The 53,665-nt window shown below is 51.5% G+C and carries 70 protein-coding genes, 4 tRNA genes, 4 other RNA genes and 1 pseudogene (1 of these 79 cut by a window edge); 8 read left to right on the top strand and 71 right to left on the bottom strand.

The genetic code is table 11. The features are described from left to right. Positions 1–176 precede the first annotated feature (176 nt). From AC4ED1_RS10600 to AC4ED1_RS10640, 9 genes are read right to left on the bottom strand one after another with little or no spacing between them, the layout of a single operon-like run. On the bottom strand, positions 177–524 hold the full coding sequence (locus AC4ED1_RS10600; RefSeq protein WP_490938384.1) for a hypothetical protein: 348 nt from the start codon (positions 522–524) through the stop codon (positions 177–179). Position 525: 1 nt separating this feature from the next. Beyond that, positions 526–1,368 (bottom strand): hypothetical protein, encoded by an 843-nt coding sequence (locus AC4ED1_RS10605; RefSeq protein ID WP_490938386.1) that lies wholly within the window; start codon positions 1,366–1,368, stop codon positions 526–528. An 18-nt stretch (positions 1,369–1,386) separates the two neighbouring features. Further along, positions 1,387–2,037 carry a hypothetical protein gene (locus tag AC4ED1_RS10610; protein ID WP_490938597.1) on the bottom strand — a complete coding sequence of 217 codons (651 nt, stop codon included), beginning with the start codon at positions 2,035–2,037 and terminating at the stop codon, positions 1,387–1,389. Continuing rightward, complete coding sequence (locus AC4ED1_RS10615) at positions 2,027–3,121, bottom strand: baseplate J/gp47 family protein (protein WP_490938388.1); 1,095 nt, start codon at positions 3,119–3,121, stop codon at positions 2,027–2,029. Before AC4ED1_RS10615 ends, AC4ED1_RS10610 begins: the two co-directional genes overlap by 11 nt. Continuing rightward, positions 3,114–3,494 carry a hypothetical protein gene (locus tag AC4ED1_RS10620; protein WP_490938389.1) on the bottom strand — a complete coding sequence of 127 codons (381 nt, stop codon included), beginning with the start codon at positions 3,492–3,494 and terminating at the stop codon, positions 3,114–3,116. The genes AC4ED1_RS10615 and AC4ED1_RS10620 overlap by 8 nt, the downstream gene beginning before the upstream one ends. Positions 3,495–3,504: 10 nt before the next feature. Next, a complete protein-coding gene (locus tag AC4ED1_RS10625; RefSeq protein WP_490938390.1) occupies positions 3,505–3,717 on the bottom strand; it encodes a hypothetical protein in 213 nt (70 codons plus the stop codon). 11 nt (positions 3,718–3,728) lie between these two features. Then, positions 3,729–4,781: a phage late control D family protein gene (locus AC4ED1_RS10630; RefSeq protein ID WP_490938391.1), complete on the bottom strand. Its 1,053-nt coding sequence runs from the start codon at positions 4,779–4,781 to the stop codon at positions 3,729–3,731. A 15-nt stretch (positions 4,782–4,796) separates the two neighbouring features. After that, positions 4,797–5,495 carry a LysM peptidoglycan-binding domain-containing protein gene (locus tag AC4ED1_RS10635; protein WP_490938392.1) on the bottom strand — a complete coding sequence of 233 codons (699 nt, stop codon included), beginning with the start codon at positions 5,493–5,495 and terminating at the stop codon, positions 4,797–4,799. Positions 5,496–5,513: 18 nt separating this feature from the next. Further along, complete coding sequence (locus AC4ED1_RS10640) at positions 5,514–7,988, bottom strand: phage tail tape measure protein (protein WP_490938393.1); 2,475 nt, start codon at positions 7,986–7,988, stop codon at positions 5,514–5,516. A 49-nt stretch (positions 7,989–8,037) separates the two neighbouring features. Here AC4ED1_RS10640 and AC4ED1_RS10645 point away from each other — a divergent pair, with 49 nt between their 5' ends. Beyond that, entirely contained in the window at positions 8,038–8,220 is a 183-nt protein-coding gene (locus tag AC4ED1_RS10645; protein ID WP_490938394.1) for a hypothetical protein, read from the top strand. A 132-nt stretch (positions 8,221–8,352) separates the two neighbouring features. Here AC4ED1_RS10645 and AC4ED1_RS10650 read toward each other — a convergent pair whose 3' ends face one another. From AC4ED1_RS10650 to AC4ED1_RS10830, 37 genes are all read right to left on the bottom strand, one after another. Beyond that, a complete protein-coding gene (locus AC4ED1_RS10650) occupies positions 8,353–8,730 on the bottom strand; it encodes a hypothetical protein (RefSeq protein WP_490938395.1) in 378 nt (125 codons plus the stop codon). Positions 8,731–8,758: 28 nt separating this feature from the next. Further along, positions 8,759–9,193, bottom strand: a complete 435-nt coding sequence (locus AC4ED1_RS10655; protein ID WP_490938396.1) for a hypothetical protein — start codon at positions 9,191–9,193, stop codon at positions 8,759–8,761. After that, complete coding sequence (locus tag AC4ED1_RS10660; RefSeq protein WP_490938397.1) at positions 9,186–9,458, bottom strand: 4Fe-4S dicluster domain-containing protein; 273 nt, start codon at positions 9,456–9,458, stop codon at positions 9,186–9,188. The genes AC4ED1_RS10655 and AC4ED1_RS10660 overlap by 8 nt, the downstream gene beginning before the upstream one ends. A 13-nt stretch (positions 9,459–9,471) precedes the next feature. After that, positions 9,472–10,893 (bottom strand): phage tail sheath C-terminal domain-containing protein, encoded by a 1,422-nt coding sequence (locus tag AC4ED1_RS10665; protein WP_490938398.1) that lies wholly within the window; start codon positions 10,891–10,893, stop codon positions 9,472–9,474. Between the two features lie 31 nt (positions 10,894–10,924). Then, positions 10,925–11,356 (bottom strand): hypothetical protein, encoded by a 432-nt coding sequence (locus AC4ED1_RS10670; RefSeq protein ID WP_490938400.1) that lies wholly within the window; start codon positions 11,354–11,356, stop codon positions 10,925–10,927. Next, complete coding sequence (locus AC4ED1_RS10675; RefSeq protein ID WP_490938402.1) at positions 11,353–11,940, bottom strand: phage virion morphogenesis protein; 588 nt, start codon at positions 11,938–11,940, stop codon at positions 11,353–11,355. Before AC4ED1_RS10675 ends, AC4ED1_RS10670 begins: the two co-directional genes overlap by 4 nt. After that, positions 11,937–12,365 carry a phage protein Gp36 family protein gene (locus tag AC4ED1_RS10680; RefSeq protein ID WP_490938404.1) on the bottom strand — a complete coding sequence of 143 codons (429 nt, stop codon included), beginning with the start codon at positions 12,363–12,365 and terminating at the stop codon, positions 11,937–11,939. The genes AC4ED1_RS10675 and AC4ED1_RS10680 overlap by 4 nt, the downstream gene beginning before the upstream one ends. 3 nt (positions 12,366–12,368) lie before the next feature. Further along, entirely contained in the window at positions 12,369–13,385 is a 1,017-nt protein-coding gene (locus AC4ED1_RS10685; RefSeq protein ID WP_490938406.1) for a major capsid protein, read from the bottom strand. 15 nt (positions 13,386–13,400) lie between these two features. Continuing rightward, a complete protein-coding gene (locus tag AC4ED1_RS10690; protein ID WP_490938408.1) occupies positions 13,401–13,766 on the bottom strand; it encodes a head decoration protein in 366 nt (121 codons plus the stop codon). Positions 13,767–13,788: 22 nt separating this feature from the next. Further along, positions 13,789–14,832, bottom strand: a complete 1,044-nt coding sequence (locus AC4ED1_RS10695; RefSeq protein ID WP_490938410.1) for a phage protease — start codon at positions 14,830–14,832, stop codon at positions 13,789–13,791. Between the two features lie 15 nt (positions 14,833–14,847). Then, positions 14,848–15,468, bottom strand: coding sequence for a minor capsid protein (locus tag AC4ED1_RS10700; protein ID WP_490938412.1), 621 nt, complete (start codon positions 15,466–15,468; stop codon positions 14,848–14,850). 154 nt (positions 15,469–15,622) lie between these two features. Next, positions 15,623–16,909, bottom strand: a complete 1,287-nt coding sequence (locus AC4ED1_RS10705; protein ID WP_490938414.1) for a phage portal protein family protein — start codon at positions 16,907–16,909, stop codon at positions 15,623–15,625. Between the two features lie 11 nt (positions 16,910–16,920). Continuing rightward, a complete protein-coding gene (locus tag AC4ED1_RS10710; RefSeq protein ID WP_490938416.1) occupies positions 16,921–18,570 on the bottom strand; it encodes a phage terminase large subunit family protein in 1,650 nt (549 codons plus the stop codon). 688 nt (positions 18,571–19,258) lie between these two features. Further along, complete coding sequence (locus AC4ED1_RS10715) at positions 19,259–19,813, bottom strand: phage protein Gp27 family protein (protein WP_490938418.1); 555 nt, start codon at positions 19,811–19,813, stop codon at positions 19,259–19,261. After that, positions 19,810–20,115, bottom strand: coding sequence for a hypothetical protein (locus tag AC4ED1_RS10720; protein WP_490938420.1), 306 nt, complete (start codon positions 20,113–20,115; stop codon positions 19,810–19,812). The genes AC4ED1_RS10715 and AC4ED1_RS10720 overlap by 4 nt, the downstream gene beginning before the upstream one ends. Positions 20,116–20,123: 8 nt before the next feature. Then, a complete protein-coding gene (locus AC4ED1_RS10725; protein WP_490938422.1) occupies positions 20,124–20,390 on the bottom strand; it encodes a hypothetical protein in 267 nt (88 codons plus the stop codon). A gap of 105 nt (positions 20,391–20,495) precedes the next feature. Continuing rightward, positions 20,496–20,837: a Mor transcription activator family protein gene (locus tag AC4ED1_RS10730; RefSeq protein WP_490938424.1), complete on the bottom strand. Its 342-nt coding sequence runs from the start codon at positions 20,835–20,837 to the stop codon at positions 20,496–20,498. A gap of 19 nt (positions 20,838–20,856) precedes the next feature. Next, entirely contained in the window at positions 20,857–21,255 is a 399-nt protein-coding gene (locus tag AC4ED1_RS10735; protein WP_490938426.1) for a regulatory protein GemA, read from the bottom strand. Positions 21,256–21,266: 11 nt separating this feature from the next. Then, the gene (locus tag AC4ED1_RS10740; RefSeq protein ID WP_490938428.1) at positions 21,267–21,398 is read right to left on the bottom strand and encodes a hypothetical protein; all 132 of its coding nucleotides are present in this window, start codon (positions 21,396–21,398) and stop codon (positions 21,267–21,269) included. 225 nt (positions 21,399–21,623) lie between these two features. After that, positions 21,624–22,109 carry a host-nuclease inhibitor Gam family protein gene (locus AC4ED1_RS10745; protein WP_490938430.1) on the bottom strand — a complete coding sequence of 162 codons (486 nt, stop codon included), beginning with the start codon at positions 22,107–22,109 and terminating at the stop codon, positions 21,624–21,626. Between the two features lie 17 nt (positions 22,110–22,126). Continuing rightward, positions 22,127–22,372, bottom strand: a complete 246-nt coding sequence (locus AC4ED1_RS10750; protein WP_490938432.1) for a hypothetical protein — start codon at positions 22,370–22,372, stop codon at positions 22,127–22,129. Next, positions 22,369–23,364: an AFG1/ZapE family ATPase gene (gene zapE / locus AC4ED1_RS10755; RefSeq protein WP_490938434.1), complete on the bottom strand. Its 996-nt coding sequence runs from the start codon at positions 23,362–23,364 to the stop codon at positions 22,369–22,371. The genes AC4ED1_RS10750 and zapE overlap by 4 nt, the downstream gene beginning before the upstream one ends. A 3-nt stretch (positions 23,365–23,367) precedes the next feature. Then, positions 23,368–23,434: hammerhead ribozyme type II (locus AC4ED1_RS10760), an RNA gene on the bottom strand. A 19-nt stretch (positions 23,435–23,453) separates the two neighbouring features. Further along, entirely contained in the window at positions 23,454–23,729 is a 276-nt protein-coding gene (locus AC4ED1_RS10765; RefSeq protein ID WP_490938436.1) for a hypothetical protein, read from the bottom strand. A gap of 5 nt (positions 23,730–23,734) precedes the next feature. Further along, entirely contained in the window at positions 23,735–24,184 is a 450-nt protein-coding gene (locus tag AC4ED1_RS10770; protein WP_490938438.1) for a hypothetical protein, read from the bottom strand. A gap of 82 nt (positions 24,185–24,266) precedes the next feature. Next, on the bottom strand, positions 24,267–24,467 hold the full coding sequence (locus tag AC4ED1_RS10775; RefSeq protein ID WP_490938440.1) for a hypothetical protein: 201 nt from the start codon (positions 24,465–24,467) through the stop codon (positions 24,267–24,269). An 18-nt stretch (positions 24,468–24,485) separates the two neighbouring features. Continuing rightward, positions 24,486–24,549, bottom strand: an RNA gene (locus AC4ED1_RS10780) — hammerhead ribozyme type II. Further along, a complete protein-coding gene (locus AC4ED1_RS10785) occupies positions 24,550–24,771 on the bottom strand; it encodes a hypothetical protein (protein ID WP_490938442.1) in 222 nt (73 codons plus the stop codon). Between the two features lie 80 nt (positions 24,772–24,851). Beyond that, complete coding sequence (locus AC4ED1_RS10790) at positions 24,852–25,136, bottom strand: hypothetical protein (protein ID WP_490938444.1); 285 nt, start codon at positions 25,134–25,136, stop codon at positions 24,852–24,854. A 15-nt stretch (positions 25,137–25,151) separates the two neighbouring features. Beyond that, an RNA gene (locus AC4ED1_RS10795) (hammerhead ribozyme type II) lies at positions 25,152–25,220 on the bottom strand. A 128-nt stretch (positions 25,221–25,348) separates the two neighbouring features. Beyond that, positions 25,349–25,552: a hypothetical protein gene (locus AC4ED1_RS10800; protein WP_490938446.1), complete on the bottom strand. Its 204-nt coding sequence runs from the start codon at positions 25,550–25,552 to the stop codon at positions 25,349–25,351. A gap of 14 nt (positions 25,553–25,566) precedes the next feature. Then, positions 25,567–25,633, bottom strand: an RNA gene (locus AC4ED1_RS10805) — hammerhead ribozyme type II. Between the two features lie 11 nt (positions 25,634–25,644). Beyond that, a complete protein-coding gene (locus AC4ED1_RS10810; RefSeq protein WP_490938448.1) occupies positions 25,645–26,637 on the bottom strand; it encodes an AAA family ATPase in 993 nt (330 codons plus the stop codon). Positions 26,638–26,657: 20 nt separating this feature from the next. After that, a complete protein-coding gene (locus AC4ED1_RS10815) occupies positions 26,658–28,631 on the bottom strand; it encodes a TnsB C-terminal domain-containing protein (RefSeq protein ID WP_490938450.1) in 1,974 nt (657 codons plus the stop codon). Between the two features lie 18 nt (positions 28,632–28,649). Next, positions 28,650–28,862 carry a helix-turn-helix domain-containing protein gene (locus AC4ED1_RS10820; protein WP_490938452.1) on the bottom strand — a complete coding sequence of 71 codons (213 nt, stop codon included), beginning with the start codon at positions 28,860–28,862 and terminating at the stop codon, positions 28,650–28,652. Next, entirely contained in the window at positions 28,777–29,223 is a 447-nt protein-coding gene (locus AC4ED1_RS10825) for a hypothetical protein (protein ID WP_490938454.1), read from the bottom strand. Before AC4ED1_RS10825 ends, AC4ED1_RS10820 begins: the two co-directional genes overlap by 86 nt. Continuing rightward, a complete protein-coding gene (locus AC4ED1_RS10830) occupies positions 29,195–29,443 on the bottom strand; it encodes a hypothetical protein (RefSeq protein ID WP_490938456.1) in 249 nt (82 codons plus the stop codon). The genes AC4ED1_RS10825 and AC4ED1_RS10830 overlap by 29 nt, the downstream gene beginning before the upstream one ends. Before the next feature lie 232 nt (positions 29,444–29,675). On the opposite strand from AC4ED1_RS10830, the gene AC4ED1_RS10835 reads away from it, so the two are divergent. Together AC4ED1_RS10835 and AC4ED1_RS10840 are read left to right on the top strand one after the other, a co-directional pair. Further along, positions 29,676–30,110 carry a helix-turn-helix domain-containing protein gene (locus AC4ED1_RS10835; RefSeq protein ID WP_490938458.1) on the top strand — a complete coding sequence of 145 codons (435 nt, stop codon included), beginning with the start codon at positions 29,676–29,678 and terminating at the stop codon, positions 30,108–30,110. A gap of 130 nt (positions 30,111–30,240) precedes the next feature. Beyond that, on the top strand, positions 30,241–30,420 hold the full coding sequence (locus tag AC4ED1_RS10840) for a LexA family protein (protein ID WP_490938599.1): 180 nt from the start codon (positions 30,241–30,243) through the stop codon (positions 30,418–30,420). A gap of 6 nt (positions 30,421–30,426) precedes the next feature. On the opposite strand, the gene AC4ED1_RS10845 is transcribed toward AC4ED1_RS10840, so the two are convergent. Next, the gene (locus tag AC4ED1_RS10845) at positions 30,427–30,729 is read right to left on the bottom strand and encodes a hypothetical protein (protein WP_490938460.1); all 303 of its coding nucleotides are present in this window, start codon (positions 30,727–30,729) and stop codon (positions 30,427–30,429) included. Positions 30,730–31,670: 941 nt separating this feature from the next. On the opposite strand from AC4ED1_RS10845, the gene AC4ED1_RS10850 reads away from it, so the two are divergent. After that, entirely contained in the window at positions 31,671–31,925 is a 255-nt protein-coding gene (locus AC4ED1_RS10850; RefSeq protein WP_490938462.1) for a helix-turn-helix domain-containing protein, read from the top strand. 233 nt (positions 31,926–32,158) lie between these two features. Further along, entirely contained in the window at positions 32,159–33,220 is a 1,062-nt protein-coding gene (locus tag AC4ED1_RS10855) for a uracil-DNA glycosylase family protein (protein WP_490938464.1), read from the top strand. Positions 33,221–33,400: 180 nt separating this feature from the next. On the opposite strand, the gene rlmH is transcribed toward AC4ED1_RS10855, so the two are convergent. The 3 genes from rlmH to AC4ED1_RS10870 form a co-directional block, all read right to left on the bottom strand. Next, positions 33,401–33,880 (bottom strand): 23S rRNA (pseudouridine(1915)-N(3))-methyltransferase RlmH, encoded by a 480-nt coding sequence (rlmH, locus tag AC4ED1_RS10860; RefSeq protein ID WP_490938466.1) that lies wholly within the window; start codon positions 33,878–33,880, stop codon positions 33,401–33,403. Then, the gene (locus AC4ED1_RS10865) at positions 33,877–34,053 is read right to left on the bottom strand and encodes a CxxH/CxxC protein (RefSeq protein ID WP_490938468.1); all 177 of its coding nucleotides are present in this window, start codon (positions 34,051–34,053) and stop codon (positions 33,877–33,879) included. Before AC4ED1_RS10865 ends, rlmH begins: the two co-directional genes overlap by 4 nt. A 76-nt stretch (positions 34,054–34,129) precedes the next feature. Continuing rightward, complete coding sequence (locus AC4ED1_RS10870) at positions 34,130–35,302, bottom strand: S1C family serine protease (RefSeq protein ID WP_490938470.1); 1,173 nt, start codon at positions 35,300–35,302, stop codon at positions 34,130–34,132. Positions 35,303–35,505: 203 nt separating this feature from the next. Here AC4ED1_RS10870 and AC4ED1_RS10875 point away from each other — a divergent pair, with 203 nt between their 5' ends. Beyond that, positions 35,506–35,724: a hypothetical protein gene (locus tag AC4ED1_RS10875; RefSeq protein ID WP_490938472.1), complete on the top strand. Its 219-nt coding sequence runs from the start codon at positions 35,506–35,508 to the stop codon at positions 35,722–35,724. 55 nt (positions 35,725–35,779) lie between these two features. Here the strand turns inward: AC4ED1_RS10875 and AC4ED1_RS10880 are convergent, their stop codons facing one another. The 5 genes from AC4ED1_RS10880 to yycF are packed head-to-tail and all read right to left on the bottom strand — an operon-like array spanning position 35,780 to position 41,171. Continuing rightward, positions 35,780–36,604: an MBL fold metallo-hydrolase gene (locus AC4ED1_RS10880; RefSeq protein ID WP_490938474.1), complete on the bottom strand. Its 825-nt coding sequence runs from the start codon at positions 36,602–36,604 to the stop codon at positions 35,780–35,782. A 21-nt stretch (positions 36,605–36,625) separates the two neighbouring features. Beyond that, positions 36,626–37,432, bottom strand: a complete 807-nt coding sequence (gene yycI, locus AC4ED1_RS10885; RefSeq protein WP_490938476.1) for a two-component system regulatory protein YycI — start codon at positions 37,430–37,432, stop codon at positions 36,626–36,628. A 5-nt stretch (positions 37,433–37,437) separates the two neighbouring features. Next, the gene (gene yycH, locus AC4ED1_RS10890; RefSeq protein ID WP_490938478.1) at positions 37,438–38,715 is read right to left on the bottom strand and encodes a two-component system activity regulator YycH; all 1,278 of its coding nucleotides are present in this window, start codon (positions 38,713–38,715) and stop codon (positions 37,438–37,440) included. Continuing rightward, entirely contained in the window at positions 38,715–40,478 is a 1,764-nt protein-coding gene (locus AC4ED1_RS10895) for an ATP-binding protein (protein WP_490938480.1), read from the bottom strand. The genes yycH and AC4ED1_RS10895 overlap by 1 nt, the downstream gene beginning before the upstream one ends. A gap of 6 nt (positions 40,479–40,484) precedes the next feature. After that, positions 40,485–41,171, bottom strand: coding sequence for a response regulator YycF (gene yycF / locus AC4ED1_RS10900; RefSeq protein WP_490938482.1), 687 nt, complete (start codon positions 41,169–41,171; stop codon positions 40,485–40,487). Between the two features lie 147 nt (positions 41,172–41,318). Here yycF and AC4ED1_RS10905 point away from each other — a divergent pair, with 147 nt between their 5' ends. Then, complete coding sequence (locus AC4ED1_RS10905) at positions 41,319–41,774, top strand: hypothetical protein (protein ID WP_490938484.1); 456 nt, start codon at positions 41,319–41,321, stop codon at positions 41,772–41,774. A 123-nt stretch (positions 41,775–41,897) separates the two neighbouring features. Here the strand turns inward: AC4ED1_RS10905 and AC4ED1_RS10910 are convergent. From AC4ED1_RS10910 to AC4ED1_RS10950, 9 genes are all read right to left on the bottom strand, one after another. Beyond that, positions 41,898–41,973: transfer RNA gene (locus tag AC4ED1_RS10910), tRNA-Phe, on the bottom strand. A 37-nt stretch (positions 41,974–42,010) separates the two neighbouring features. Continuing rightward, a tRNA-Asp gene (locus tag AC4ED1_RS10915) sits at positions 42,011–42,087 on the bottom strand. Between the two features lie 84 nt (positions 42,088–42,171). Then, positions 42,172–42,246 (bottom strand) — tRNA-Glu (locus AC4ED1_RS10920). An 8-nt stretch (positions 42,247–42,254) separates the two neighbouring features. Further along, a tRNA-Lys gene (locus tag AC4ED1_RS10925) sits at positions 42,255–42,330 on the bottom strand. Positions 42,331–42,552: 222 nt separating this feature from the next. Further along, positions 42,553–43,836 (bottom strand): adenylosuccinate synthase, encoded by a 1,284-nt coding sequence (locus tag AC4ED1_RS10930; protein WP_490938486.1) that lies wholly within the window; start codon positions 43,834–43,836, stop codon positions 42,553–42,555. A gap of 219 nt (positions 43,837–44,055) precedes the next feature. Next, positions 44,056–45,396, bottom strand: coding sequence for a replicative DNA helicase (dnaB, locus tag AC4ED1_RS10935; protein ID WP_490938488.1), 1,341 nt, complete (start codon positions 45,394–45,396; stop codon positions 44,056–44,058). Positions 45,397–45,416: 20 nt separating this feature from the next. After that, the gene (gene lonC, locus AC4ED1_RS10940) at positions 45,417–47,354 is read right to left on the bottom strand and encodes a Lon family ATP-dependent protease (protein ID WP_490938489.1); all 1,938 of its coding nucleotides are present in this window, start codon (positions 47,352–47,354) and stop codon (positions 45,417–45,419) included. A gap of 6 nt (positions 47,355–47,360) precedes the next feature. After that, complete coding sequence (gene rplI, locus AC4ED1_RS10945; RefSeq protein WP_490938491.1) at positions 47,361–47,804, bottom strand: 50S ribosomal protein L9; 444 nt, start codon at positions 47,802–47,804, stop codon at positions 47,361–47,363. Positions 47,805–47,911: 107 nt separating this feature from the next. After that, positions 47,912–48,226 (bottom strand): MazG-like family protein, encoded by a 315-nt coding sequence (locus AC4ED1_RS10950; protein ID WP_490938493.1) that lies wholly within the window; start codon positions 48,224–48,226, stop codon positions 47,912–47,914. Positions 48,227–48,477: 251 nt separating this feature from the next. On the opposite strand from AC4ED1_RS10950, the gene AC4ED1_RS10955 reads away from it, so the two are divergent. Then, the gene (locus AC4ED1_RS10955) at positions 48,478–49,854 is read left to right on the top strand and encodes a dipeptidase (RefSeq protein ID WP_490938495.1); all 1,377 of its coding nucleotides are present in this window, start codon (positions 48,478–48,480) and stop codon (positions 49,852–49,854) included. Positions 49,855–49,951: 97 nt separating this feature from the next. Here the strand turns inward: AC4ED1_RS10955 and thiM are convergent. From thiM to AC4ED1_RS10990, 7 genes and pseudogenes are all read right to left on the bottom strand, one after another. Then, a pseudogene (gene thiM / locus AC4ED1_RS10960) lies at positions 49,952–50,728 on the bottom strand (hydroxyethylthiazole kinase); the annotation flags it as partial. 93 nt (positions 50,729–50,821) lie between these two features. Continuing rightward, positions 50,822–51,292: a single-stranded DNA-binding protein gene (locus tag AC4ED1_RS10965; RefSeq protein WP_490938497.1), complete on the bottom strand. Its 471-nt coding sequence runs from the start codon at positions 51,290–51,292 to the stop codon at positions 50,822–50,824. 66 nt (positions 51,293–51,358) lie between these two features. Continuing rightward, positions 51,359–52,459, bottom strand: a complete 1,101-nt coding sequence (ychF, locus tag AC4ED1_RS10970; RefSeq protein ID WP_490938499.1) for a redox-regulated ATPase YchF — start codon at positions 52,457–52,459, stop codon at positions 51,359–51,361. Positions 52,460–52,627: 168 nt separating this feature from the next. Then, a complete protein-coding gene (locus AC4ED1_RS10975) occupies positions 52,628–52,828 on the bottom strand; it encodes a cold-shock protein (protein WP_490938501.1) in 201 nt (66 codons plus the stop codon). A gap of 249 nt (positions 52,829–53,077) precedes the next feature. Next, complete coding sequence (locus AC4ED1_RS10980) at positions 53,078–53,311, bottom strand: DUF3892 domain-containing protein (RefSeq protein WP_490938503.1); 234 nt, start codon at positions 53,309–53,311, stop codon at positions 53,078–53,080. 68 nt (positions 53,312–53,379) lie between these two features. Then, positions 53,380–53,592 (bottom strand): DUF951 domain-containing protein, encoded by a 213-nt coding sequence (locus tag AC4ED1_RS10985; RefSeq protein ID WP_490938505.1) that lies wholly within the window; start codon positions 53,590–53,592, stop codon positions 53,380–53,382. Between the two features lie 52 nt (positions 53,593–53,644). Beyond that, a protein-coding gene (locus tag AC4ED1_RS10990; protein WP_490938507.1) for a mechanosensitive ion channel family protein crosses the window boundary here: on the bottom strand, positions 53,645–53,665 show its final stretch. Its footprint extends 864 nt past the window's final position; 21 of the gene's 885 nt are visible here — the last part of the coding sequence; the start codon falls outside the window, past its right edge; the stop codon is at positions 53,645–53,647.

The raw sequence follows: 53,665 nt of genomic DNA on the forward strand, positions 1-53,665 counted from the left end.
TCCGATCGTCAGCTTTCTAGCTAGGAGAAAACTTTGCGGTACAGGGTAGGTCGTAGGTGACTCCGGATTATACGTGAGATCACTGTAGCTTTTTAGCGGATCAACTAAAGTTTTATAGATGCTGGCCAACACACCGCTGTCCCCGCTTTCAGAAACCATTGGAAACTCCCAAGCCATTATGTCCTCACCGCCCCTGAAATGGTTAATGTGATTGCTCCTGCGGTTCCCTGTACAGCCGAAATGAAGTCACCCACGTACATCGGGACCGAAAACGGCAACTCCGTGGTGGTGTTGCCCTGAACCGTAACATTTGCAAGAATTCTGTTTGTGTTACCTGCAGATTGACCAGCAGGAACGATCGAAACTGACAGTGTAACTGGACCGGAAGAGGTGTTGCACACCACAATCTCGGTTATCGTGACCCTTTTTACAGGATTTCCGCCGAATGTGTTGGGAACCGTATAGACGGTTACCTCGGCGGTTCCTGGCTGCCCCTGATAAAGACGTTCCTCTGAGTACGCCATTTTAGATCCTCACCCCCATCAAGCGGATACATGATAGATCATCAAGTACGGGCGTTGGAATTGCCCCTATCTGTTCTGCGGTAACTCTGTGCGGGTTGTCGGTTCGGCTGGCATGGCTATCAACCTTTGCTTGTGCTCCGGCAGGCGTTTCCGCTCCTATTTGTGCGGCTGTCACGCCGTGTGGATTGTCAGTCCTGGAAACATGTTCATGTAGTTCATTACTGAACGCATACTGTGGATGGGGGTTACTTGCCGTTTTGTGAGCGTCCAGAGCCGTCTGTAAATCTGCTGACTTAGTGACTGTCGGACGTTTATCCGTCAGTTTGGTGTTTACGATGCTTACAGCATCAGCTTCGACCAAAACCTCTTTCAGACAAATCCAACCTGCAGGAACAGGAGGGGGAACCGGCGATCCAGAGACAGAACCTGTCACTACCTGCAGAACTACCTTTCCGAGCCGATCTTTCGGCTGTGGAGCCCCTCCCAGGTATCGGTTGCCGGTCGCCGGATCGATAAAGTTTAGGATTTGTTCGTTAGTGTCTAAAGTAGCGTACTGGGCGCAGACCAGATCGATCCGGTTCCCCAATGAAGGCGCTGCTTGAAGAGTAACGATAGCAGGTTCCAGTAAGACACCTTGGTTCCCGTCTTGGTAAATAGTCCCCGGTTCAACCGTCAAACTCATACTGGCCGGGTTTGTCGCAACAACATTTAGTCCCACAACTACAGGTTCACTTGTAATAAGGTCTTTTATGAGTTGGCGAAACGCAGCTTCAGTATAATCCTGAATATCCTTGATATCTGCGGCAGTCCCCAGTTCATAGTCATAAATCAATTTTTTATCCATCCTCAGTCCTCCCGGAAATCAGATAATCGCTACATAAATCGTTACACCGGCAACGCGAACCGAATTTATGGCGTCGTAGATATCTCTGTCACTAATGGAATTCTTAGAATCACCCCTTTTCCCCCAGAATCCAAAATTCCAGAACCATTTAGCCCAAAAACTCGTACCGCTACCATCGCTATTCAAAGTGATTCTAGGACGTCGAACTGTAACAAAAACGGTAAACGGTTCTCCGGTAGAAAATCTGGTTGAATTCCAGTGAGAGTAAGACCAATAGAATCCATCTCGGATGGGTTCAAAAATCTCAACCGGCGGCATTCCGGTAAGATCAAAAATAACTCTTTCTATTGCCTTTCGGGTTCCTCGTCTACGAAGAACTTCACGTTTAATCCTTGTACGAAAAATCTCATCCTCTTCGTTTGGTAGGCGGCGAAGGCGGACTAAATCCCACCCCCACTGATCCAGAAGTCGGTCGGTTGCATCGTTAAGGTACAACTGCATTTTTGCGTTCTCAATTATCAGGCGAAAAGCTGCCAACACCCCTGCAACAGCCCAAAGGATCGAATAAAGGACTCCTCCCGGCTGTAAAGACTTCTCTGCATCGATCCATTCTTTAGGTATCCGACCCATTAAATCAGAGAAGTAATTCATCTGTGTTTTAGGCTGCATTGACAACCACCAACTCCTCATACGTCCGGATCGTTTCGATAGACTCTGGCTGAATATCATCAATCGGCGCGATCACTTTGACGTTGTCAACGGCCCGATCTTTCCAGACCTCGGCGTAAACTGCAGCTACCTTGAGAGAGTCACCCATTCCAAGGCTATTTACCATATCGACAAGCGACTTACGCACTCTTGCGGAAACTATGTCTAATGGTTCCAAAGGATTTCCTTGGCGATCTCGTTTGACTAGGATGTTCACATATAGACTTTCCGATCTCAGTGTAGCTGCTGTGACCTGAAGTCCAGTCCCATGTGCTCTATATTCTTCATCGAGATGCTGAAAGACGGCCGCGATGAGAGTGGTGCTTGCGCTTCCTGAACCATCGTCGATAAAAAGTTTGCTCCATCCTCGTTCCGGGTCATTTTCGATTAAGAAAGCTCTCTTTACTCCTGGAACCTCTAAAGCACCCGTAATCAGAGATCTTGGAGTGGCCCTTGCAAGGGATCGAATAAAATTTGGGAACCGGTTCTTGAAATCATCGTCACTTTCCGGATCAAGTCCACCTCCAAATCCGTCAGGATGGACCTTCACAGATTCCACCCCAGGAATGGCTAGGCCTACCAATTTCAATGGTGTTCCACCTGCCAGATCCCCTGTACGTCCTACCTTCACCGCTTCGGCAGGAACAGTCACTGAAGTCCACCCGATTGGGAGGAGAGTTTCCTGAAGTGTGACAATCTCAATTCCTTCTTCACTGACAATTTTTGTTCCAGCAGGAATTGTCTGACCACCAATAGGGGAGGGGGTTGACCGCTCAAAGATGACGCTGCCTTTTGATTTTCTCCCCGGTTTTCTGTAAAAATCAAAATCAGCCAAGCGTTTGTCCAGAAATTCTCCGTGAGATTTTTTGATATAAAAGAGATCCAGCATTCCTCGAATCAGCTCACTGAGTTCATGGAATGAAACAGCAATCGAAAAAAGTATCTGCCTAGCCACCGAGAAGGGACGGAAATCAGTTATGCTGCCCCCGGCTTTTATCACTCCATCAATTAATCCCTGAAGAATCTGCTGGAAGGTCTTAAACACTTCGCTCCACCTCCCAGATCAAGGTGCCTGTTTGGCCCGTTATCAATTGATAAAGGATCATAAACCGCGCACGCCGTTCTTCCGGAAAAATCTCTCCGGTGACCCATAATTCAGAGATTCTGTCTTCCGTCCGCAGACACTCCTTGATTTCCGCGATGGCCTTATACTTCCAATCCTCACTCATGTTTTCGGACAGCATGTCCCAAACTCCGTTACCTTCTCCCGGATGTCCAAACAGACCATTTTTCCGGGTGTTTAGTCGACGGAGGATGGCCAGATGGACATTTTTATCTTCACTGATCAACGCCAGATCCCGCGTCCCGGTCAACCCGAGATCCCCGTCAGACAGCAATAAATCCGTTCCTAGCCTCATCATGATCACCTCACAGCTTAACGGTTACAGCCCCATCATTGACATCCCCATTTATAAAAACGACCAGAACTGTGCAGCCTTCTTCAAGATCATCCATTAAATGAGTGGCCACCGGAATCATATCGGTTTCGAATCCCAACAGCGGCAAATATACTCTGGCCTTGGCCTGCAACCGGTCAAGAGATGTCAATATACCGGAGTGTGGGAATGTGCTCCCGGCCATTGTCATGCCTCCTACATTTTTTTAGTTTGGTAATCGTACAAGTCTTGACGATATTGGTGCGCGTTTTCCGGACGCAGATTCGTGATGTCCAGATCACAGTAGTACCCTTGTTTGCTGTAATCGTGAACAACCTGGTCGATGTAATAACCACCATCAAAGCGACCAGCCTCCTGGACTTTCACTGCTGCCTCCGCATAATACCAGGGACTTCCCTTCACCTTGACTTTGCCGGTCACAACAGCGCGGGACAGTTCCTTCAGCCGCTTTTGGGCAATGGAGGTTGCTTCCTCACGAGTTTTGATGTTGCTGACATGAAGGATTCGTTCTTTGACCTGTCCCATCGCTTGGATAAGAAAATCATCCTGGGCGCTGCCTTCAATCAGCTGCTTATCACGATAGTGCCGAACTGTGACCTTGTTGATGACCCCTACGGAAGAGTCATCAAATTCGATAGAACAATTTTTCTTCGTTCCAGAGCAAATCAGGGTTTTGACCGGCTTTTCATCATCACCGCTGCGAGGACCAAAATATAGTTCTTCGTCCTTGGAAACATAGGCGACGAACCCTTCCCGATCAGCCGCCCCCTGTAACGTTTCCCATTCCTTCTTGCTTTGGAACAGTTCTCTTGGAAGGATGGACGTCGTGCGCGTGACCCGTGGCGTCAATCCGTATTTTTCCGCCATCATTTCCGCGATGTCGGATGAAGTGATGTTCTGGTATGCAATACTAAACTCCGTATCCAGCATCGGGGCGGAGAAGTCCCGACCGATGATCGTGACCGTACTCTCGGAACCAAAGTTAGGCCTGACGCCGTCAATTTTTCCGGTGAACAAATGCACCAAATCATTTTGAGTCCAGATGTTCGGATCTTTGACGTACCCCAGCCAGATTCGGACTTTTTGCTCTTTCCGCAGCCAATCACTGAGAAAATACTGATTCCGGAGTTTTATGTCGAAGGAATCCGCCGCGAGGTACAAAGTGTTTTCGAGTCTGACGGAAACAACATCCGCTGGTTTGACGGCTACTCCGTCTACTTCTACCCATGCACGTGAGGAACCGTCCATATCCGGAACCACCTCCTATGAAAGATCCGCTGCATAACCAAGATCGTCTCCTCCACCCCCATCGATTCGAGCCAGCCCGGTTTCTGACAAAGCGTTTTGTAGCTGTGCATTTTCGCTGTCACGGTTCTTTTTCCATGCCGTGACAGCATCAGGACTCGGGATATTAAGCACCTGTCCAGGATAAATTCTTTCAAGGTTCACACCTGGATTGACTGTTGATAGGGCAGGCCAGTTCCATCCGGCACCGAGAAACTTTTCCGAAATCCCCCAGGCTGTGTCACCCTGGACCACCGTGTAGGTTTTCATCAGAGAAACGTCGTTGATGGCCGAAGATGTGACAGCGACATTTGCCGCTGTGGCAAAAGGCGGATTCGGGTCCACCACAAGATCAAGGTTGTATTCCACCCGATCCGACCGGATCACCTTAAAAGAGAACTTCCGTATGCGAACCATCGAGTTCATCTCGCCCCATACAAGGCGAACAGGCTGTCCTGATTCTTTTATAGCTTGGATTGCATTCGTCTGATCTGGGTAGGCGTTCTCCCCATCCAAAACACCAGAAAAGGAGATGATTTTCTCATCCGGTCCCATGTCCTGGTAGTCTGGAACCGCCCCCGGAATATCCAGTTTCGCTATGACCCGTCCTGTATCGATCGATACTTCTCTGCGGGGTGCCAGTGCGAAAGCAAAATCTCCAATATGCATAGTTGGCATCGTTCACGCCTCCATCTGTCAATTAAACGAAGGGTCGATCCGGGCAATTCGAGAGAGCCTGTATTTTTCAGGTGTTTGGGTTTTGGCCACTTCATCAGCCACACCTTTTGGATCGGTTGACTGAATATGATAGATGTTCTGCACATGGATCGTAGTCGAGTAGTTCCCGAATCCAACGAACGGGTCGGAGGCACCTGTGCCAGCGGCCAGCGGCAATGGATCACGAATACCGCCGGTTAGAATAATCCCCCCGCTGGCGTAGGGTTTTACTCCCAAGATCCGACCTACCTGCTCATATAGAGACAGAGCACGCGACCGCCACCCTCCGCCTAAAGGGATGATGGCCTCCGGCCCAGCCTCACCAACCAGTCCAAAGTGCGGGCTGGTTATAAACCCACCCGCTGCGTAAGCTGGTACATCGGTTGTCACAGAATCGGTCGACAAGGTAACGGTGGCTGATTTTTTCGATCCGAAAAACGACTTGATCTTCTCAAAGACGACTTTGATCTTTTCCCAAACCCCCATAACCAAATCCCGAAACCCGAGGAAATTGGTTTTCCACGCCGCCACACCGCCAGCAATAGCTGCTGTCACACCGGCTATGATCCAGCCGACGGGTCCCATTCCAATGAGCCAAGCCATCGCAAGCCTGCCACCAAAAAGCAAAGCCTGTACGCCAATCCTGACAAGCGTTCCGCCAAACGAGAGGAGAATTCCACCGACACGTAACAGGCCGCCTCCGAGAAAACGAATGGCCATTCCCCCGACAGACAAGGCAGTGCTGCCGAATGAAAGGAGGATACTCCCCACACGCATAAAGCCGCCACCAAGGAACCGAACGACAGAACCTCCTACAGACACCGCCGTTCCGCCCAATCTGCCAAATAATGCCGTGATTCTGGTCAACCAAGGACTCCCAAATGCCAAAGCGGACCAAAATGCCCGTAAAACACTAGACCCTTGACTGAAGTATCGGAATGTATTCCAGAAACCAACTACACTCCGGGTTCCGCCAAGTACCCATCCGGATAGACGAGCGATTCCGCCGCCAATCCCCAGAATCTGACCGAACATTCCCCCAAAGAGTATTTTCCCGGCGCCAACGGCAAGGTTAAGTCCGGCAACGGCGCCAAGGGTTTTCAGGATGGCGGCAGTCAATTCCGGATGAGCTTTCGTCCAAGTGGTCACCCGTTCGACCACATCAGACAAGTCCTTGACCCCTTTGGTAAGCATGTCAAGCAGCGGGGTTCCGGCTGTCGTCTTTAAGGTATCAAGGCTCCCGGTAAACTCTTCCCATTTCGCGTTAAACGTCTTTTGCTGTTCGGCGATGCGGTCATTGAGACTCATTTGCCTGTTCAACGCACCGTTCACTTCTTCGAAGGAACCCTTACCTTCCTGAACCAGGGCCAACATTGCCCGCCCGCCTTCAACGCCAAAGATCTTGTCGAAGGCCATCTGGGCTGCATCCGCTCTCATTCCCTTTGTTTTTTCGCGAAGGATCTGGATGATATCCGCAAGAGGTTTCAGCTTTCCGGACTCGTCATGAAAGAGATCCTTTCCGGCTAACCCAAGCGCCGACATACCTTCTTTTCTTTTTTTCAAATCTTCTTTAGTCAGTTGCGCCAATCCCAACTCTTGCATCACTTTTGCGCTTTCCTTGGTGTGAGGTGCCAGACGCCGGAGAGCATCAGCTAAGTTTGTACCGGCTGTACTGCCGTCAAGTCCCCGGTTGTTTAATACACCGAGTGCGACAGCGGTGTCCCTGTAAGAGACACCTAACATCGCAGCCGCGCCTGCTGCATATTTAAAACCAATTTGCAGATCGGCCAGGCTCGCCGTAGAAGCGGCATCGGTGCGAGCCAAAACATCAGCCAAGTCAAGCATTTTTTCGCCGCTCAAGTTATAGGCGTTCCCGATCTTCACCATCGCTTCCGCCGATGATTCCGGTGCTACCTTGGCAGCTTGGGCCAATTTAATGGCAGCTTCGGCTCCACCCGATAGGACGGTTTGAACGTCCATGCCGCCTTTAAGAAGCGTTAAGTTCGCTTGGGCGGCTTCAAGCGCACTAAAACGGGTTTCCTGACCGAGCTTCAAAGAAAGGTCCCCGACTTTCTTCAAGATGTTCTGCCGTTCCTCAAGTGCCACATTGGCATCATAGGTAGCGACTTCGATCTCTTTCATGACATCTTGGAAGTCACCGGCGGACTTGACGACTTGCTTCGGAATCTCGGCTATAGCAAGGCCGGTCGCAAACTGCGCACCGCCTTTGACCTGCCAGGACCCCATTTTGTCCTGAAGGGATTTCATCTGTTCTTTGACTTTGTTTAGACCGGAACTCCATCGGGCGAAAGGGTCTTGACCGCCGACATTCTGGGAGACTTGCTTCACCACTTTTTCGATACTTCGAAGACCGCTCTCCGCACTTCGAAAAACCGGGCTAAATCGATCCACCGCCGTCAGTACCATAGCGATTTGGAGATTATCAAAAGCCATCGCGCTTTCCCTCCTTTCGTAGTAAAATGAAAAGTAGGAGGTGTTCGGGATGAAACTCTGGCTGCTTTTGGCTATGGTTTTAGCGGTTCCGTTTATTTATCTTCTCTCAGTGCCTTTAGGGGTCTTTGTCAGTGTGAGTTTCGGGTTCTCCGAAACCTTGGCGGTTTGGAGCCTGGTCGCGATCATCTCCTTGGTTATCTGGACAAAAGCAAAAGAACACTTCCTGCACTGAAACAAACAGGGGCTTCTTCAACGAGAAGCCCTTTTTACGTGTCCTTTAATTGTTCTTCAATTTTCTCCCGGAGCCAAAGAAAGGAGTTCCAAAGCGCTTCTCTCTCCAGATCCGACATCCGTTTCCACTCATTTAAATCCGGGGTGCCGTGGAGGGCGCGAACGATTTGGACCCATCGGTAGAGGTCGAGCTGCCCCGCAAAAAACGGGCGGCCTCTTTTGCTTTTTCCCGTTTCTCCTCTGTAATTCCAAACAGTTCAGCCCACACAATCCCATAAAACTCGATATCTTCTTCGTCCCAATTATCGAATGTAAACTTGAACGTGTCATTAACAGGTTGGCCATCTACTTCCGTAACACAGATCGCCTTTAAGTACATGTCCAGCTTCAGACTGACAACAATCATGTTGTCACCGGTGATTTGATCGAGAACCTGCGCCCGATCTCGTCCCTCCGGACGGCGGAACTTAATTTTCTTTCCACTTGGCAGCGTCAGTTCATAGGTTTGCATAATGCCCCTCCTCAAAAAATCTCACAAATTAAATTCGTTCAATGCCTTCACAGACGAAATCCAAGTCCTCCGACAGAACCCCTTTTCCTTGCTTGGCTTGGACGCCCAGTTTTTTGAACTTCACGTCCAGGAGCCGGTACCGGCCTTGATAGCCTTTTTCCGGTGCGTTGATGGTACATGTCAAAGTGAAGCGTGGAGAAGGAGGAATGCGGGTTCCCCTTTTCAAACTGTTGGACCCCCAGATTTTTTGAAGCAAGTCGAGATCCTGGTGCCCGCGTTTGACCTTCCCAGAAAGTTTGATCTGTCCGTCCAGGTTACGGGCAATCCGTTCGCCGAGTTCCAGGTATTCCTCAGTGTCTTCGTCAATGGTGAACTCCACTTCCTGATAGTTGCCCGTAATAACCGGGCCGCTGGGTCCGGTCAGCATGGTCGAAACGTCAAACCCTTGAATCGGATCAGCCATGTGCAATCACCCCCGGTGCAAGAGATAAGAGATTGACTGGACATTTGGGGATACATGCTCCGCATCCCACACAACTTTCCGTCACTTCGATGGTACCCTTGACAATTTTCAGAGCCTCCACTGGACAACTGTTGACGCACACACCGCACCCAGGACACCCATCTTCAACCAATAGCAACTTCATTGACACTTTGACGGTTCTGTCAGCAGTACTTGGGGAATCACTTCTGACAGCTTGTTTTTTGTCTGTTTCATTGCTCCCCATATTTACCACTCCTTTACGATGCCGGATTTCCGACAATTCGCTCTACATAGTGGTCGATGAAGTCGGCTGCATAGTAGGGTTTTACCCGGATCTTGGTTCGTGTGATTCTGGACTCAACGATTTCCGGCGGATTGATCGTCGCGTCGCAAATAGTCGGCTGGAAGTCCGCAATCTCGTTATTGTCCTTCATCCGCTTCAGAATCATATCGATCTGATCCGCCATTGCTTGCCACATTTCCGGAGTCGGATTCTCAGACTCAGCCCATTGGGTGCCGTCGTAGACTTCCATGTCGATCTTGTCAAAGATTCGCCGGATGTTGGTTTGCGACCAAGCAGGGTCGCTGGACAAGTTGACACCGTTTCGAATCCGGAATCCCATACCCTCCTTGAGGTTGATGGGGGAGATCCGGGACAAGGTAAGAGTCTTCAATTCGGCTTCATCCAAAAATCTTTCCGTCGACAGAATACCTTGAATCTGCTTGTTCGACGGACTGTTTTGCGCAGGAAGGGCGGAAAGCACACCGGCGTAATACCCATCGGGAGCCACAAGTTCACCGGCCATCTCAACAGGCTCCACCCAGTTATAAGTCATAATTGCTCGCGCCGAATCTAAAGCCGCAGTGGTTTCGGCTGCCTGGTCAGGAGTGAGTCCTTTCTGGACATTTAAAATTGCTAACCGGTAGCCGTGACTGAGCGGAGCATTCATCGCATGTGTAATCAGGGCATTTTGGACAACGGAGGATGTCTGCTGGGCTGCTACCACCAGAGCGATCCGGTAGGGTTCAAGAACCTTCAAACCAGATCGATTCCCATTGGTATCAATAGTACCCACATAATCCGCATCAGACGCTGTTCCGTCCGCTCCGCCCGCAAGTGGGGTAGAGGCGATATTGGCCGGGATTGCGGTTGCTCCCGATGTCACCCGAACTTTACCGTACTTGAATTTGGTTGCCGTCACGCTTTCCAAGGTCAGGTTATCGATTACATTCGCCTTGGTGCCATAGGACTCAATCAATTTGAAAGTGCCGGAGGCTGTCCCAGTGGCGATGGCAACGCGGATGCTGTTTCCCCATTCTCCTGGCGAGTCTGCCTCGTAGATGATACTGTCATTTCCACTGGCGTCTTTCAGGGTGAGGGAAGCAGTTGCAATGCCCGTACCTCCAATCCGGACGACCAGTAGATCATTTGCCTGCTTGCCGTTATAACTTTGATTAAAAAATCCCTGTGCCGATAGATAGCCAGTCAAATCCTTTTTGTGTCCCCCAAAGATTTCGATGAGCTTTTCCATACTGCCAACCGATACCGGTGTATGAAGCGGCCCTTTTTCAAATGTCCCCACCAGTCCGCAGCGGGCCAACGACACGATAGGGGTGGGGCGGGGGCCGACGTTGGAGTCATCGACATCCACGCGGGGAACGATATATTCCTTGGCCATTTTTTCACTCCTTTCTCAAAATAAACCCCCACTATGACCGAAAGCGGGGGGCGTAGTAAATCGCTTGGTACTCGATTTTCGCAAAGTAGAGAACGGTCGGAGGCTTATGGTCAACCGCGTCGGCCACGGCCTCGCTGACATAGGATTCAGCCAGCAAACCACCCAGTTTACGGTCGTCAGCTGTTAGAACCAAACGTATTTCCTCGACAAGATCTTGAATTCGTGCCTCTGCTTTAGACGGATCGGCTGAAAGGGTGTAAACGTACAGGTTAAACAACCCGGTCGCCTTGTCTTTTTCACGGTCATATTCCTGATAGTTGGTTTTCTCCCAACCGACGCTCCCGCCGGTAGGAGCGTTCGGAATCAAACCGTTCACCTTGTCCCACTTCTTAATTTCGGCCAGAGCGGGGGCGCTGCCAAGAACCGAGACCAGTTTCTCGATGATTTGACTTGTCATGCTCATGATTCATTCACCATGTAGTTTTTTGTCGCCCGGATAATCGCCTTATGATCTTCCGACTGCAAAACCAGATAGGGGCGGGCCGGAATCGTAACCGACTTCACCCGGATAAACCGTCCGCCCCCCAAAGGGATGTTCAATGCCCTGCCATTGCGTGGCCGAATCACGCCCCCAAGTTGGTGGATACGAGCGTAGGGGAGGGGGGAACCCACCCGCACTTCCGTTTCTTCGGCCTGAACCACTATTGATTTCTTGAGATCCCCTTTACGGTTCAGAATTTTTCCGGAGGACGCTCCGGCAAGCGCCTGACTCCGGTATTTCGCACGCGTGATCTCTCGCTTCGCACTTTGATAACGTTTTGTTTTTTCCAATTCATCCAGCGCACGACCGCCGTAAATCTTCACGGTGATAGGGGACCATTGCCTCCACTTTGGTCGACCCTCGGACTCAAAGTTTCGCACCGATGAACCGCGAATAATCTCGCCGATAATTCTCATAAGTGGACGCATTCGCTGTCCTCTTGCGATCATCCCGTTGATCCGACTGACAACCGGCCTTAATCCTTGCTCGGAAAGATCAATTCTCACAGATCCCTCAACACCTTTTCCATTGGACTCAAACCCGGTGTGGTGGAACGCAGCGCCGGTTTTACGACAGGCTGACTTTGGTTCAGTTGAATGCCAGGCAGGTTATCAAGAGCATGGTTTTCCAGCACCCACTGAAGGTCCGCTTCCGCTCTCTTCACATAAACGGCTGCCAAAGGGGTCTGAAACTTATCCGGCATCATACTGAAGTGCTTGTCCAGCACAAAACTGGCAGCCATATCCGCACAAATCGATTTGATGATCCCCGGTACAGGTTCCGGAAGAGGAAGCTGGTACCGCATCCCTAAACGGGTATCAATCCGATCCTGGGCCTTTTGAATGAACACCTGGATGTCTATATCCGGATTGAGTTCCACGTCGATCAACCGGCAGAGGCTCTCCACGTCGGCGACGGTGCAATAGGCCATGAGTTATGCCACCTTCATGGAGATGATCCAGTTGGGATGGAACACTCTCGGCAGGCCGTAGATCCCGACCGTGATATCAATATACGGGTTTTTCTCCGCCTGGCTCTTGTCATCGATGACAGAGAATTTGCCCGGCTGCGGGTTGTTGACGCCGCCATTATGCAGCGAGATGGTGGAGGCAAAGTCCATCATCTTTTCGGAAGGCATTCCCTGAGCCAAAATGATCAGTTGGTGATCCGGAATGAAGTTGTGAAAGTTTCCTTCGTCGTCCAAATAGCCCTCGTCATAGATGTAAAAGTCAATGTCTGGAATCAGCAACTTAAGTCCTTTCGCGATCGTTGTCAGACCGATGTTTTCCACACCGGAATACTTGAGGAGATCCCGCACGTTTTGATTCTTTACGATCAAGGCTGCCGTTGCCATATTTAAATAAGCCTTTCTCGCTTTTCCGCCCGTGCCCCGGAAGTTTAGAATTGCATTGGAGATTGCATCAACAGGGTCGGCACCCGGATCGGTCCAGGGGGTTCCCCCCGTTGTCAAGTCAACACGGTTTTTTATTGGGACTTTATAGTCCACTGTAAACTTGACTCCGTTCTCGTTCACTTGAACCTTTCCGTTGATAACCGCCTGCCAACGCAACCACTCAATCCGGGTTTCCACACGGTCATCAAGAGCCATCGCATGCTGCAAAACCCTCTCATAGCCAGCCCGCTTATTCAACGTCCCAGCTTGTCTGGCTTCAAGAAGCTCGGCTTCGTTCATCCGATGTGTCTCTTTCCAATATGCGGTTTTAAATTGCTGCGTTTTGCTTCCAGGTACTTGAACCACTTTCGGATCAGTTCCGATCTGGTGTGCAACAGTCATGCCTTTTCCAGCTTCCAAAATGTCGTACAAGATTCCAGTCGCATACTCGTTCACCACCGGGCAAAACTGGACACCCATAAACAACTCTGGATTTACAACCCGATTGCGAACGATATGTGTGATTTCAACACCTGTTGGAAACGAAATACCAAACATGAAGCTCCTCCTCTCTTATACGGGCCATACGACTATGCCGCCAATCACGGAGCGAAGCCCCAGATCGGTTTTGGCCGCATCGTCCAGCCCAATCAGCGTGTCCTCATAAAAGATGCCCCCAATATAAACCGAAACCGGTTGCGGGGAAGCGGAAGCTTGAACACTCTCTGCCAGGATCAATCTGGCCACTTCCGTGCCGTCGGTGTTGGCGTTGCTGTACGGAGCCACCTCGCCGCTTGCTGTCACGATCCCAAGCACCGTTCCTTTCAGGAGATCCGTGTTGGTGGCGGCCAGCGTAGCGGCAATGATCACCTCAGAGCCGGAAATCGCCACCACTTGCCGGTCTTCATACGATCCAAACGTTTCGATTCCTGGATTCACATCGGTCACCTCTCAAAGCGAATTAAAATTGATATTTTCCGTCCACAATCTTGCCACCCAATGCGACAAACGCTTCTTCCGCGAGCTTGATTTGCTCTGCGAATTTCTGCTCGTCTGGAGCACTACCGCCACCCGTATATCCAACTTGGCCAAATTGAACCCTGTTGGATTGCGGCAAAGAGTCCAGCAAGTTGAAAATCAGTTCGTCCAGCGGTTTCTCTGCTCCGTCCGACAATTTAACTGTCTGCACTTCAGGGTTTGCCAAGAGAATTTCTTTTGCTTTGTCGCAAATGACCGGTGGGATACCGGCGGCAACAAAATCCTTCATTTTCCGTTCGATGGCCTCTTTGTACCGTTCGAAGCGGATCTCCCGGTTTTCCTTTTCCAAATCGGCCAACCGGTTCAGTACGGTTTGGTCAGCCAGTTGTGGAGTAGGCGCAGCGATGGAATCCGTAGCCGGTTTTCCTTTGGGGTCTTGATCGTTTTCCGGCTTTTTGGGAGCGAAAAAGTTTTTCAGACCTTCCAAGAGCTTGTCTACCAGCCCGGAAAGCATGCTAAACATTTTGTCCTGTTGTTCCAAAGGGATCTCCTCCTCGTAATCAAGATAAAACTCATCGTTATCCGGATCGGCCAACATCACTGCATCCGGCAACCCGGTTAAAAATGGTTCATTCGTTAGGGCGACGGCAGAAAGAACCGGGCCAACTTTCTTGCCCGTTTCCTTATCGACGTAATTTGGGTCGTATTCGGCGCTGGCAAACCGGTACCGCTTGGTTCGAATGTCATCAGCCACCTGATCGGAAGTAGGAAGAGCCAAAGCGTAAAGAACATCGCCTTCCTGCATCAACTCGTAAATCCACCCCTCGGCGGGAGCGTCTCCGAATTGTTGCGAGTTGCCTTTGTCATGCCCGATCCGGATGAAGGGTGCACGCCCCAGTACCTTGTTTTTGAAATTGCGGATCATCTCATCAAAGAATGTTTGGGTCCCTTCGATCCAACCGTATTGCGGATGCTTCCATCTTCCCAAACGGAAAAAGGGAATCTTCATGATCGGTGTCTTGTCCATAGCTCACCGTCCTTTCTAAGCAGATTTCCAGCCTTTCGGAAGCGGAGCCACGTGACTCCAGTCCAACGCTTCTTCCGTGATCAATTCCGGCTGGTAGGCGGAATAAATCGGTTCCAGTGTCGAGCGGCACTTCCCATGCAGAGGGGGAGTATTGGCCGATACCCTTGGATCGTTCATCGCCATGATCAGCCCGTGTCTGGACTTGCACTGCACACTCGTTTTGTGATCCATGATGGCAGAGAACCGGAAGTAATCCACGCCCGCCTCCCGGAAAGCAACCAGTCGGCCACGTGCGTACACATAAGTTGTTTCCGTTGTCACAATCAGACTGGCACGATCCCGTGCCGCACGGAGAGTTTTTTCAATTTCTTCTTCCGCCTGAACGCGATTACCGCTTTCCAAAAAGTTCAAAAGAGCGGTTTTTACGTCTTGAATCAGATCCGCCTCAAACCGCCCCGCGAGAACGATCTCACGGTTACGCATAGCCGCAATAGCATGTTCCGGAAGAAGTCTGTCTGGTATGGATGGATCGAGTTCAAAACCAGGTAATTCGTCGGACAGCTTCCTCCGATGCGAATACTTTCGAGCGAGATCAGAAGTCAGCCGGTGTCCATGTTCCATACCGATTGTGATCATCCGCATCCCATAAGGGGCTAGGATACGTCCAATCCCGCCCGGCTCTTTGAAGTGAAACCGATGAGGGTCAAGCTTTCGATAGTTCTTCCGGAGCGGGTCCAGGTTGTGTGCAAACCATCGGTCCAGCAAGGAAAGTACCTGCCCCTCGTGATCATCAAGAATTCTCAGAAGTTCTTGCTTCTTCAGTCGGATCACCACTTTCAGCCCGCCAGTATCTTGGAATAGACGATGGAACCGCACGAGAAAGATGGTCTCGTTTGGGAAGCCCCACTTTCGAGCGAACGAAGTTAAAATCGGCCTCTGTGGCCGGGTCCATATAGCCCTGATTGGTCAACGTGTCAAAGATCTCAGCCATCAATTTCATGTCCTCTTCGGTCTGCTCCCGTTTAGGGATTGCTCCGTAATCCTTTTGCGGACCAAAATTGAGATCCACCAGCCTTCTGATGAGCTGCTCCAGCAGGACTTCGGTCAAATGGCCGTAAATCCCGTCAATCATCATCAGAAACGCTTCAAAATGTCCCTTTCCAAGCGAGTACGCGCCATGTCGACCTTCATCAAACACAAGGCTTGGGATCAGCAACCCCCGTGCAATCTTTTTGTCCAACTTTTGTTCGGCTTTCTCAAACGCATCACCCATTCCGGCAGCCGCCGTGGCCACCGCTTTGACATCGACTTGCTGGTCCTTCGTTCCGCTTTGTACGACAAGGCCGGTCGAGTTTTGAACGTTGTTCAGCAGACGCAGCGTATAGTCAAGGTGGTTGACTTTCTGTCCGGGGTTGTCCGGATCGTCCACCTCCACATTCGGAACCATCGCCACCAAGATCGGGGTCCCGTACTTGTCCAAGCCGCGCATCCACATTTTGAGAAGAGGGTCTTTCAGCTTCCAATTTTTGCGAACCCGTCTCAGCATGGAGGTTCCGTAGGGATTGCCAAAGCGCGGATTATGCGTGTACACAATGGCTTTTTGAGTCGGGATGTACGCCTGCTCACCACTCCAGAACGCGATCTGCAGTATCCCGTTGTCCAGGAGCCGTCCGGTGTGGCGGTCGACCCGGTACCAGATTGAACGCGGGTGATAGGTGGCCAGATACCTGAGGCGAATCTTATCGCCGTCTGGTCGGTACACTATTTCGGTACAGGAGTGTCCCGCCCATAAGGCGGTCAGGATATCCTGAATCTGGATTGACAAGTTTCCCTCCATGCTTTCAAAACACTCCCGGACAAATGCTTGAATTTTCGCCTCCGGATGCGTGTACTCGCCTAAAATCTGTAACACGGACAGCGTAATAAAGTCCAAACAAAAGCCGACGGTTTCATCTCCATCGACCATTCGCTCGTATTCCAGCAAATTGTATGCGTCAGGATTGGCCACCGCTTGGTCAAACTCAAAAAGGGTGGTCCAAAGCTGGGACCCCATTTGCGCGAATATGATCTGATCCATCGTGTCCCTCCTCACCAGTCAATGTCGGCGACTAGACTTCTGCCGACCGTTGCCGCTCGCCACGGTCCTCTCGCCCGACGGCGTCCAACCGCAAGATACAGGGCGATTCTTGCAGAGTTAATCGCCATTCCGAAGTGGTTGGGCACGTTCTTTTTATACTGGATCACCGCTTCACCATTGGCTCCGGTAACTTTTTCCTTCACCAACTTCAAGAGGTGTGCTCGCACATCTTTCAGCGTTTTTTCCTCTTCCGGCGTTCGCGGCTTCGGTAACAGGGCCAGCGGGGGAGAGGTGACAAACAAGTCGGTGGTCTCATCCAGGGATTCGTCGCGGTCGACAGTGACCCGGTTCACCGCCCGGTCATCCTCCCCCTCGATCCCTTCGTTAATTCCGGTTCCTTTGAAGTACTGGATGTAGCCGTCCGCTTGCTGCAGACTACGCACTACCTTTTTGCTTTCCGTCTTGTAGGGCATCGCGTCAATCACAAGGCCACCGGCATTGTACCGGGATTCCAACTGCCCAATCAGGTCTACCAGATCTTCCACGTCCACCTCGAAGAACGCCAGCAGCCGCATACCCTCAAGTCCATAAGGGGCAGCAACGGCGACATGTGCCCGATCCCCCATGTCGATCCCGATCCCGGTCACTTCATCGGAGTGATCCTGCCAGTAATAATCGCTGGCCGCAACAACACGGTTCCACACCTCCGGGCTGACGGGCTGCATATTACCGGAATCGGGCAGGGCCAGTGCACTACGGCGGAAGGTGGCCCGTTTGGAAGGCTTGTCCTTCGCTTTTTCCCAACGATTCCAGAGAAGATCCAGGTTTACACCGGGGATAATCAACTGCGGTACCCGGTATCCGCGCTGGTTTACCCGATCCGGATGTTCTGGCACCCATTGGCCGTTGTTGACATCCAGCGGTTTACCGCATTTTGTGCAAGCCAACAGCATCTTACCGTCCTTGCGGGCCATGTTTAGTGGGAATTCCTCTTCCAACAGTTGATCATGATTGCACCCGGAGCAGCGAACCAACCACTTTCGCATATCCGTTGCTTCAAACAACTCATCGATCCCGTCCTGGGGAAACAGCGCCACCGAAAAGTACCTCTGCCATCCTAAAGAACCAGGGGCGGAAATTCGGTCCTGCGCCAGGACCATGTTTTCCGGATTGATGAGCGCCACTTCGTCAAACACAATCGCGTCTGCAGGAATGGAAATGGCTCCCGTTTTGCTAACAAGACCTTTGATGTAAAGAAAGTGACTTCCCAACTGTTTCAGTCCAGCCTGATCCGTCCCAGAAACTCGTTCCCGAAGATACGGACTCCGGTCAATGTAGGGATCGAACCTGGTCGGGCCAAACATCCTCGCCATCCCGTCGGTGGGGAGGTAGTAAATCACGTTGCGTTCTTCGGCATCCACAAGGTGTAGAGTGTGCGCAATGGCAAGCGTTGAGAAACCTGTCTGCGCCCCTTTCTCCACCACGATGTAAGGATGCGATTCATACGCCTGAACGATCTCGACCATGCACTTCCGGTTGAGTGGGTTGTATTTCTCGCCGTTATCCAGGACGAAATTCCCACAGTATTCGAGAAAGGAATTGAACTTTTTGCCCTGGGTACCCACAAGGCTTTCCAAAAGGGTTTCTTTCCTTTTGCTCATTCGCGCCGCCATCCTTTCCAGCCGCGCTTGACCACACATTCAGGAAACAGACAGGAGGGACGGTCCAGTCCGCCCCTCCAGATACAAACAGAGCAGTCAGGTTCTTCCCGTGTCATCGTCTCCACTTGAACGGCACGCTTCGAATTCTCCATGAGTCGTTTTGAAGCAGGCGATTTGCGGGTCGTCTGGCGTGATATGTGTTCCATGACTCATGTCCTCGTTTCAGGGTGGTAGATCCCACCTGTAAAAATTCAGGGGAGTCCCTGCGTGAACATGCCCTATAACGCCGTTATAACGCGTTACACGGCGTCCGATTTATTGAGCGAGTATTTTTATACTATCTATCGAAAATTGATAGCTTGTACGGCATTTTAAAAATTTGACAAAGAACAGAGTGATTCATCCACTCCGGCGAAGTCAGGTTCCGGTTCTCCCGTTTGACGCTCCCCGCATCGGGCTGCGATGCGGATCGTGGCATCCCCCAGGTGGACGCTCCCCGCACCTTACGCGGATCGTGGCATTCACCACCATTGCTCCCCTCGGCAGGGAGATGGCCTTCGCCGGGTGCCAACCGACGGTCGCGTGGGGACAGACTTCTCAACGAGGGGCATATGAAGTTGCCAAGGAACAGAGCTGCCGTCCCACCCGCCACCGACAGCACACTCCCGTTATGGAGTGCCCAAAGTGCCTAATTTGCCGTCAAGGTTTCGTGGATCTTGTTCACCTGTTCAATGAGCTTGTTTAGAAGATCCGGTTGTTCCTTCAAAGCAGCCTGCAGTTCGGTCTTGATCCTTTCCACCGCCTTGGAAACACCCTTGTCAAACTCAAACTTCAATTTTTCGCGTGCCACAGCACTGCGTTCCAGATTCGCAATCAGCCGACCTGCTTTATCAAGGGGCAGGGACTCGAATTCGTCCTCTGCCGTCGCGATCCTAGTAAGAAGCCCCTGCATCATCAACTGGTTAGCCGCTTCCGCGAGATCCGTATTTGGCTGCTCACGTACAGCGTCGATGAGGACTTTCAACTTTTCCCGCGTTTCCGTGATCCGTTCCGCAATCCGTTCAAACGAGTTGTGATATCTTGCAATGCTGGACTTTCCAATTTGGTATCCTTCATCCCGCAGGAAAACTTCGATTTCTTCGTAGGTGTACCGAGGGGTCTGGCTGGCAAGCATTTGATCTACCTGTTCCCGGATCTCCTTGGGCAGGTTCTCAATCTTGAAATGCCTACGGCGCTTGCTCATGGAAGATGCACTCCAGGATCGGGGTCGATGTTCCGTTCCAGGAGATCAATACCTTTGGGAGTGAGTTTGGCAAGGATCAACGGCAGATCGATCCCATTAAGGGCCGGTTTCGATAACTCGATGTAGCCCTTTTCCTTCAGGTAGTCCAAATGGCCGGAAAGAGCGGTAGGCGTTACAGGAAGACCGGCGTCAATCAGGCATACTTCAACCACATTGCTGCCTGTTGGTTGTGGGTGACCAATCTGCAGAACCTTCATGATGTATCCCCGAATTTGCCGTGACATGATCGTTTTCATATCCATTTCTGTGTTCACCCCTTATCCTTTAACGCGATAAGATCATGGATCTTATCCAGTTTGTTGCCAAACGCCGCCATGCTGCGGATATAGTCCTCGCGCAAGACATATGTAAACGGCATTTTTTCCTTCAGATCATCGAAGTCGTTCCTAAGCTGATCGATTTCTTGCTTGCGTTCTTGGTTGTTGTCCGCAATCTGCTTGTCCAACCTTTTCAAAAAATAAGCGATAAGGCTCAACATAACCGCAAGGATGATGTTAAACGCTTGGCCCCATTCCATTCCCTCACCCCATTTCCGGGCAAAAACAAAAACACTCACAGGTTTGTTCTACCTGTGAGTGTAAAGGAGAAGAGGCGGAATCTTCCTCTAAAGCGCTTGACGAAGCTAATTCTCCGAAACAGCGGCCTCCTGGTGTAAGAGGTCGAAGATATTCATTTGATCCGGATGAGATCCTTCGATGCTTACAATTTCCCGGACCCATTTTTCCGTCAGATCGTATTTTTTCGCTATTTCTCTGAGATTATACCCGTTGTATTCTTCGCGGATTTTTCGATCCCGAAGCGCTCGGAGGGCTGATTCCGCTTTCGGAAGATAGAGGTGCGTCCCCCCGTAGGCATCCGCCAATCGGATCGTATTTTGAACCCCGATCAGGAGTGCAATCTTTTTGTAAGGCTCGGGGAGATCGTCGGGGGTCAGTTCATTGATCCACAACCGGACCGCATTCATGAGCAGCCCTCCTTTCGTATCATACTGACCCTTTTTGCCGTCGTTCCAGTACTTTTTTCATGGACTCGATCAACTTCCAAGCTTTTTGGTGCGTGAGCCATTCTTTACGATCGACTCCCGCATACTTCCGCATGAAAGCCTGCAGACGGGCTGGATTGTCGTCCCAGCCCAATTCCTTTTCCAGTTGATTGATCTTCCATAATTGTTTCTTGGAAGCCATCTTGCTGGAAGCAGGCTTTTCTCCCACCAGCTTACACAGATGGTCGATCACCTTGATCGCCTGAGCTTTGCTCAGTTGGGAGATGCTGCGTTCACCGCTGATTTGTTCTACGACAGAGTAGAGGTCATCTTCCGACAGTCCATATTGACGCTGCATTCCGAAAATCTTTCGTCGCTGCTCCGGATTGATCTTACACATCAGATCACCTCTTATTCGATATATCCGTGTTCGAAATACCATTGCAGGAGGGCAGGGGAATACCGTTCAAGCAGTTCCCTGCGATCCGCATCCGCATTAAGAACCAGAACGAGTTGTTCTTTCACTTCGCTGACCAAGTTCATTGTTGTCGGCCTCCTCAATCAATTTGTCTACCCGGATCGTGACTTCGTATTTATCGTCGGCATCAAAGCACCTTGTGAACGCTGCCACACCAAGCAGGACTTTTTCCAGTTCGTTTCCGTTCACCCGTTTTTTGATGACGTTCAAGGCGATCTCCTCTTGGGGGAGAATCGTTTTCTTGACAGTCTGCGGATTGTTTGCACGCCTTGTGGCCGGTGTGGTTGTCATTACACTTCAATCCTTTCTACGTTAGGTTTGTAAAAAAACTTGTCCTCCGTTTTCCGCTTGGCTCCAACCTTTAAAAGAGAAGCATCATCATATTTGGCTAACTCGTCTTTATTGATCGATTCCTTTACAGTGATGCAATCAAACATCTTATTTTGTTTCAGCGCTTCCAGGATGGCTTTGACGTTCCTGGTAACGATGCTTGATACTTGCCTGAACCCAACTTCACCGAATGTGAGATTTTTTGTTTTGCGTTCCTTAAACTCGTCCGCGTGGTATTCAGTGAATTGTTGGATGTTGAATTCTAATTCTTTTTTTCGTTCCAGAAGGGGAGAGACAGCCGCCTCCGCTTCGGCTTTCAGAACGTTGACTTTGTTGTTCAAGTCTGTCTCGGTCGTAAGTACTTTGAGATCGATCTCACCAATTTCACGGAGAGCCTGATTGACCTCGTCCCAACTTTGAAAAACAGGCAGCGGTTTCTTCGACATACTCATCATCCTTTCGTCTATACAATTTGACAAAGATGAACACCCTGGACCTTTGCCTGGCTGAGAAGCGTTTCATACTTTTCTTCTGCCGCAATCAGCCGATAGATAGCTGCATCGACAAACTCCGGTTCCGCTTGCTCAAATCCTTGCCAAGCAATCAAGAGTTCACGGTGTGCCTGCTGGATCTCATCCCCCAGACCTGGACAAAATTCGAAGGTTGGCTCCAGGTTCATCTTGGCAGCCCATAGATTGCGAAGAATCATTCACGTTTTCCCCCTTTTGCATCCAAGAATGTAAGCCCCATCTTCCGGCCATCCCGGCCCTGAAGATGCGCATGTTTGTTCATTTTGAGTAATCGGCTGCGGATCGCTTCCACCTTTTCCCGCGTCCTAGCCGGAGCATTGTTATAAACTTCGTTAGGGGCATAGTTGCTTGTGAAAATCGTTGGCAACCCTTCGATGAATCGGGTATTGACGATCCGAAACACCTTGCCGACTGTAAATTCTGTTGGAGGTGTCTCCTGGGCGAACTCGTCAATCACCAGAACCGGAACTTGGCAATACCGCTCCAGAATCTCCTCAATGTCCTGCTTCTTTTCTAACAGACCACGAAGCTTGTCAAATATTGATTCAGCCCGGACAAACAGGACAGGGACACGTCGCTCCTCCAGTCGGTTGACAACCGCCAGCGCGAGGTGTGTTTTCCCCACCCCCGGCTGTCCAAAAATGTAGAATCCTTGCCGCTCACTTCCTGGAACGAACGTCTCCGCAAACCGCTTGGCCGCCCTATACAACTCCGGTGCGTTTCGGCGCTGCTCATCCGGATAGTTATCAAAGCTAAATTCACTATCCGTACTAGACTTTCCTGAAAACTCCTGAAGCCTTTGGAACCGCAATTCGTTTTGATATTCCAAGTAAGCTGGGCATTCGATAATCCGTACCATCAAATGCCCACGGTGGATACCTAACCGGTGCCACAGACCCTGCAGTCCTTCCGGTCGGCCGCACTGTAGATATCCTTTACAATTCTGACAACATCTCCGCTGACTGATCGTATCAAGCAGTGAGGGACCGGAGTGAAGAATCATCTCGTCCGTTGCTTCCAATTCCACCAGTTCAGGAAGTTCCTGCCGGAAGTAATTCGGTGTGTGCGATTGCAAGTTTGGAAAGTGTTTGGACATTCGGGCAACCAGGTCATGTTGAAGCAGTGTCTGTTGAATCGACAGGTCGTCCCTGTTCATAGTAAAAAGTTTCACCCCCTTGGCCTGCCATCATCAGGTGGGGGAGGCCAGTTCCCCACGACGCCCCCTGGGGGACGTTTCGGCTTACTTGACAAAACATTGTGTTAAGTGGATGGTTTGTTATTGCCAGGTTTGTCAAGCGCTTGGAACTCGATCATCAGCTTGCGTTCTTTCTCCAAATATTCCATGCGCTTCACGTTACGATCGCCATCGACCTTCTGCACTTGGTGGAGGAGACTTGCCAGCCCGCATTCCACATTCCGTGCATTAAAGTATGTGTTGGAGAAGAGAACAAAACAGACATTCGGGTCTTTTGGAATGGCAACTGACGTTCGCGCTGTCTTTGTCCGACCGGAGTTTCCTTTGATCGCTTTCGCCATCCGTATCAACTCCCCATAATGGCTTTTGGAGTGACAGATCTCAGGAAACGAACAACTTCATCGAAGTCATCGGTAATGAGGTTTGCAAATCCATACATCACATCGAACTCCCCTTTAGGGAATTCCGGTTGGTAGATCACAAGAGTCTTTTCTTTTCCCGCTGCATAACCGGCCTCTAAATGAGCAGATTTACCGGCTGGCAACACCAAAAGAACAGCGTCCGCCCAATCGAGCCACTTTTTGTCTTCTTGAAATGCCATCTGTGGTTTTTCATGTTGAAGGAAGCTCTTTGCGTCCAAATCGTTTAGCTCCCCAAGTTCGTTGTAGTGAAACACAAATCTACCCGTTGAGCTGTCCGTAAAGTCATCCACTTCAAAGCCTTCATTCCGCAAAATGGAAGTCAAACTTTGAACTTGACTCTTGTTCTTCCATGAGGAAGCCATATAGATTCTCATTGTTTTTCACACTCCTTCCTGTATCTCGTTCATCCAACCCAAAAAGATCCTCTCGACCCGACATTCGCCCTCCCTCAGACCCTTACTCGAATATCGGTCTGGTCTTTACGATTTCCAAAGCCTGTTTTTGGTCGAATCCAGCCGCTATTAAGGCGTCGAATTTCGCTTTAAGGGCTTTCGCTTGGGCAGGGTAAACACGCAACGCTACGTGCAACACTTCCAATACCTGGTCTGCCATCAGTTCAAGTTCAGCCCTGGTTATTTTCCCGTTCGGTTTATCCATATCATCACCTCCCAAGTAGTCGGCCTGTCTCATCAGAGTGGGGAGGCCATCTCCCACTGACGCCCCAATGGGCGTTTCGACTTTAGTCGTGCATGACAACGCCAAGCCTTTGGGAGAAATACAAGCCAATCAGAATTACTCGACCGGGAGGAAGCTTTGCCAACAGTTTGTCAACATGGGTGTGCCCTTTGTCTGTCAGTTGATACATGCCCTCCGTGTAGGTCATGTAGCCTTCTTCAATTAGTTGATCGACCACCAGTTCCTCAAACGACTTTTTCGGAGATAAAGTTTGACCTTTCATCATGGAAAGAACCTCCTATCGCTTTGGTAAAGGGGGGCACCCGAAACCGGGCACCCGTATATTTGAAAAGAGGAGAAGAAGCTTCAAGAACGGAAGATCAGATGCGGATTTCCATTGTGGTCGATAAAAATGTCGCTATGGCTCAGAACATCGGAAAATAGAGACATCGAATCTTCGGCTTTTTTCCGTTGGCGGTTCTTGCTAGAACTCGCTTCAGAATCAACGAGTTTAGGACGTGAATGACGTGGTTTCAGGTTGGGATATTTCTGCAACAGCATATATTCGATCTCTTCTGGAGCCATCCGATATGTCACGCATTCACTTTTCAAGGCGACCGGTTCATCTCTTCTCGGTACCGGTGTTCCCATACGATCACCCGCCTTTCCGGCCTGCCATCTTCAGGCGGGGGAGGCCATTCACCCCGCGACGCCCCGGACGGGGGCGTTTCGGCTTTTTCGATTTCCGTTGTAATGGTGGTTTCAGGCAGTGCCCATCCGATCCTGTAGGAGGGAGTGAAGGCATCTCGCGAAACTTACTTTTTTCTTCCTCGGGCAATTTTCGAATCGTGACACAGCTGGTTTTAGCTTTCATACATGATTCCGCCCGCTATCATGCTACGTACAACGTCGATTGATTTTGAACGGGTGGCGAAAATAGGTGAACACGAAGCAAGTAAATAATTAGGACTGGAAGGGATGTCGTCGTCGGTTGAGCAGATCAGGACAAACTGTTGTACCTCAATCTCTTGGGAACCGGATTCATCTTGAACAATAATTTTGATCATAGAATTTACTCCTTTCCGACCTGCCTCATCAGGCGGGGGAGGTCACGTCCCCGCGACGCCCCGGACGGGGGCGTTTCGGCTTAACCTAATGTCTAGTGCCGTGTTCGCTCCAGAAGAAGCATGCGTTTCGCTTCGAGAACCACTTCCAACGTGATCGGCTGCCCCTCAGTGAGATCGAGGCTGCGGCGCAGTGCCTTTACCAGTGCCCTGCATCCGCCACGTTCCTTGTCAAGTGCGATGCGTATCAGTTCCTCTCTCGCGTTACTTTCAATGTTGTATCCAGCGAGCATCTCCATGACCTCCTCACGCCGGAGTCCGCCCAAGTTGACGATGAACCCGACGCGAGAGTAGAGCTGCGAGAGGTTTTCCCGCATACTTGGCCCACGCTGGAGATACGTTCCCAGCTTCGGCAACCCGACCAGTACGATTCCGACCTTTGCCTGGTCGTGGATGGTGCGCAGCATCTCCAGCTTCTTGACGGAGTAGTTGACCAGCCTGTCCGCCTCATCGACGACGATCATCACCGGGTCTTGTTGGAGACGGCGAACGATCTTTCTCATGCGGTCGCGAACGGTTCCGTAGCGGACTTCCTCGCCGATTCCCAACTCGTTGCCGATCTCTTCGATTAGGTCCCGCGTACTCATCATGTCGTCACCCTCGATCCGGATGACCGCCTGCGGGTGCTGCTTCATAAACTCTTGGACAGACCGCGTTTTGCCCGATCCCGCTGGACCGATGATGACGCCCAGGTCGCGGTACTCCATGCAACCGGCTAAAACGGCTGACGCCTGGATCGCGTTTTGCGTGGGTACGAAACCCATCTCAGCGATAGAGGATTTGTAGGTAACGATGGTCGCGTTCGGGTATTCCCTATGAAACTCTTGATTCAAGAAGCTTTTGACTCGCTGTTCTATTTCTTTGCTGGTATAGTCCGGCTCGTTGATGAACCGTGAGAGAGCGCTGCGGCTGAGCCCCATAGTGTTTGCCATCTCGTTGACCGTGTATTTCTCTTTCAAGCGGAGAATGGATTGTTTCAGTTCCGCTACCAGTTCATCATGATTGATGCACGTAATTTCATTCGGCATGATTCTTTTCTCCTTTCTATCTAGGCCATCCCGAGGGCTTTTTTGCCTTGTTTTTCAAGCCACTGCTCGCGTATGGACAGTTGTTTTTCCGGCGGCACTTCCGTCTTTTCCCGCTGATCGGCTGCGATCTCGCGTGCCGCCTGCTCGAACCCGGTGATCATATTCACCTTTCCGTTTTCGTCTACGCTGCCGGTGTAATGGCGTTTGGCTCGCTCCTTGAACCCGTTGACCGCTTCCTTGATGGCGCGGGTGGAGCGTTTCTGGCGCTGCATGTGCAATTCCAGCGACTCCTGGTTGCCAAACTCTGTGTAGTTCTGCTGCGCGGTGCAGAGGTAGCTTGTCCCACGGAAGATCATGATTTCGTCCAGGTGTCTCGGATCGTACCGGACGATGACATCTTCGCCCACGTAGTAGTCCAGCGCCGGGTGCGCGTAGTATCGTCCGCCGAACCGAACGCCGACCGTGTAGACCTTGCGCTTCTGCGCACGCATGAGCAGGATATCGAACGCCCGTGCGTTCGGCACACCTTCGCGAGCCTTTGGCGTTTGCTGGTACACGTTGAGCGGTGTATCCTTCAGCTCGCTGTGGACCGTGTTGTGGTACTTATCGAGGTACTCTTCGATGAGTTGCGCCAGCTCCTCCAGCGTCAGCAACTTGCCTTGCTTCAGCAGCTTTTTCTCGTCGAACCCATCCGGGCGGTCCTTGTTGTTGCTGCCGCAAAAACCCGGCAGGTGCATGATGAACTGCGTTGTGAAGGTCTTGAAAAACCGCTCCATGATCCCTTTCGCCCAGGGAGTCCGGGCCGTACAATAGCGTGGCTCGATGCCCAGGTTGGCAAAAACACCTTTGACCTCGTCGGAATAATCAAATTTCCAGGCGTGTTTCAGACCGCCCGCCAAGTGTTTGCTCTGGTAGTCTTTCCCGTTGTCTATGTACACCTCGACAGGCAACCCGTACACCGGACTGTTTGGCTTCCGCAATGCGGCGTGGCGGAGCGCCAGACCGATCGCTTTGGAGTTGTTCATCGGACTCAAGCACCAACCGGCGATCACGCGACTTCGCACGTCCTCGAAGGTAGTGAAGAACGGGCGGATCGCCCTTCCTTCGTACTCGACGAAAAGATTGATCTGGTGATGGTCGCCGACATGATACTGATTGACCAAGAGTCCGCTGTAGTCCAACAGTGTTTTGGGCATGTAATGGTTGCGCCATTTCTCCACGCCTTCCTGACCGTAGGCGATAATCGTCCTGGGTAGTTCATTGAAGTACCGACAGGCCGTTTGATAACTTCCGACCTGCCAGAGTTCCTGCAGTCGCGCTGCTTCTTCCTCGTCAGCCGCCTCCGCGATCCGGCGCTTGGCCTCCTCAACCGTCTGGTTGTACACGTATCTCTTTTTGGGCTTTCGCGGGTCCAAGAAGAGTGCGGTCATATAGTCGAGAGCGGCCGAACCGAATCCCCTGGTCCCATAGCGGAGTTTTATGGCGGCGTCCGCTTCCATCTTCTTACGGATGGGCTTGCTCAATAGGGCCACCTCACCTTCCTTTTCATAAGAGTCGATCCATCTGTATAGCGTCGGGAGCTTAATATCAGCTTTCCGGCATAGCTCTTTCAGTTGATCGACCACGTTGTCGCGCTGTGACCGGATATCGATAGCCTGCCGGACGAGGTTCACCCGATCCGTGAACTCCTGGATCGCTTCCTTGCCGCCGATCTCTTCCAGAACGGCGAGGTTGACCACCAGCTTTCCGCCGTTTTGGGGCAAATCATTTTGACTGGCAGGCTTATTCACTTTTGTTGTTTGGAGCAAATACTGGACTTGGGCATCTTCCGGGAGGGAGGATAAAGAGATTTGGTATTGCTTCCCTCTGGTCCCTCCCGTCTTGCAATCAACTTCGCGGTAACGGAAATCGCCATAGGCAATTTTCTTTCGGACCGCACGTTCGGTGATGTTTAACAACGATGATACCTCTTTGGTCGAAAGCCACCTCTCCATCGCCCCCCTCCTTTCTCTTTACGCTGTATGTTGAATGGTGCTGAGATCGATCCCCAATGACCTTGCGATTTTGGGAATATAGGTTTTTCCGGAACGTTCTCCGTAAAGTATCAGGTAAAGGTATTTGGGGCTGCTCCCGATTTCCTCAGCTAGTTGCACCTGTGTTTTGCCGATTTCGACGAGGCGCTTCTTCACAAGTACGCCGAACGGTGTCAGTTGACGCTTCCTCATGTTGGCGCTCACCCCTTTCTGTGGTGTCTTCAGCCATCCGCAGGCCGATTTGTATACAGGCTTCGCGAGTGGTGTCTTCAGCCATCCGCAGGCCGATTTGTATACAGGCTTCGCGAGCGGCCATGTAGCGCAGGTTACGCGTTGCCGCGATCTTGGCGCTCAGACGGAGCACCGTTCGATGAAGCTCGGCAATCAGTTCCTGCTCTTGTTTTTCAAGCAGGTCCACATAGGATTCCAGCGCCTCTTGCTGCGCGAAGGAAACGGCAAAGTCGCCGTCCGTCACGTCCAGCTTGAAGTCGCCGAGAATCTCGCGGGCAATGGCTGCCGACGCTTCACGCTGTTCTTGCAGCGCTTTGCACATTTTGTCTCACTCCTTTCGATTCCGGGAAGCGTAGCGTGTTGCGGCGATCTTCGCGCTCGGAGTTGTTCATCGGACTCAAGTACCAACCGGTGATCACGCGACTTCGCGCGTCCTGGAAGGTAGTGAAGAACGGGCGGATCGTACTTCCTTCGTACTCGATAAAAAGATCGAGCTGGTGATGGTCGCCAACCATGCGTTGTTCTCGCAGCACGTTGATCATTTTGTCTCACTCCTTTCGTTTGAGACATTGCTTTCGTTGGATTTTTTATTCGGTTGTCAAGGTTCGACTGTTTGTGCACTACCTGGTGTGATAGAATCGCTTTGTGATGTAGTTTTCTATCCGATTCAATTATAGATGTCAATTGACATCATGTCAACGAAAATAAGGTCATATTGACATCAAATATTTCGTTTTCGATGTCATATGACTTAATAATTGGAGGGTGATATAAGTGGAAACTCTTGGCGAAAGAATTGCTTTTTTAAGAGAATCGAGGAAAATGAGCCAGCGGCAGCTTATGGAAATCTTGAAATTTGACAATCTAAGTAGGTATGAAAAAAATGAACGAAAGCCAGGCATCGATATTGTTATAGCGATAGCAGAGTATTTTGATGTTTCGATCGATTGGTTGTTAACAGGAAAAGAGAGGAGGGGTGATGTTAATTTACATCGTTTTCATATGCAATTGACTCCGAATGATGTTGAATTGCTTGCGAAGTTTTATCAGTTGAGCGAAAAAGATCAGGGTAAAATTGAAGGCATGATTGACGGATTATTACTAGCGGCAAAAAATGAAAGTGCAGCACGACAGAAGACAGAAATGTCGTCCAGATCGATGAATGGAAACGAAAGAGAAGAGGCCGCCGCGATAAATGAAACAGCTTAATTTTTATGTCTCAATGATAGATTTATATATCAATACTCACCAAAAAAACGACAATAAAAAATGCCCCGCTTGCAAGGGGCCAAAATGAGAAAAGAATCTGCCTAACCATTATTTTGTCAGTATTCCCCTCCTGGGGCAAGTAGCCGCAGGTTTGCCGATTACTGCCATCGAAAATTTAGAGGATATCATCGACATTCCGGCTGAGTACCTGCCTGGCCCCGGTAACTTCTTTGCGCTGCGGGTCAAGGGGGATAGTATGGTGAATGCAAATATCAATGACGGAGAGATCGTCATCGTGAAACAACTATGAGATTTTTTATCCTTCCATCAGCCGGTAGAATGAGTCGTATCTCTCTTCTGTAACGCCTTTTTCTGGTTTCGCGTCACCGATCCGCTTCTCGGAGGCCGCGACTGGCTTCCAACCGTTACGAAGAGCACTCCGAATAAAATTCGCTGGTGCCTTTACACGAGTCGAACTCTGACGCAGAATCAGAAGCACTTCCAGCACCCGTAAAAACTCGATTTCCATCAACTCGTTAAGTAAATCGGTAGGGATTTTAGATAAGGTCGCAATTTGGTATGCTATCTTTATAGCATCTCGTTTCTCACGGTCGTCCAAAATGATCACCTCTGTCCGTTTTATTCGCTTTGGACAGATGAATTCCTTTATCGTTTAGGAGGTGCCAGGAGTGAAGTTGCGTCATAGAAGCAGAAAAGCAAGTGTAGTTCAAAAGATCAGACGAGAGTTTGCTCTAATGGATTACTCTTTGGATAATTTAACAAATGAGGAAGTAGAAAATGGGGTCCGATCAGTCTTACAATGCATTAGTCAGTTCGGAATAAAAATGAAAGAAGCAGTAGGAGTGATGAACAAAACTTTTCACGGATAAACGAGTCTGTCCAGCATTTAGTATTCCAAGGGTATACAATCGAGTGATTCAGATTAGTATATTTATTCATATTTATGTATAAGTATGAATTTCCAGCTTGCTCGCTGTTTTTTCGCTCTGATCTACCAAAAACGCAGTAGTGACGCGGTTTTATAGCAAGTTCCGCATAGGTAATTTGGTTCCGCATTCTAGTTCCGCATTCGAGTGTTAAGACCCATAACTTCGGACGGTGAAAAACCGCCACTTTACTCATGCAAAGCAGTTCACGTAACGCTTGATATTACTGCATTTTCCGCGACTGCTAACGGTTCGCTAACGGCTGGTAACAGGTGTAACAGGGGTCTGTGTTACAGGTGTAAAAAGAGAGGTAGAATCTCAAGATTTCTCAGAATCGTGAGAACCACCCCTCCAGTTTCCAGCTCGTTGAATCCCTTGTCCCTATTACGTTTTCCCGCGTTTTCCTGTCTATTCCCGAGATTTCCCGTTTTCTCGCATTCTGTGAGATTCTACAACAAGGTTATACGTTCTCACCGTCAAAAGCTAAACAAAAAAGGAGCAGACAAAGCTAAACGCCTTGTGCCCCTATGCTAATTGCCATGTTTGTGTCTTGCTTGTCGGATTATCTCTTGTTACCGCTCACGCTATTTGACGGCGGATGAGCGGTAACAAAATGTCCGGCTTTCATTTCACATATATAGGTGGGTTAGAGCGCGGTGAACGCAATATATCACTGGTTAACTTAGCGAAGATTGCGAAAGCACTTGAAGTTAACATTCACGACCTCTTTAACTTTGAGCAAGAGTTAAGCGAGGAAAAACAATCAATCATAAACGAGATCGTGTTGTTGCTAAGTAGTCGTGAGGAGAGACAAGTTACAATGGCAAAAAACATTTTGTCTGAAATATTCCGAACTTTTCCCCAATAATAAAATCCCCAAAGGAGCAATTTAGCACCTCTCTTGGGGATTTTTTATTCCCGGTTTCTACTTTAGTCGTGTAATCCTTGCAATATTCTTGCTTCTTTCTCTGTGTCCTCTAATTTACGTTCCCAAGTTTTGGACGACCTCAACGAATTCAATTCTAGCAATAATTCTTTGTTGCTGAAACCAAATTCCCAGTATAATCATAAGAGAATGATAAATGATAGAGGTGGAACAAAATGTACTGGGTACTTGGAACTATAAACTCTACACTATCTAGTCCAAAGTTAATTCAAGAGAATGATATTTCTAGATTCCATAAATGGATGGAAACAAAAGGATGGAGATTTTCTGACTACCCATTAGATACCATAAGTACGGACTATTCCGTGAATCATATTGAAGGGCGAGATAACTTATTAAGATGGGACATTGATATAGCTGAATGGGAACTAACCGTAAACATCCCGCATCACTTAATGCACATATATAATAAACTTGGGGTTGTTTCAGATAATACTGCTTTCCCCCTTTGTGAGACCTGTGGTCATCATCAAGATTGTTGGCAGGGCAATGAACATAGAAAACCGCTAGATCAAGACAACATACACTGGTCTCATGTTTCCCTTCCTTGGATTGGAGCAAATTATAATACTTTTCGTATTGCCGTAATCGGAATTAACCCGTACGAAGCTGGTGGTCTCGATTTTTTTCGAGTATTAATACCCCAAGCCAAGGAAGAAATGGCGAGTGGAAAAATAAAGGTTAATTTCAACAATCCTAGTTATGCAGGCACTGTATTGTGGCATCGAATCGGACTATATGCTTCTCAGACAATCTTAAAATTTGTAAACGACGATGACCTACTGACCTTTCCGGATTTATCTCATATTGATGCCTATGATTGGATTGCTTTTACCAACCATGTGAAGTGTTCTCCCACTGGAGATCGAAGTCAGCCCTCACAAGCTATGTGGGAGAACTGTCATTTTATTCTTAAGGAAGAATTAAGAATACTGGCCCCTAAAATTCTAATTATATTAGGAACAGGTGATAACATTTATTATCTAAACAAAAATGTACTAGATGAAAATCCTTCATTGATCGATGAAACAAAGTATGTTCGTATGTATATAGGTAAGCTACACAGTAGAAACATTGGTATCATAAACGTTCCTCACCCTGCTGCCCCAGGACTTGGTGCATCTCACCAAATTAGCATAGATTTAGATACACTTTTAAGTAAACATGCATCTACCTTGCAAAGTGTGCTTCATTTACCCAGACCTACATTATCATAGATGTATTCAACCACGGTCATTGAATCGTGGTTTTTATTTTCCAATTGCTTTACTTTCCTCTTCCCTGCTGAAAAATACGACTGTTTATTTTCTTTTTAACCGTAGAACCGAAACCATTTTGTGTTAGCTTGCTTATGCAGTAACTGTCTAACACAATCTCCTGCCTAATCCTGTTTACCATCACTTGTGGTACGGTTCCCCCCGCTGAATCCGAAAAGCCCGGTACAGCTGTTCCAGGAGGATGACCCGCATCATCTGGTGCGGGAAGGTAAATTTCGAAAACGACAGCTTCAGGTTGGCGCGGTCCAGGACGGAACGGTGCAGCCCCAGGGACCCGCCGATGACGAAAACAAAGGAACTGTACCCCTGACCCGCCATGCGATCCAGATACTCCGCCCAAGCCTCCGACGAGAAGGTTTGCCCTTCAATCGCAAGCGCGACGACATAATCGCGCTCTTTGAGTTGCGCCAGGATGCGGGACGCTTCTTTTGCCTTGATCGCTTCTGCTTGCGCTTCCGACGCGTTGTCGGGGACAGGGGCGTCGGCCACTTCCACAAGCTTGACTTTGGCATACGCGCGAAGCCGTTTTTCATATTCCGCGATGGCCTGAAGCCAGTAAGTCTCTTTGACTTTTCCCACTGCGACAACGGTGATGTTCATGGTTCGCCTCGGGTGACAAGGTATTTGGCCCGTTCTCCGCAAAATTGGCACTTCGAACGCGGTTCCTCAAACACGGTCGTTTCCCCGATCAGCCGCAGTTCGGGCGGTTCCTCGTATGTATGTACAAACTCGTCGATGGCCATTTCGACATGCTCCTCACAGGCTGTGATCATCCGGCGCACCTCCATGCTTGCTGTATTATATCATGAAAAAAGATTGCCGCGCTCAACGGCAATCCTTTCATCATCCCTAGCGATTCAATTCGGTCAAAGTCACGGATGCGGTCTTCTCCTGGTTGTCCCTGTAGTATGTGACCTGCACCGTGTCCCCCGGTTTCTTGCTGAACAGGTACTTGCGCATATCGAGAAACGTTTTGATTTCGACGTTGTCGATTTTGGCGAGTACGTCGCCTTGTTTGATACCCGCTTTGTCAGCCGGCCCTCCGGGCAATACGTCGCTTACCACGACGCCGTAGTTGATCGGCAGGCCCGCGCGGTAATTTTCCGGAATGTCCTTTACGTCCCAACTGATCGAAACGCCAAGGCCGGGCCGAATCACTTTCCGGTTGGTGATCAATTGATCGACAATCGGTCTGACTTCATCGCTCGGGATGGCAAATCCGAGCCCCTCGACCCCCTGGGAGGCGATCTTCGCGGAGTTGATCCCGATCAACTGCCCTTGGATGTTGACCAGTGCGCCGCCCGAGTTTCCCGGGTTAATCGCCGCATCGGTCTGCAAAACCGCCTGTTCGTAGATCACCCGTCCGTTTCTCCGGTCCTGAATCGGAATCATCCGCTTTTTGGCCGAGATGACACCGACCGTAACGGTTTGTTCAAACTCGCCCAGCGGGTTGCCGATGGCGATCGCCGGTTCCCCGGTCTGGAGCGCTTCCGAACTGCCGAATTCCACCGGCTGGATATTTTTCACTTTCTCGGCCGGAACCTGAATGACGGCCAAGTCGGTATATTCGTCCGTTCCCAGCACTTTCGCCTTGATATGCTCGTCGTTGATGACGATCTCCACGTCGGAAGCGCCTTCCACCACGTGATTGTTGGTGACGATATGACCTTGTTTGTCGATCAGGACGCCGGAGCCTTTGCCCGCTTCCTGCTCGACGCCGCGGGAGAAGAATCCGCCGACTTTTTGCAGGTTGACGACTGTCACCACAGCCGGTTTGACGCGGTTGACCGCTTGCACAATGGCGGAATCGGTGTTGACCGTGACGTTTTGTACGATGCCGCCACCTTTTGTCGCGATCGTTTGGCTCGCTTCCGGCAGCTTGATTATATTCGATTTCAACATGGTCGGTACCATCAGCAACGTGGTGCCGGAACCGACCAAAGCCGCTATCACGACAGATGCCAGCCATTTCCCAGAGGAACTCCGACCGGGTCTGGTGTCGAATTCGTCATAGAATCCCATAAGAACTCCTCCTTCGGGCATGAATGCCACAAATTTGTCACGGAATAATTTCATTATACAAATCCGTCCGCTTTTTTCTCAACATTTCATGTAGTATTTCCATAAAGTGTTCAGACTTAATCTGAAATTTTCCAGTTTGCGTTTCGAAATCCCGGAATCGGCCATACTGAATAGTAAAACAGCCCGCCAGGGGAGTGAATTCCATGAAAAAAAGCCACCTCACCGCCGAGGTCGACTTGATTGCACAGTTGGCCGATTTAAAGGAAGTCGATTACAAAAACACGTTAATTTTGACGGTGCTAATTGAATTGCTGGTGGAAAAAGGGGTCATCAGCCGTCACGATGTCGTAACGAAAGCCCGGATCCTCGATTCCGAGCTGGAACAAGAAATCCTTGAGCGGCTGACTTCCGCCCAACACTGAAAAATATTGGTCATGACAATTTGCCGCAAACCGCTGCAATCGGTATCCTCGTGTCCTATCGGGGGCTGATCGCAAACAGCGGGGTCGGTTTGTCCGGGTATGTACGGTGCAGTTGCACTTTTTTGCTGGCTGCGTCGAGAATTCCTTGCACCGTTAATTCCGCCAGATCCGGATAGTTGTTCTCCTGCGAGAGATGGGCAAGCAAAACATCCTGCGTCCGTTCCGTCATGATGTCCACCAACGCTTCGCCCGCCGCTTCGTTCGACAGGTGTCCCTTGTCGCTGAGAATCCTCTTTTTCAAATGCCACGGATAGGGACCGACGCGCAGCATATTGACGTCGTGATTGCTCTCCAGAATATAGGCGTCGGAGTCGGCGACCGTTTCTTTCACCCGCGAACTCATGTATCCGAGATCGGTCGCCAGCGTCAGCTTGCTGCCGCGATGGTAAAAGACATATCCGACCGGCTCTCTCGCGTCATGCGACAACGGGAAAGGTTCGATCGTCAGGTCTTCGAATTCCAGCTTGTCCCCTACGCGAACGATTTTCCTGCAATCTTCCGGATAGTCTTTCATCAAGCCGTGCAGGTCGTGCCACGACCCTTCCGTCGCATACACCGGCACTTCAAGCCGGTCATACTGTTTTTTTCGCCGTTCGCTGATCACTTTGCGGGCGACGATGCCGATCCCCTTGATGTGATCGGAATGTTCGTGGGTCACAAGAATCGCGTCCAAGTCTTCCAACGACACCGAAATCTCGGCCATCGCCGCTTCGATCTGCCTGCAAGCGACTCCCGCGTCGATCAGGATGCGGGTACTGTCCGTTTCCACATAGACCGCATTCCCCGAACTTCCGCTTGCAAGCACACTGAACCGCAGCATTCAACGTCCTCCCGTTTCCTGTCATCTCGCCAATTCCACTTCGCCGGTCAACGCATTGACATAATAGACTTCCCGGTCCGTCGTAATCCGCCATGTCGGGGTCAGGTACCATTCGTCCGCGTTGAACGGTTTGCTGTAATAGCCGATCCGAATTTCCCGGATGACCCTATTATCCGGTCTCTTTTCCGATTTGTCCATCGACTCGGACAAGGAACGCAACGCGTGAAGCGCCGAAATCACCTGTTTTTTCCCTCCGCCTTCCCCTACCACGTCCAATGCGGTCAGGCGATAGCCCGTCACCTTGCCATCTTGCACCATCAATTCCAGCGGCGCCGAAAAAATCGGGTATTCACGATAGACCTGCAGATACCGGATCATCCCCGAGTCTTCGCCGTCCGGCAGCATTCTGTCAAAGCGGTACAGATTTTTCGGCCATATTTTGAGATTGACTTGCGACAGCACTCTGTCCGCTGTACTGACATCCTCCAGGTCGGCCCTGACGTTTTTGTCCGACAGGTCAACCGCTACTTGTCCCGGCCCTTTATCGACCGGTGTCACATCCTCTCCGATCCATTTGGCCCATTCCTCCGGCGAAAACGATTGGTACCGAACCTGCAGAAACCCAAGTTCAGGCGTGATCTTCGGCACTTCCGTCCGCAGCTCCCATTTTTGCGAGACCAGAAGCTGCCGGACTTCCGCCAGTTGCTCCGCAAAGGACTGAACATAGCCGGCCTGCTCGGTGCGCAGCCGCCAATATTGATACCCCAACACGAAATCCAACAGCAGAAACGTTAAAATCAGGTACGTTTTGGCCCGACTCCAGTCCATGCCGCTCACTCTCCACTGTCTGCCCATTTGTCGCCGGTTTGCGCGTCGTAGATCACGGTTGGCGCTTGCGGATACTCAACGACCCAAACCGGAATCAGCCGGACACGTTCCCCCGCCTCTTGGGGTGCGTATGCAAGATATACATCCGCTGCATTTTCTGTAACGGAAGGCGGCAGAGGAGCGGCTTCAACTGTCTCCGCTTTCACTTCCGCCCCCAAATACTGCGTGCTTCTTTCCAGCTCCACCACTTCGTTGCCGTTCAACACGACCCGGATGCCGGTGAGTCTGCCCAGTACGGGAAGCCCATGCCGGTATTCGTTAAAACGATACTCCCGGATGTCCTTCCCCCAAACGTTTTGCAACCGTCCGAGGTAAGCCCCCTGCATGCCCCCGTGTTCATTGATAAAATCGACCGCCCTTTGGAACGAACTGTCTTTGCCGACCGCTTGCGTCTGTCTGTCATAAGGCAGCGCATTGGCGTAATGGATTTCCTTTTCCTTTGAGGAAATTTGGACCGTCCGGCTGCCATCTGTCAGAATCAAAGAACCTTTCCGCTCCTGGATTCTCCGGATAAGGCCAGGATCCACAAAAAACGTCCGAGCCAACGAGTCGGCCGGAAGCGACATCTTTTCGCAAGTCACCAGGGGAACCTTCACCTTCTGGACGGGTATCAAAAACCGACCTTTGCTCCCGGTCCGTTCCGCATATTTGGGCAGCGTACCCCATTCGTCCAGTTGTTCGAACAAGCGGAACTGTCCCTCGATTTTTCCGTGAAAAACGGGTTGATTGAAATTGGAAAGCACCACATAATGGTTGCCCGCCGTGTCGCGATGGACGGTGATGGATGTGACTTTCAGTTGGAATGGGGCGGGATCCAGCATTTTCAAAAGTTGAAACACTTGCTCCTGATTGAGGCTGACCCCAAACTGAAACTCGATGAACGGACCCCCGGCGATTTTTTGCCGGATCGCTTGCGGATTGTCAATCGGCCCCAGTTCGCGTACCGCGAGTTTTCGAAGTTCGTCCCAAGCCTTTTCATACAGATCCGTAAACGGGTCGGTCATGGTGTAACTTTTGTCTTCCAAACGCGCGTGAATCCGGACGGGCAGCAACACCTGATCGACCGTTTTCCGAAAGCCGAAAGCGGGATTTGCGACAAAGCCGCCCGAGTCAAGCGGTTCAAACGCCGGGTTGATGTTCCACAATCCCACCGAAAGCACGATGGACAACAGGACCAGTAAGCCTAACAGGGCGGATTTTACCTTTTCGATTCGTTCGGCCATCACGCCACCCCTTCTTTGGCGAGCGGAAGCGTAAAGGTGACCGTGGTGCCTTTGTTTATGACGCTGTCGATCCGGATATGCCCGCCGTGAGCTTCAATGATCTGTTTGGCAATTGCCAATCCCAAGCCACTTCCGCCCAATTTTCGGGAGCGGGCCTTGTCCACCCGGTAAAACCGTTCAAAAATCCGCGGCAGATCTTGTGGCGGAATGCCGGTGCCGGAATCGATCACCCTGACTTCCACCATGTCCTGTTTGGGGGCGGCCACCAACCGGATAATTCCCTGCGAAGGCGTATGTTTCAGCGCGTTGGAGACAAGATTGTCCAAAACCTGATCCAGCTTGTCATGATCCGCATAGACCATCGGCAGCCTGGCAGCGGCTTCCACAAACATCGACACCTCTTGCTGGCGGCACTGGACGGCAAAACGGTTCGCCACTTCGTCGAGAATCTCAATCAGGTTGACCGCTTTAAACGACCACTGCATTTTCCCCGCATCAAGCCTCGACAATTGGAGCAATTCCGCGACCATCCGCACCATCCGCTCTGTCTCGTTGTGAATTACCTGCAAGAAACGGGTGCGCAGGATCGGATCATCCGCGGCCCCGTCGTTCAACGCTTCCAAATAACTCTTGATCGTGGTGAGCGGGGTCCGTATCTCGTGCGAAACATTCGCCACAAAATCGCGGCGGGCCTGCTCCTCCCGCTCCTCTTCCGTAATGTCGCGGATGACAATCACGATCCCGGTCTGCCCTTGTTCTTCCCGGATCGGGGACGCATAAGCCTGCAGGGTGCGCCCTTTCGGCCCCTTGAACTGCATTTCCTGTCCCGCAATCAGGGAACAGGCCTTTTCCGAATCCTCTTCCATCATCAGCAGCTGGTTGATCGGCTGCCCCACCGGGTTGTCCTGGCAATCGAGCAGTTGCCGGGCCGCCGGATTGATCAGCAAAATCCGGTTGGACGAATCCACCGCGATGACTCCGTCACTCAAATGGGTGAGGATCGCCTGGAGTTTTTCCCTTTCTTTTTCGTTTTCCGAAAGGGCTCCCCGCAAACGCCAGATCAGATAGTTGAACGCTTCGCCCAATTGTCCGATCTCATCGTCGCTTCTCACCTGCACGACCTGATCGAAATCGCCCTTTGCCATCGCTTTCGCTTTCTTCGTGATCTCCACGATCGGATTCGTAATTGTCCGCGCAAGCGCGATGCCCAGTACCGCCGTCAGGGCCAGCGCGATCAAAAGACCCGTATAAAACATCATGTTGATCTCTTTGATCGTCTTATAAATCTTGGTCATCGGCGCTACCATATAGACGGCGCCGATCACTTCCAAATCGTTTTTGATCGGTACAGCCAAAAACGTGTACCGCTGTCCGGTGGGCCCGTCTTCGCGGATCACTTCGTCTTTGGTCCCCAGCAGCGCCCGGGTGACCTCCGTTCGGAGGCGCTTCTGGCCTACGCACGACTTGTCTGCTGTCGTGGAAACAATCGTCCCGTTTTTGTTCAATACGTAGATTTCCGATTCGGACGCGAAGGAGCCGATCAAGTTGTCGATATCTTTGACGGTGTCAGGCGTGATCTCTTTTTCCATATACCGCTGCAACTGCGCGGAGAGAAACCGGGCCTGCGAGTCAATTGTTGTCGAAAAATTTCCAAGGAAATACGAGTTCACTGACCGGATAAAGTAAACGCCGATCAACTGCATCGCAAACAAAATCAACAGCAGGTAGATGAGCACCAGTTTTCCCCGAATGCTTCGAAACAAAGTGCCCTACCCCCTCATCGAATAGCCGACTCCCCGACGGGTCAGAATGTACTGCGGATTGCTCGGATCGGTTTCGATTTTTTCTCTTAGCCGGCGAATCGTGACGTCAACAGTGCGAATGTCGCCCAGGTAATCGAATCCCCAGACTTCATGCAGAAGATGTTCGCGCGTCAGGACTTTCCCACGATGCTTCGTCATGTACAACAGGAGTTCGAATTCCCTGTATGTAAGGTCGACCCCTTCACCGTTTTTCGTCACCTGGTACGTCGAAGTGTCGATCACCAACTCTCCCACCGCATAACGCGGTTTGGCACTGGTCATCGCTTCGTTATTGCGCCGCCGCAGGTTCGCTTTGACCCGCGCAAGCAACTCCCGTGATGAAAACGGCTTGGTCACATAATCGTCCGCGCCCAGTTCAAGTCCAAGAACTTTGTCCACTTCCGAATCCCGGGCGGTCAGCATAATGATGGGGGTTACGGAAAACGAACGGATTTCTTGGCAGACCTGAAACCCGTCTTTTTTCGGAAGCATCACGTCAAGCAAAATCAAATCCGGCTGTTGGCGGCTCGCCATGTCGACCGCTTCCTCACCGTCATTGGCCACAATCACCTCATACCCCTCTTTTTCCAGGGAAAACTTCAGTATATCCGCGATCGGAAGCTCATCTTCCACGACCATGATTTTTTGATTCATTGGGCTCACCCTTTCAGCGTGACCTTGGGTACCATTTTCCCACATACCTAGTTCAATTGGTCTCGTCAAAAATCCTTCTAAACAAATAGTTCCAGCATGGGAAAGCCTTGCTTGGTCCACACTACAACTATCGAAGGAGGGATCCTTGTGGACGACAACCTGCAGGATGTGTTTGAACAACAAGCAAAAACGATGCCAAGAACGGTCGGAGTGCCCAGAGACCAATTTGATCCGGAACGGGAACAAGCGATTCTCGCCTCGTTTGCGGACCCCGATGTTGCCCGGAAAGCATCGGAGGAACTGAAAAATATGGGAATCAATACCGTACAAATCAATCGCGTGTCGCCGTATCCCGGTCAACCTACCCAGAAACTGACGAACCCCCTGACGGGGAAAATATCGAGCCTCGGAGACATGGCGCTCGGGATGGATCCGTCGAGCCGTAACGCCGCGGTTCTAATGGCTGCGGACGCATCTGCCAGCGGATATGCCACTACTGCGGACGATGTATCGGGGGAAGATATCCTGCTGACGGTTGTATGCCCCAAAGATCAAGTGGAGAAGGCGGTGCAAGTGATCAGGTCTTACGGGGGAAACACTTAACTTGCGGATTTCGTATCCTGGCGGATTGTCCGAAAAAACGAAAAAGCGAGTCCAGCGACTCGCTTTTTGGGTCGAGGTATTCACCTGGGTTACAAACTTGGCAAATGCCAAGTTTTCGTTATGTGGTGGCTCGGGACGGAATCGAACCGCCGACACGAGGATTTTCAGTCCTCTGCTCTACCGACTGAGCTACCGAGCCCTATCAGGTTGTAAATGAAGCTTTTCCCTTGCAGAAATGGCGGAGCTGACGGGATTCGAACCCGCGATCTCCCGCGTGACAGGCGGGCATGTTAGGCCACTACACCACAGCTCCAAAAGACTTTCCCATTACATTGACGTGGATTGGTGACGTGAAGCCCCCGAAAACCCGCCCCGATTCCGGGCACTGTATTGTAGCTGGTGACCCCAAGGGGATTCGAACCCCTGTTACCGCCGTGAAAGGGCGGTGTCTTAACCACTTGACCATGGGGCCTAGCAAAATGGTGAGCCATGATGGACTCGAACCATCGACACCCTGATTAAAAGTCAGGTGCTCTACCGACTGAGCTAATGGCTCACAATGAAATCGCCGCTTTGCTATTGTTTGCGTCATCGCGGCAACAAATAGTATCTTAACACGAAGCAACTTTACGGCGCAACCCTTTTTCGATGATTTTTCGATGATTTTTTGGGCAGGATTTAGCGGGGTGCTTTTCGGCATGCCGGACGATACCGGTTTGGCAAGCGGCCGCGGCTGACAACCGCGGACCGCATGTCGGGCCGATTTAGTCAGGCTGATTTAGTAGATCTCCGTTACCGGAACCGTTTGTTCACGGTTCGGGCCGATGGAGAAAATCGCCAAAGGAACGCCTGTCGCTTCCGTAATCTTTTCGATGTATGCCCGGGTGTTGGCGGGCAGTTCTTGGTAAGAACGAACCCCGGAGATGTCTTCGTCCCAACCGGGCAGCGTTTCATAGACAGGTTCGCAATTTGCAAGCATTTTCAGGCTGGTCGGGAATTCGGTCAGAATCTCCCCGTTGTAACGGTACGCGGTACAGATTTTCAGTTCTTTCAACCCGGTCAAAATATCCAGCCGGGTGACGGCCATTCCGTCGAGTCCCGATACCCGGCGGGCATGGCGGACGACCAAAGCGTCAAACCAGCCGACCCGGCGCGGGCGCCCGGTGGTGGTTCCGTATTCGCGCCCGGTTTCCCGGATAAATTGTCCCGTTTCGTCAAGCAGTTCCGTCGGGAACGGGCCGTCGCCAACGCGGGTGCTGTACGCTTTGACCACGCCGATGACTTTGTCGATCTTGGTCGGGCCGACCCCGGCGCCGATACAGACGCCGCCGGCAACCGGATTCGAAGAAGTGACGTAGGGATACGTGCCCTGGTCGATGTCGAGCATCGAAGCCTGCGCCCCTTCGAACAGCACGTCTTTCCCCGCGTCGATCGCTTCATTCAACACAATCGACGTATCCGTGACATAGGGGCGAATCACTTCGGCGTAACCGAGATATTCCTGATAGACCTGTTCGTAATCGAATCCTTCGGCGCCGTACAGTTTTTCAAAAATCCGGTTCTTTTCCTCCAAGTTGCGCTTCAGTTTCGAAGCGAACTCCTCCGGATCGAGCAAATCGATCATGCGGATGCCGATCCGCGCCGCTTTGTCCATATAGGCGGGACCGATCCCTTTTCTGGTGGTGCCGATTTTGTTCGTCCCTTTGCTCTCCTCTTCCAGTTCGTCAAGCCGGATATGATAAGGCATCACAACGTGCGCGCGGTCCGAAATCCGCAAATTGTCGGTTGCGACGCCGTTATTTTTCAAATAAGCCAGTTCGTCAACAAGCGCTTTCGGGTTAACAACCATCCCGTTGCCGATGACACAGATCTTCTCCGGATAAAAGATGCCGGACGGAATCAAGTGCAGTTTGAACTCTTTACCTTGAATCGAAATGGTGTGACCGGCGTTGTTGCCTCCTTGGTAGCGCGCCACCACTCCCGCTTTTTCCGCCAGGAAGTCGGTGATTTTGCCTTTGCCTTCATCGCCCCATTGAGTGCCCACAACTACTAAGGTTGCCATAGGGCAACACCTCCATATCCATACATTCCCCGGGATATTCCGGAGAAATACATAAAATCTCCCTTTGTGAGTGTAGCAGGAATCAAGCAACTCGTCAATATAAAATACGAACAATCCTTGTCATTCGGTTTAAATTTGTTCGTATTATGTGGTTGTGCAATTCAAAAATATTCGGTAACGAAAAAACCGGTTGCCGGGACTCGGCCTCCGGTCTAGCCGTTAGCTTGCAGCCTCGCGTTCCAGCGAGACAAATTTGTTGAAGTTTTTCAGAAACACCAACTCCACCTTCCCGGTGGGGCCGTTTCGCTGTTTCGCGATAATGATCTCAATGATGTTCTTTTTCTCCGATTCCGGGTCGTAGTAGTCCTCCCGGTACAAAAACGCCACAATATCGGCATCCTGCTCAATGCTGCCGGATTCCCGCAGGTCCGAAAGTAGCGGGCGCTTGTCCTGCCGCTGTTCCACCGAACGGCTCAACTGGGACAAGGCGATAACCGGCACATCCAATTCGCGGGCAATCATTTTCAGAGTTCGGGAGATCTCCGAAATTTCCTGCTGCCGGTTGTCTGCCCGTCCGCGCCCCTGAATCAGTTGCAGATAATCGACCAGAATCATGCCCAAGCCGTGTTCCTGCTGCAGACGGCGGCATTTCGACCGGATGTCGGCAACCGTGATCCCCGGCGTGTCGTCAATAAAAATCGGCGCTTCCGCCAACGCGCTGATCGCCATCGTCAATTTGGGCCAATCCTCGTCCGCGAGAAAGCCCGTCCGCAGTTTTCCCGCGTCCAGCATCGCCTCGGAACACAGCATGCGCTGCACCAACTGTTCCTTTGACATCTCCAGTGAAAAAATGGCGACCGGCACACCCGACCGCACCGCCACATTCTGGGCGATGTTGAGGGAGAAAGCCGTTTTCCCGACAGAGGGACGGGCCGCCACGATAATCAGGTCCGATTTTTGAAACCCGGACGTCAACCGGTCGAGATCGGGATATCCCGTCGGAATTCCGGTTATTCCACCTTTGTTGGAATAAAGAAACTCAATCCGTTCAAATGTTGCAAGCAGAATGTCTTTGATCGGAGTGAAGCCACGCGTAATTTTCTCGTTCGACAGTTCGGAAATCCGGCGTTCCGCCTCGTCGATCAAGCCGACCACGTCGTCGGTTCCTTCGTATCCGGAAGCCGCGATCTGTGTGGCGATCTTGATCAAGCGGCGGACAACCGCTTTTTCCTTGACGATGTTGGCGTAATAATCGACGTTGGCCGCTGTTGGCACCGTATTGGCCAGCGTCGCCAGATAAGAGACACCGCCGATTTCTTCAATCTGACCCAGATTTTGCAGATGGGCCGTCAAGGTGACGATGTCCACCGGCTCCCCCCGCTCCGCGACCCGGATCATCCCTTCAAAAATCTTCTGGTGGCTGATCCGGTAAAAGTCTTCCGGTTTAAGGATTTCCGTAACAACGGGGAGTGCATCGGGTTCGATCAGGACAGCCCCCAGCACCGCCTGTTCCGCTTCGATATTTTGGGGAGGCATCCGCTCCGCGATTTGTCCGTCCATGCAGTGCCCTCCTTTGGAGACTAGCTGACTTTCTCTACCTGTTCCCCAAACACAAGCGCCAACACATCCTCGATGGTTTCAACCGTTGACACTTGTATCCCGGCAGTATCATTCGGCACATCCGGCGCATTTTCCTCCGGCACCAAGACATGAGCCAGTCCCGCTTGCCGCGCGCCGAAGATTTTCTCGACGATGCCGCCAACTGGTTTCACGCGGCCCTGAATCGAAATCTCACCCGTCACCCCGATCCACTGCGGAATCGGCTTGCCGGTAACAGCCGAATAGACAGCCAGAAAGATGGCCACCCCGGCCGACGGTCCGTCAATCCGGCCTCCGCCGACGGCGTTGATGTGCACGTCAAAATCGGACAGGTCCTGCCCCGTAATCCGCCGGAACACCGCAGCGGCGTTAAAGACGGAGTCTTTTGCCATCGAACCGGCCGTATCGTTGAAGCGCAACCGCCCCTTGCCCTTTTCTGCCGCGGCAAACGCTACCGCCTCAATCTCAATGACAGATCCGAGGAACCCAGCGACCCCTAGACCGTTGACGCGCCCGACTTCCAGACGGCTGTCATTCTTCCGCCGGACATAAGGATGCAGGCGGCTCATCCGGAGCACTTCTTCCACATCCCTGACGGCAATGGTGCCGGACTGTTCCCCTTGTACGCTTTCCTTGTATTTCAACAGCCCGTACGCGTCGACCAACACATTGACCGCTTTTCGTCCTTCAATCGTATAGCGGGCGATCAGCTCGGGCACTCCCGTTTCGACCGACACTCCCAGCCGGGAAGCGGCCCCCCTGACAATTTCCGCAACCTGTTCCGGCACGAGCGGTTCGAAAAACACTTCCGCGCAGCGGGAACGCAACGCCGGGTTGATTTCCGACGGATCCCGCGTCGTGGCACCGATCAGGATGAAGTCGGCGGGCGCACCTTCTTCAAACAGTTTCCTGATGTATTTCGGCACATGGGGATCTTCCGGGTCGTAATACGGGGAGTCAAACTGGACCCGCTTGTCTTCCAAAACTTTCAGCAGCTTGTTCTGCAAAATCGGGTCGAGCTCCCCGATCTCGTCGATAAACAAAACGCCTCCGTGCGCCTCCGTCACGAGGCCCAATTTCGGTTCGGGAATTGCGGTGTCCGCCAGATCCCGGCGTGCTCCCTGATAAATCGGATCGTGCACCGATCCCAAAAGCGGGTTTGTGATATCCCGCGGATCCCACCGCAGAGTGGTTCCATCCACCTCCACAAACGGCGCATCCGCGGCAAAGGGAGTGGAGGACATCCTCGCCGCTTCCTGCAGCGCAATCCGGGCGGCCGTCGTTTTCCCAACCCCGGGCGGGCCATAGATGATCACGTGCTGCGGAAAAGGGGACGCCAATTTTGAAATCAGGGAACGGATCCCTTTTTCCTGGCCCACGATGTCGGAAAGCCGCTGCGGGCGCACCAATTCCAAAGTGGAACGGGACAGGTGGATATGCTCCAACTTTTCCAGTTTCGCGTATTTCTTCAACGTTTGCGCGTTCTCCGGGCCCGATTTTTCCTTGATGAGCTGCGTCCGGATTTCCTGCAGGTATTCCTCATGACGCTCCTGCATCTTTTCGTTGACCTTCGCTTCGATTTCCGCCTCGACGGAGCGGCGTGCAAGCATGTCGGCCAACGCTTCTTCCACTTCCTGCAAGATGTCCGGAATTTGTTCCGGCGACGGACGGTCCGAAATGTGCGGATTTTCAAATACGATGCGCTGCAAGGCAATCACCCGGTCAGCCAGATCCGACGACCGCATCAGATTCAGGGCTTCCAGTTTTCCGGCCCGCAGCACCAGTTTGTCCGCTCCGTAGATGCCGCTTAATATGCCAAAAAGCGCTGTCACTTGCCGGCGAAGCGCTTCTCTGTCTTCCAGTTTCTGGTGCAATGTGGAGTTCGGAATGATGTTGAGCTTTTCCAATAGCTTTTTCATGATGATCTACTCCGCCTGAACCTGGACACGCAGTTCGACCGTCACTTCCGGATGCAGCTTGACGGGCACGATGGTGGTGCCTAGCGCTTTAATCGGTTCTTCCAGATGAATCTTCCGTTTGTCCACTTTTAATTGCATTTCTTCCAACGCTTCGGCGATCTGCTTCGAGGTTACGGAACCGAACACGCGACCGCCTTCACCCGCTTTCGCCTTGATCGTAACAACCGTCTTTTCGAGAACGGCAGCCAGTTTTTTCGCTTCTTCCAGTTCCTCTTTCGCCTTCTTTTCGGCCGCACGGTTTTGCGCCTGCAGTTTGTTCAGGTTCGCGGCGTTCGCCTCCACCGCAAGCCCCTTTTTGATAAGGACGTTACGGGCGTATGCGTCCGCCACTTCTTTTACCTCTCCCTTTTTTGCCTGCCCTTTCACGTCCTGAAGAAAGATAACCTTCACAATTGACCCCTCCCTGCCTCATGCTTCTAATCTATGTTATACCATGAACAACCCCCGCACGTATTCAGGTAAAATCCGTGCAGTTTGGCAATCTGTTTGGCTTGCATCTATTTTTTGTTTTGAAAATGCTCTTCCAAAATCGCCAAATCCGCCCGCCATGCTTCGAAATCCCGGTCGGCGCCGGCATCCTGGCGGATTTTTTGCAAGATCCGGCTGTCAAACTGGGAATAACGCATGCCAAGGCGTCTCGCCAGTAAATAACACAACACCACTATGTTGGCAAGGCAATCCTGCAGCAAGGTTTCGCTCCCACGTTGAAACCCGCGGAACAATCCGGCGACATTGTCCAGGAGTTCCGCCTTCAGCCACTCGATCAGCTTGATATTTTTCGCAATATCCAAGTCTTTCTGGGTATCACGCATGGCAATCCCCTCCACAAGGCACTTGTACTACCTTCCACAACACACCGGCATTCTCCTGCATGCACAGGTATCATTCTTCAACCGTGAAAATCACCGCTGCCCATTGAGTGGCTGCCCCGTAAACAAAGAAACCCGCCGTCAGGCGGGCTAGATTGTGTTACTGATGCGCTAAAACGCATCGTATCACCTCCATCGGATAGTGTGCCCAAAAATATGGTAAAATCAGAACAAAATCGGAAGGGGGATCCATTGTGGACAATCGCCTAAAAGAGTACTTTGCCGGACAGCGGGACCGTCACTTGAACGAACTGAAACAACTGCTCGCCATCCCCAGCATCAGCGCCCTGTCGGAACACAAGCGGGATGTTGCCGAGGCTGCTCAATGGATTGCGGATTCTTTGCAACAAACCGGAATGGAAAATGTGCGAATCATGCCCACGCCGGGACACCCTGTTGTCTACGGCGAATGGCTGAAAGCGGAGGGCAAACCCACCGTACTGATTTACGGCCATTATGACGTGCAGCCGGTGGATCCCGTCGGATTGTGGGAGACTCCCCCTTTTCAACCCAGTATCCGGGGCGGGAAGATTTATGCCCGCGGCGCCAGCGACGACAAAGGGCAGATATTTATGCATATCAAGGCTGTGGAAGCCATTTTGCGGACAACCGGAACACTCCCGCTCAATTTCAAGTTTTGCATTGAAGGCGAAGAAGAGGTCGGCAGCCCGAATCTGGACCGGTTTGCGGAAGCGCACAAAGACCTGCTCGCCGCCGATGTGCTGGTGATCTCCGACACGCCGATGCTGGATAAAGGCAAACCCGCGATCTGCACCGGGCTCCGCGGCCTCTGCGGACTGCAGATCGATGTCAAAGGGGCGAACGGGGACTTGCATTCGGGCCTGTACGGCGGAGCCGTGCAAAATCCGATCCACGCCCTTGTTCACATCTTGGATTCGATGCGAAACGCGGACGGTCGAATCACCGTCGACGGTTTTTACGACCGCGTCGCCCCTGTTTCGGACGAAGAAAGGGAAGCATATCGCGCTCTGGGTGTTGACGAAGAGAAAATGCGGCAGGAACTCGGAATTCCCGAATTTTTCGGCGAGAACGGCTATTCGCTGCTGGAACGCACCTGGATTCGGCCAACATTGGAGATCAACGGAATCTACGGAGGTTTTCAGGGCGAAGGGATCAAAACGGTCCTTCCGTCGGAAGCGCACGCAAAAATCACCTGCCGCCTTGTACCCGATCAGGACCCGGACGAAATCCTGGCGCTTATCCAAAAACATATCGAAAAGCATACACCGCCCGGTGTGACTGTCAGCACAAAGCTGTTTGACAGAGGGCGTCCCTTCGCCACTCCGATCGACCATCCTGCGATTCAGGCAGCGGCCCGCGCGTACGAACAAGTTTACGGAGTGCCGACCGCTTTTACCCGTATGGGTGGATCGATCCCGATTGTGGAAACATTCGGCCGCCTGCTGCAACTGCCTGTCGTGTTAATGGGGTTCGGCCTGCCAAACGAACATTTCCACGCGCCAAACGAACATTTCCACCTGGAGAACTTTGACAAAGGGCTGCTGACGATCTGCCGATACTGGTACGAGCTGGAAACCGCGCTAAAATAATCGGCCAGCAAGCGCATCCGGCGCTTGCTGGCCTCAATTTTAAGGAAATCAGTCTCTTCTCGAAACGATTCGGGTGCGCTCGTTCACCCGGGTTCCTTCCAAATTGATACAACGCGTCAAATAACGCCGCCTGGAAAGTCCCCGGCTCCTGGGCGCGCTCCGCCGCAATCTCCGCCGCGACGTTGTAGCAAGTCAAGGCGGCCACACATGCCTCTGCATAGGTCCGGTGATTCGCCTGGCGACCGGCCGCAGCCGTAAACGCCCCGAGGATCGCGGTCGCCATGCACCCGGAACCTGTGATGACGGATAACAGTTTGTGACCGTTCCGCAACTCCCAAATCGTATCTCCGTCGGTAACGTAATCCGTTTCTCCTGTCGCTATAACCACACAACTTTTTTGCTGTGCGTATCTCCGCATCGCTTCCGGCAGACCCGCTGCGGCGGAAGCGGCATCGACCCCTTTCACCTCGCCGCCGGCACCCAACAGTACTCCGATTTCCCCCGCATTTCCCCGTAACACCGCAAGACGAAGCTGGTCGGCGATTTGGACTGCGACCTCATTCCGGTAAGGAGTTGCGCCAACTCCCACCGGATCGAACACCACGGGCACCCCCGCCTTATTTGCGGCCCGCCCCGCAAGCAGCATCGCTTCCACTACGGATTCGTCCAGCGTTCCCATATTCAGTGCCAGACCGTCGGCAATCGTTGCCATGTCGGCGACTTCCCGCGTTGCGTACGCCATGACAGGCGATGCGCCTATGGCCAGCAAAGCATTGGCGGCAATATTCGTCACCACCACGTTTGTGATGTTGTGGACCAACGGCCTTGCCGCACGCACCCGGTCCAGCCACTTCCCGGCATCGATCGAACTCATCTTGCGTCTCTTCCTGTACAAAGCCTCTGCCACGGCTCTATTCCAGCGATGTTTCATTACCAGGAGGCCGATTTTTCTTCAAAATTATGCTTTTCAAAACGGCAAATCATCATCCGAAATATCGATCGGTTTCCCGTCGTCCACAAACGGATCGTCGTCAAACGAATTCCGCTTGTTGCCGCCAAAACCCGGGTTGCTTCCGGCGAATCCGGCGCCCGCTCCTTCAAAACCGCCGGACGAACTGTCGGCGCGATCCAGGAACCGCACGTTGTCCGCTATCACCTCGGCAACCCGTACGCGTTGTCCTTCCCTGTTCTCGTAGCTGCGGATTTGCAGCCGGCCTTCCACGGCAGCCAAACGGCCCTTTTTCAAATATTGGGCGCACAGTTCCCCAAGTTTTTGCCACACCACGATGTTGATAAAATCGGTCTCCCGCTCTCCCATCTGGTTGGCGCGGGGGCGGTCAACCGCCAACGTGAAGGAAGCGACCGCCGTTCCGGTTGGCGTATAACGCAGTTCGGGATCGGCCGTCAATCTTCCGATCAGGATGATCCGGTTTAACATTCAGGAATTCCTCCGTTTGATTTCTTTTTTATCAGTCTATCATTTTCCGATTTCTGTCACAAGCGCTTACACATTGAAGCGGAAATGCATAATGTCCCCGTCTTGTACCACATACTCTTTCCCTTCCAGCCGCAGCAATCCTTTTTCCCTCGCGGCGTTCATGGAACCCGCGCCGATCAGATCCTCATAGGCGACAACCTCCGCGCGGATAAACCCTTTTTCAAAATCGGAGTGGATCACGCCGGCTGCGGCGGGAGCTTTGGTCCCCTTGCGAATCGTCCACGCGCGCACTTCTTTTTCGCCTGCCGTAAAATAGGTAATCAGGCCCAACAGCTTGTACGCGGCTTTGATCAACCGGTCGAGCCCCGATTCCTGAAGGCCCAGTTCCTGCAGGAACATGTCGCGGTCTTCCCCTTCAAGTTCGGCGATTTCCGATTCGACTTTGGCGGAGATGACCACGACTTCCGCCCCTTCTTCCGCCGCGTATTTTTTTACCGCCCGCACATGCTCGTTCTCATCCGCATTTGCCGCTTCGTCTTCAGCAACGTTGGCCACATAAAGGACCGGTTTGATCGTCAAAAGGTGCAGGTCGCGGATCAACAAGCGCTCTTCTTCATCCAGTTCAACGGATCTCGCGGGTTTTCCATTTTCAAAAGCCGCCTTCAGCCGCTCCAGCACTTCCACTTCCTGCTGCGCCTTCTTGTCGCCGCCTTTGACCCCTTTGCGCGCCCGCTCCATCCGGCGTTCCACGGTATCCATGTCGGCAAAAATCAGTTCCAGGTTAATCGTCTCAATGTCGGACAAAGGATCCACGTTGCCGGCCACATGGGTGATGTTCGAGTCTTCAAAGCATCGGACCACATGGGCGATTGCGTTCACTTCGCGGATATGGGACAAAAATTTGTTGCCGAGCCCTTCCCCGCGGCTCGCCCCTTTCACCAAGCCCGCGATGTCGACAAATTCAAAGGCGGTCGGCAGAATCCTCTGCGGACTTACGATCTCCGCCAGCTTTTGCAAGCGTTCGTCCGGAACTTCCACCACACCGACGTTGGGATCGATTGTGCAAAACGGATAATTCGCCGCTTCCGCCCCCGCCTTCGTAATCGCGTTAAAAAGCGTCGATTTCCCGACGTTCGGCAAACCGACTATCCCTACACACAAAGCCATCCGGCACACCTCCATCATTCATACTTATTCATTATAGCAAAAGAAAAAAAGCCAGTTAACGCGCACGCCCACCAATAATGTTATGGACAACGCGCCAGTGGCTGGACATGTTATTTGTTGCAAAAAAATAACCCATTTGGGCGTTCCCAAATGGGTTGTGGCAAACTTTTACAGTCTGGTAACGTTTGCTGCTTGCGGACCGCGATTTCCTTCCACCACTTCAAAGCTTACCCGCTGTCCTTCTTCGAGGGTTTTGAAACCTTCGCCAAGGATTGCGCTGTAGTGCACAAACACGTCATTTCCGGCCTCCGTCGAGATGAAACCGTAGCCTTTCTCCGGGTTAAACCATTTTACTGTTCCTCGTTGCATGTGATGAATCCTCCCTAAAATTACACTGTACAGATTTTGTATCATATCATTTGCATAAAACTCGTTTGTGATACAGAAAAGCCGATCCGGTTCGCACCTATGAAGAAGGGTGCAACCGAATCGGCTACCTGACTTTTCATAAGCAAACGTTTAACGCAAATGTATAACTTGCTTTACATCATACATCACAATTGCCAAATTGTCAAAGCAAATTTTCCATCAGCCATGAAAAATGTAATCCTCGTTCTCCTAAAATTCCGGCAAAATCGACAGATTGTCTCCGACCTCCGGTTTACCGTCACCCGCAGAGTCTGCGATGTACCAATTTCCTTCCCGGTCGATCGCGGTCAAGGAATCAAATCCTCCCTTCGCCGCTTGCTCCATGGCCTGTTCCATCGTCAAGATGCGCCCGGTATGGGTTTTCACCTGCGTAATCCTGCCGTTCGCGTCTTTTCGAATCGCAACGATTTTTTCTCCGATCATAATCCCCCTCCTGACGGGAGTTAGTATGTATCGGATACAAAAGATTTAAACTGCGCATTCATCCGTCTTCACTGCGGATTCTCCGCCGTTTCCGCCTTGTACAGCACTTTCTTCATTTGCCTCTCAAATTGGCTGCGCGGGATCATCACACTGCGACCGCATTTTACGCATTTCATCCGGATGTCCATCCCCATGCGGATTACCTGCCATTCGTTCGCACCACACGGATGCGGCTTTTTCATCTGCACCACATCGCCAAGCCCGAATTGTTTGCGTTCCACAATGCCTTCCCCTTTCAGTACTCTTGCCGTCCGGCAATTCATGTTCGCAACCCTATGTGCCCTGTTTCGCTTC

It is taken from the genome of Effusibacillus sp. SKA8 (genome assembly GCF_058273125.1).

Coding starts and splice junctions, on each gene's coding strand:
- AC4ED1_RS10600 (WP_490938384.1), bottom strand. CDS start 524: ATGGCGTACTCAGAGGAACGTCTTTATCAGGGGCAGCCAGGAACCGCC.
- AC4ED1_RS10605 (WP_490938386.1), bottom strand. CDS start 1,368: ATGGATAAAAAATTGATTTATGACTATGAACTGGGGACTGCCGCAGAT.
- AC4ED1_RS10610 (WP_490938597.1), bottom strand. CDS start 2,037: ATGCAGCCTAAAACACAGATGAATTACTTCTCTGATTTAATGGGTCGG.
- AC4ED1_RS10620 (WP_490938389.1), bottom strand. CDS start 3,494: ATGAGGCTAGGAACGGATTTATTGCTGTCTGACGGGGATCTCGGGTTG.
- AC4ED1_RS10625 (WP_490938390.1), bottom strand. CDS start 3,717: ATGGCCGGGAGCACATTCCCACACTCCGGTATATTGACATCTCTTGAC.
- AC4ED1_RS10630 (WP_490938391.1), bottom strand. CDS start 4,781: ATGGACGGTTCCTCACGTGCATGGGTAGAAGTAGACGGAGTAGCCGTC.
- AC4ED1_RS10635 (WP_490938392.1), bottom strand. CDS start 5,495: ATGCCAACTATGCATATTGGAGATTTTGCTTTCGCACTGGCACCCCGC.
- AC4ED1_RS10640 (WP_490938393.1), bottom strand. CDS start 7,988: ATGGCTTTTGATAATCTCCAAATCGCTATGGTACTGACGGCGGTGGAT.
- AC4ED1_RS10645 (WP_490938394.1), top strand. CDS start 8,038: ATGAAACTCTGGCTGCTTTTGGCTATGGTTTTAGCGGTTCCGTTTATT.
- AC4ED1_RS10650 (WP_490938395.1), bottom strand. CDS start 8,730: ATGCAAACCTATGAACTGACGCTGCCAAGTGGAAAGAAAATTAAGTTC.
- AC4ED1_RS10655 (WP_490938396.1), bottom strand. CDS start 9,193: ATGGCTGATCCGATTCAAGGGTTTGACGTTTCGACCATGCTGACCGGA.
- AC4ED1_RS10660 (WP_490938397.1), bottom strand. CDS start 9,458: ATGGGGAGCAATGAAACAGACAAAAAACAAGCTGTCAGAAGTGATTCC.
- AC4ED1_RS10665 (WP_490938398.1), bottom strand. CDS start 10,893: ATGGCCAAGGAATATATCGTTCCCCGCGTGGATGTCGATGACTCCAAC.
- AC4ED1_RS10670 (WP_490938400.1), bottom strand. CDS start 11,356: ATGAGCATGACAAGTCAAATCATCGAGAAACTGGTCTCGGTTCTTGGC.
- AC4ED1_RS10680 (WP_490938404.1), bottom strand. CDS start 12,365: ATGGCCTATTGCACCGTCGCCGACGTGGAGAGCCTCTGCCGGTTGATC.
- AC4ED1_RS10685 (WP_490938406.1), bottom strand. CDS start 13,385: ATGTTTGGTATTTCGTTTCCAACAGGTGTTGAAATCACACATATCGTT.
- AC4ED1_RS10695 (WP_490938410.1), bottom strand. CDS start 14,832: ATGGACAAGACACCGATCATGAAGATTCCCTTTTTCCGTTTGGGAAGA.
- AC4ED1_RS10700 (WP_490938412.1), bottom strand. CDS start 15,468: ATGATCACAATCGGTATGGAACATGGACACCGGCTGACTTCTGATCTC.
- AC4ED1_RS10705 (WP_490938414.1), bottom strand. CDS start 16,909: ATGGATCAGATCATATTCGCGCAAATGGGGTCCCAGCTTTGGACCACC.
- AC4ED1_RS10710 (WP_490938416.1), bottom strand. CDS start 18,570: ATGAGCAAAAGGAAAGAAACCCTTTTGGAAAGCCTTGTGGGTACCCAG.
- AC4ED1_RS10715 (WP_490938418.1), bottom strand. CDS start 19,813: ATGAGCAAGCGCCGTAGGCATTTCAAGATTGAGAACCTGCCCAAGGAG.
- AC4ED1_RS10720 (WP_490938420.1), bottom strand. CDS start 20,115: ATGGATATGAAAACGATCATGTCACGGCAAATTCGGGGATACATCATG.
- AC4ED1_RS10725 (WP_490938422.1), bottom strand. CDS start 20,390: ATGGAATGGGGCCAAGCGTTTAACATCATCCTTGCGGTTATGTTGAGC.
- AC4ED1_RS10730 (WP_490938424.1), bottom strand. CDS start 20,837: ATGAATGCGGTCCGGTTGTGGATCAATGAACTGACCCCCGACGATCTC.
- AC4ED1_RS10735 (WP_490938426.1), bottom strand. CDS start 21,255: ATGTGTAAGATCAATCCGGAGCAGCGACGAAAGATTTTCGGAATGCAG.
- AC4ED1_RS10740 (WP_490938428.1), bottom strand. CDS start 21,398: ATGAACTTGGTCAGCGAAGTGAAAGAACAACTCGTTCTGGTTCTTAAT.
- AC4ED1_RS10745 (WP_490938430.1), bottom strand. CDS start 22,109: ATGTCGAAGAAACCGCTGCCTGTTTTTCAAAGTTGGGACGAGGTCAAT.
- AC4ED1_RS10750 (WP_490938432.1), bottom strand. CDS start 22,372: ATGATTCTTCGCAATCTATGGGCTGCCAAGATGAACCTGGAGCCAACC.
- AC4ED1_RS10765 (WP_490938436.1), bottom strand. CDS start 23,729: ATGGCGAAAGCGATCAAAGGAAACTCCGGTCGGACAAAGACAGCGCGA.
- AC4ED1_RS10770 (WP_490938438.1), bottom strand. CDS start 24,184: ATGAGAATCTATATGGCTTCCTCATGGAAGAACAAGAGTCAAGTTCAA.
- AC4ED1_RS10775 (WP_490938440.1), bottom strand. CDS start 24,467: ATGGATAAACCGAACGGGAAAATAACCAGGGCTGAACTTGAACTGATG.
- AC4ED1_RS10785 (WP_490938442.1), bottom strand. CDS start 24,771: ATGATGAAAGGTCAAACTTTATCTCCGAAAAAGTCGTTTGAGGAACTG.
- AC4ED1_RS10790 (WP_490938444.1), bottom strand. CDS start 25,136: ATGGGAACACCGGTACCGAGAAGAGATGAACCGGTCGCCTTGAAAAGT.
- AC4ED1_RS10800 (WP_490938446.1), bottom strand. CDS start 25,552: ATGATCAAAATTATTGTTCAAGATGAATCCGGTTCCCAAGAGATTGAG.
- AC4ED1_RS10810 (WP_490938448.1), bottom strand. CDS start 26,637: ATGCCGAATGAAATTACGTGCATCAATCATGATGAACTGGTAGCGGAA.
- AC4ED1_RS10815 (WP_490938450.1), bottom strand. CDS start 28,631: ATGGAGAGGTGGCTTTCGACCAAAGAGGTATCATCGTTGTTAAACATC.
- AC4ED1_RS10820 (WP_490938452.1), bottom strand. CDS start 28,862: ATGAGGAAGCGTCAACTGACACCGTTCGGCGTACTTGTGAAGAAGCGC.
- AC4ED1_RS10825 (WP_490938454.1), bottom strand. CDS start 29,223: ATGTGCAAAGCGCTGCAAGAACAGCGTGAAGCGTCGGCAGCCATTGCC.
- AC4ED1_RS10830 (WP_490938456.1), bottom strand. CDS start 29,443: ATGATCAACGTGCTGCGAGAACAACGCATGGTTGGCGACCATCACCAG.
- AC4ED1_RS10850 (WP_490938462.1), top strand. CDS start 31,671: ATGTCCGGCTTTCATTTCACATATATAGGTGGGTTAGAGCGCGGTGAA.
- AC4ED1_RS10855 (WP_490938464.1), top strand. CDS start 32,159: ATGTACTGGGTACTTGGAACTATAAACTCTACACTATCTAGTCCAAAG.
- rlmH (WP_490938466.1), bottom strand. CDS start 33,880: ATGAACATCACCGTTGTCGCAGTGGGAAAAGTCAAAGAGACTTACTGG.
- AC4ED1_RS10865 (WP_490938468.1), bottom strand. CDS start 34,053: ATGATCACAGCCTGTGAGGAGCATGTCGAAATGGCCATCGACGAGTTT.
- AC4ED1_RS10870 (WP_490938470.1), bottom strand. CDS start 35,302: ATGGGATTCTATGACGAATTCGACACCAGACCCGGTCGGAGTTCCTCT.
- AC4ED1_RS10875 (WP_490938472.1), top strand. CDS start 35,506: ATGAAAAAAAGCCACCTCACCGCCGAGGTCGACTTGATTGCACAGTTG.
- AC4ED1_RS10880 (WP_490938474.1), bottom strand. CDS start 36,604: ATGCTGCGGTTCAGTGTGCTTGCAAGCGGAAGTTCGGGGAATGCGGTC.
- yycI (WP_490938476.1), bottom strand. CDS start 37,432: ATGGACTGGAGTCGGGCCAAAACGTACCTGATTTTAACGTTTCTGCTG.
- yycH (WP_490938478.1), bottom strand. CDS start 38,715: ATGGCCGAACGAATCGAAAAGGTAAAATCCGCCCTGTTAGGCTTACTG.
- yycF (WP_490938482.1), bottom strand. CDS start 41,171: ATGAATCAAAAAATCATGGTCGTGGAAGATGAGCTTCCGATCGCGGAT.
- AC4ED1_RS10930 (WP_490938486.1), bottom strand. CDS start 43,836: ATGGCAACCTTAGTAGTTGTGGGCACTCAATGGGGCGATGAAGGCAAA.
- dnaB (WP_490938488.1), bottom strand. CDS start 45,396: ATGGACGGACAAATCGCGGAGCGGATGCCTCCCCAAAATATCGAAGCG.
- lonC (WP_490938489.1), bottom strand. CDS start 47,354: ATGAAAAAGCTATTGGAAAAGCTCAACATCATTCCGAACTCCACATTG.
- AC4ED1_RS10950 (WP_490938493.1), bottom strand. CDS start 48,226: ATGCGTGATACCCAGAAAGACTTGGATATTGCGAAAAATATCAAGCTG.
- AC4ED1_RS10965 (WP_490938497.1), bottom strand. CDS start 51,292: ATGTTAAACCGGATCATCCTGATCGGAAGATTGACGGCCGATCCCGAA.
- ychF (WP_490938499.1), bottom strand. CDS start 52,459: ATGGCTTTGTGTGTAGGGATAGTCGGTTTGCCGAACGTCGGGAAATCG.
- AC4ED1_RS10975 (WP_490938501.1), bottom strand. CDS start 52,828: ATGCAACGAGGAACAGTAAAATGGTTTAACCCGGAGAAAGGCTACGGT.
- AC4ED1_RS10980 (WP_490938503.1), bottom strand. CDS start 53,311: ATGATCGGAGAAAAAATCGTTGCGATTCGAAAAGACGCGAACGGCAGG.